The organism is Enterococcus sp. BWR-S5 (assembly GCF_016745255.1).
Lineage (GTDB): Bacteria > Bacillota > Bacilli > Lactobacillales > Enterococcaceae > Enterococcus_L.
This window is the reverse complement of sequence record NZ_JADOEQ010000017.1, coordinates 57,672-104,731: the sequence shown is the minus strand read 5'-3', so window position 1 is coordinate 104,731 and position 47,060 is coordinate 57,672. Positions and strand designations below refer to the sequence as shown.

At 40.1% G+C, this 47,060-nt stretch carries 43 protein-coding genes and 2 tRNA genes (1 of these 45 only partly in view); 7 read left to right on the top strand and 38 right to left on the bottom strand.

Features of this window, described 5'->3' with window-relative positions:
• Window positions 1-157: 157 nt before the first annotated feature.
• The 8 genes from ftsX to IW510_RS17625 all read right to left on the bottom strand — a co-directional run bounded on the left by ftsX (window position 158) and on the right by IW510_RS17625 (window position 9,205).
• On the bottom strand, window positions 158-1,042 hold the full coding sequence (gene ftsX / locus IW510_RS17660; RefSeq protein ID WP_202061870.1) for a permease-like cell division protein FtsX: 885 nt from the start codon (window positions 1,040-1,042) through the stop codon (window positions 158-160).
• The gene (gene ftsE, locus IW510_RS17655) at window positions 1,035-1,721 is read right to left on the bottom strand and encodes a cell division ATP-binding protein FtsE (RefSeq protein WP_202061869.1); all 687 of its coding nucleotides are present in this window, start codon (window positions 1,719-1,721) and stop codon (window positions 1,035-1,037) included. Before ftsE ends, ftsX begins: the two co-directional genes overlap by 8 nt.
• A 106-nt stretch (window positions 1,722-1,827) precedes the next feature.
• Window positions 1,828-2,926 (bottom strand): peptide chain release factor 2 gene (gene prfB / locus IW510_RS17650; RefSeq protein ID WP_202061868.1). Its coding sequence is split into 2 segments (ribosomal slippage): window positions 1,828-2,853 and window positions 2,855-2,926, totalling 1,098 coding nucleotides; the frame shifts between segments, so codons are not numbered across the junction.
• 298 nt (window positions 2,927-3,224) lie between these two features.
• The gene (secA, locus tag IW510_RS17645) at window positions 3,225-5,753 is read right to left on the bottom strand and encodes a preprotein translocase subunit SecA (protein WP_202061867.1); all 2,529 of its coding nucleotides are present in this window, start codon (window positions 5,751-5,753) and stop codon (window positions 3,225-3,227) included.
• 364 nt (window positions 5,754-6,117) lie between these two features.
• Window positions 6,118-6,669 carry a ribosome hibernation-promoting factor, HPF/YfiA family gene (hpf, locus tag IW510_RS17640; RefSeq protein WP_202061865.1) on the bottom strand — a complete coding sequence of 184 codons (552 nt, stop codon included), beginning with the start codon at window positions 6,667-6,669 and terminating at the stop codon, window positions 6,118-6,120.
• A gap of 139 nt (window positions 6,670-6,808) precedes the next feature.
• Complete coding sequence (locus IW510_RS17635) at window positions 6,809-7,495, bottom strand: ComF family protein (protein WP_202061863.1); 687 nt, start codon at window positions 7,493-7,495, stop codon at window positions 6,809-6,811.
• On the bottom strand, window positions 7,446-8,807 hold the full coding sequence (locus IW510_RS17630) for a DEAD/DEAH box helicase (RefSeq protein ID WP_202061861.1): 1,362 nt from the start codon (window positions 8,805-8,807) through the stop codon (window positions 7,446-7,448). The genes IW510_RS17635 and IW510_RS17630 overlap by 50 nt, the downstream gene beginning before the upstream one ends.
• Before the next feature lie 95 nt (window positions 8,808-8,902).
• Entirely contained in the window at window positions 8,903-9,205 is a 303-nt protein-coding gene (locus tag IW510_RS17625) for a DUF7662 domain-containing protein (protein WP_202061859.1), read from the bottom strand.
• Window positions 9,206-9,332: 127 nt separating this feature from the next.
• On the opposite strand from IW510_RS17625, the gene IW510_RS17620 reads away from it, so the two are divergent.
• Window positions 9,333-10,004, top strand: a complete 672-nt coding sequence (locus tag IW510_RS17620; RefSeq protein ID WP_236674807.1) for a YigZ family protein — start codon at window positions 9,333-9,335, stop codon at window positions 10,002-10,004.
• A gap of 197 nt (window positions 10,005-10,201) precedes the next feature.
• On the opposite strand, the gene IW510_RS17615 is transcribed toward IW510_RS17620, so the two are convergent.
• From IW510_RS17615 to IW510_RS17605, 3 genes are all read right to left on the bottom strand, one after another.
• Window positions 10,202-10,672 (bottom strand): GNAT family N-acetyltransferase, encoded by a 471-nt coding sequence (locus IW510_RS17615; RefSeq protein ID WP_202061858.1) that lies wholly within the window; start codon window positions 10,670-10,672, stop codon window positions 10,202-10,204.
• Between the two features lie 127 nt (window positions 10,673-10,799).
• A complete protein-coding gene (locus tag IW510_RS17610) occupies window positions 10,800-11,507 on the bottom strand; it encodes a GntR family transcriptional regulator (protein ID WP_202061857.1) in 708 nt (235 codons plus the stop codon).
• Between the two features lie 355 nt (window positions 11,508-11,862).
• Window positions 11,863-16,107: a 2-hydroxyacyl-CoA dehydratase gene (locus IW510_RS17605; protein ID WP_202061856.1), complete on the bottom strand. Its 4,245-nt coding sequence runs from the start codon at window positions 16,105-16,107 to the stop codon at window positions 11,863-11,865.
• Window positions 16,108-16,301: 194 nt separating this feature from the next.
• Between IW510_RS17605 and IW510_RS17600 the strand changes: the two genes are divergently transcribed.
• A complete protein-coding gene (locus IW510_RS17600) occupies window positions 16,302-16,907 on the top strand; it encodes a TetR/AcrR family transcriptional regulator (protein WP_202061855.1) in 606 nt (201 codons plus the stop codon).
• Window positions 16,908-16,963: 56 nt separating this feature from the next.
• Here IW510_RS17600 and IW510_RS17595 read toward each other — a convergent pair whose 3' ends face one another.
• From IW510_RS17595 to yidD, 15 genes are all read right to left on the bottom strand, one after another.
• A complete protein-coding gene (locus IW510_RS17595; RefSeq protein ID WP_202061854.1) occupies window positions 16,964-17,116 on the bottom strand; it encodes a hypothetical protein in 153 nt (50 codons plus the stop codon).
• A gap of 90 nt (window positions 17,117-17,206) precedes the next feature.
• Window positions 17,207-17,278, bottom strand: a tRNA-Gln gene (locus tag IW510_RS17590).
• An 11-nt stretch (window positions 17,279-17,289) separates the two neighbouring features.
• Window positions 17,290-17,370: transfer RNA gene (locus IW510_RS17585), tRNA-Tyr, on the bottom strand.
• An 84-nt stretch (window positions 17,371-17,454) separates the two neighbouring features.
• Window positions 17,455-17,688, bottom strand: a complete 234-nt coding sequence (locus tag IW510_RS17580) for a DUF2969 domain-containing protein (protein WP_202061853.1) — start codon at window positions 17,686-17,688, stop codon at window positions 17,455-17,457.
• A 253-nt stretch (window positions 17,689-17,941) separates the two neighbouring features.
• Window positions 17,942-18,796, bottom strand: a complete 855-nt coding sequence (locus IW510_RS17575) for a hypothetical protein (RefSeq protein ID WP_202061851.1) — start codon at window positions 18,794-18,796, stop codon at window positions 17,942-17,944.
• 18 nt (window positions 18,797-18,814) lie between these two features.
• Entirely contained in the window at window positions 18,815-19,498 is a 684-nt protein-coding gene (locus IW510_RS17570) for a class D sortase (protein WP_202061849.1), read from the bottom strand.
• A 1-nt stretch (window position 19,499) separates the two neighbouring features.
• Window positions 19,500-20,078 carry a hypothetical protein gene (locus IW510_RS17565; protein ID WP_202061847.1) on the bottom strand — a complete coding sequence of 193 codons (579 nt, stop codon included), beginning with the start codon at window positions 20,076-20,078 and terminating at the stop codon, window positions 19,500-19,502.
• A 173-nt stretch (window positions 20,079-20,251) separates the two neighbouring features.
• Window positions 20,252-20,908, bottom strand: coding sequence for a CBS domain-containing protein (locus IW510_RS17560; protein ID WP_202061846.1), 657 nt, complete (start codon window positions 20,906-20,908; stop codon window positions 20,252-20,254).
• A 3-nt stretch (window positions 20,909-20,911) separates the two neighbouring features.
• A complete protein-coding gene (locus IW510_RS17555; protein WP_202061845.1) occupies window positions 20,912-21,613 on the bottom strand; it encodes an ABC transporter ATP-binding protein in 702 nt (233 codons plus the stop codon).
• Window positions 21,613-22,389: an ABC transporter ATP-binding protein gene (locus IW510_RS17550; protein WP_202061844.1), complete on the bottom strand. Its 777-nt coding sequence runs from the start codon at window positions 22,387-22,389 to the stop codon at window positions 21,613-21,615. Before IW510_RS17550 ends, IW510_RS17555 begins: the two co-directional genes overlap by 1 nt.
• On the bottom strand, window positions 22,370-23,338 hold the full coding sequence (locus IW510_RS17545) for a branched-chain amino acid ABC transporter permease (RefSeq protein WP_202061843.1): 969 nt from the start codon (window positions 23,336-23,338) through the stop codon (window positions 22,370-22,372). The genes IW510_RS17550 and IW510_RS17545 overlap by 20 nt, the downstream gene beginning before the upstream one ends.
• A gap of 10 nt (window positions 23,339-23,348) precedes the next feature.
• The gene (locus IW510_RS17540) at window positions 23,349-24,227 is read right to left on the bottom strand and encodes a branched-chain amino acid ABC transporter permease (protein WP_202061842.1); all 879 of its coding nucleotides are present in this window, start codon (window positions 24,225-24,227) and stop codon (window positions 23,349-23,351) included.
• A 271-nt stretch (window positions 24,228-24,498) separates the two neighbouring features.
• Complete coding sequence (locus tag IW510_RS17535) at window positions 24,499-25,668, bottom strand: ABC transporter substrate-binding protein (RefSeq protein WP_202061840.1); 1,170 nt, start codon at window positions 25,666-25,668, stop codon at window positions 24,499-24,501.
• A gap of 312 nt (window positions 25,669-25,980) precedes the next feature.
• Window positions 25,981-26,850, bottom strand: a complete 870-nt coding sequence (locus IW510_RS17530) for an ROK family protein (RefSeq protein ID WP_202061838.1) — start codon at window positions 26,848-26,850, stop codon at window positions 25,981-25,983.
• 19 nt (window positions 26,851-26,869) lie between these two features.
• A complete protein-coding gene (gene yidD / locus IW510_RS17525) occupies window positions 26,870-27,154 on the bottom strand; it encodes a membrane protein insertion efficiency factor YidD (RefSeq protein WP_202061836.1) in 285 nt (94 codons plus the stop codon).
• Between the two features lie 129 nt (window positions 27,155-27,283).
• Between yidD and IW510_RS21505 the strand changes: the two genes are divergently transcribed.
• Both IW510_RS21505 and IW510_RS17520 read left to right on the top strand, forming a co-directional pair.
• Window positions 27,284-27,418, top strand: a complete 135-nt coding sequence (locus IW510_RS21505) for an SPJ_0845 family protein (protein WP_269092869.1) — start codon at window positions 27,284-27,286, stop codon at window positions 27,416-27,418.
• Window positions 27,419-27,678: 260 nt separating this feature from the next.
• Window positions 27,679-28,887, top strand: a complete 1,209-nt coding sequence (locus IW510_RS17520) for an esterase/lipase family protein (protein ID WP_202061834.1) — start codon at window positions 27,679-27,681, stop codon at window positions 28,885-28,887.
• A 207-nt stretch (window positions 28,888-29,094) separates the two neighbouring features.
• On the opposite strand, the gene yihA is transcribed toward IW510_RS17520, so the two are convergent.
• Together yihA and clpX are read right to left on the bottom strand one after the other, a co-directional pair.
• Window positions 29,095-29,676 (bottom strand): ribosome biogenesis GTP-binding protein YihA/YsxC, encoded by a 582-nt coding sequence (yihA, locus tag IW510_RS17515; RefSeq protein ID WP_202061832.1) that lies wholly within the window; start codon window positions 29,674-29,676, stop codon window positions 29,095-29,097.
• A 173-nt stretch (window positions 29,677-29,849) separates the two neighbouring features.
• Window positions 29,850-31,100, bottom strand: coding sequence for an ATP-dependent Clp protease ATP-binding subunit ClpX (gene clpX, locus IW510_RS17510; RefSeq protein WP_202061831.1), 1,251 nt, complete (start codon window positions 31,098-31,100; stop codon window positions 29,850-29,852).
• Between the two features lie 476 nt (window positions 31,101-31,576).
• On the opposite strand from clpX, the gene IW510_RS17505 reads away from it, so the two are divergent.
• Complete coding sequence (locus tag IW510_RS17505; protein ID WP_202061830.1) at window positions 31,577-32,608, top strand: lactonase family protein; 1,032 nt, start codon at window positions 31,577-31,579, stop codon at window positions 32,606-32,608.
• Window positions 32,609-32,670: 62 nt separating this feature from the next.
• Here IW510_RS17505 and IW510_RS17500 read toward each other — a convergent pair whose 3' ends face one another.
• Complete coding sequence (locus IW510_RS17500; RefSeq protein ID WP_202061829.1) at window positions 32,671-33,906, bottom strand: DUF3114 domain-containing protein; 1,236 nt, start codon at window positions 33,904-33,906, stop codon at window positions 32,671-32,673.
• Window positions 33,907-34,118: 212 nt separating this feature from the next.
• Between IW510_RS17500 and IW510_RS17495 the strand changes: the two genes are divergently transcribed.
• Together IW510_RS17495 and IW510_RS17490 are read left to right on the top strand one after the other, a co-directional pair.
• On the top strand, window positions 34,119-34,943 hold the full coding sequence (locus tag IW510_RS17495) for an ATP-binding cassette domain-containing protein (RefSeq protein WP_202061828.1): 825 nt from the start codon (window positions 34,119-34,121) through the stop codon (window positions 34,941-34,943).
• Window positions 34,930-35,661 carry a hypothetical protein gene (locus IW510_RS17490; RefSeq protein ID WP_202061827.1) on the top strand — a complete coding sequence of 244 codons (732 nt, stop codon included), beginning with the start codon at window positions 34,930-34,932 and terminating at the stop codon, window positions 35,659-35,661. The genes IW510_RS17495 and IW510_RS17490 overlap by 14 nt, the downstream gene beginning before the upstream one ends.
• A 77-nt stretch (window positions 35,662-35,738) precedes the next feature.
• Here the strand turns inward: IW510_RS17490 and IW510_RS17485 are convergent, their stop codons facing one another.
• From IW510_RS17485 to IW510_RS17445, 9 genes are all read right to left on the bottom strand, one after another.
• Complete coding sequence (locus IW510_RS17485; RefSeq protein WP_202061826.1) at window positions 35,739-36,569, bottom strand: prenyltransferase; 831 nt, start codon at window positions 36,567-36,569, stop codon at window positions 35,739-35,741.
• A gap of 14 nt (window positions 36,570-36,583) precedes the next feature.
• The gene (locus IW510_RS17480) at window positions 36,584-37,669 is read right to left on the bottom strand and encodes a threonine aldolase family protein (protein ID WP_202061824.1); all 1,086 of its coding nucleotides are present in this window, start codon (window positions 37,667-37,669) and stop codon (window positions 36,584-36,586) included.
• Between the two features lie 202 nt (window positions 37,670-37,871).
• Window positions 37,872-38,702 carry a Cof-type HAD-IIB family hydrolase gene (locus IW510_RS17475; RefSeq protein ID WP_202061823.1) on the bottom strand — a complete coding sequence of 277 codons (831 nt, stop codon included), beginning with the start codon at window positions 38,700-38,702 and terminating at the stop codon, window positions 37,872-37,874.
• Between the two features lie 314 nt (window positions 38,703-39,016).
• Window positions 39,017-41,944: a right-handed parallel beta-helix repeat-containing protein gene (locus IW510_RS17470; RefSeq protein WP_202061822.1), complete on the bottom strand. Its 2,928-nt coding sequence runs from the start codon at window positions 41,942-41,944 to the stop codon at window positions 39,017-39,019.
• Window positions 41,945-42,144: 200 nt separating this feature from the next.
• Window positions 42,145-43,434, bottom strand: a complete 1,290-nt coding sequence (locus IW510_RS17465; protein WP_202061821.1) for an MFS transporter — start codon at window positions 43,432-43,434, stop codon at window positions 42,145-42,147.
• 234 nt (window positions 43,435-43,668) lie between these two features.
• Window positions 43,669-44,349: an endonuclease V gene (locus tag IW510_RS17460; protein ID WP_202061820.1), complete on the bottom strand. Its 681-nt coding sequence runs from the start codon at window positions 44,347-44,349 to the stop codon at window positions 43,669-43,671.
• Between the two features lie 387 nt (window positions 44,350-44,736).
• Window positions 44,737-45,318 carry a hypothetical protein gene (locus IW510_RS17455; RefSeq protein ID WP_202061819.1) on the bottom strand — a complete coding sequence of 194 codons (582 nt, stop codon included), beginning with the start codon at window positions 45,316-45,318 and terminating at the stop codon, window positions 44,737-44,739.
• Window positions 45,319-45,339: 21 nt separating this feature from the next.
• The gene (locus tag IW510_RS17450) at window positions 45,340-46,329 is read right to left on the bottom strand and encodes a hypothetical protein (RefSeq protein WP_202061817.1); all 990 of its coding nucleotides are present in this window, start codon (window positions 46,327-46,329) and stop codon (window positions 45,340-45,342) included.
• A gap of 13 nt (window positions 46,330-46,342) precedes the next feature.
• On the bottom strand, window positions 46,343-47,060 hold the 3' end of the coding sequence (locus tag IW510_RS17445) for a hypothetical protein (RefSeq protein ID WP_202061815.1). 1,346 nt of this gene lie beyond the right edge of the window; only the last 718 of its 2,064 coding nucleotides appear in the window; its start codon lies off the right edge, out of view; its stop codon occupies window positions 46,343-46,345.

Below are 47,060 nucleotides of genomic sequence, written 5' to 3'. Positions count from 1 at the left end.
TTGGTAGCCTTTATCTAGTATATCGAAAGGAGTTTTATCGCTAAAGCTACTTCTTCCACGCGCAGTACGCGTGGTTTTTTTGTTTCAATCACTTTAGTGATTGAAACCGACTAAAGTCATTAAAAAAAGAGTGTAGGCATGCCTACACTCTTTGTACTTATATTTTCAGGAAACGGCGCATTGAAATCACTGAACCAACAGATCCGATGACTACTCCGATACCGACCATCAATAAATTCAATTGCCATAAAAAGTCTTCCGGTCTCAGCATAGAATAATTTGAACGCAGTAACTGCAGATTCAAAATATTATAAGCATAATGATAACCGACTGACATTAGGATCATTGGAACAATCGCTCCAAGCAATCCAATCCAAGCACCTTCAAGGAAGAAAGGCCAACGAATGTAGCCGTTCTTTGCCCCAACCAGACGCATAATCTGAATCTCTCTTTGTCTTGAAAGAATCGTGATACGAATCGTATTTGAAATTAGGAATACCGCAACGAACAGTAATAATCCTGCTGCTGCAAGTCCCCAAGTTTGGACTGTTTTCGCCAATTGGAAAATCTTATCTGAAGACAAGCCGCCGTAATCTGCCTTAAATACATTTGACAGCTTACCTGCTTCTTCTGATATTTTCTTTGTCTCTTCAGGCTCTTTGGCACTTAAGTAATACACATCATATAGAGGATTACTATCTCCTTCAAACAGGTTCCAAGCGTCACCCATCTGATCCTGAATTTTTTTCAATTGTTGATCCTTATTTGAATATGAGATTGAATCAACATTCTTGATTTCTCTCAATTCGCTTTCTAAAGCCTGCATCTCCTCAGCTGTTGTACCAATATCTACAAACACCGATACTGTTACGTTATCAGATATATCCTTTGCCAATTTTGTGGCATTGAAAATAACTGCCATGAAGATACCTACAAGTATAAGTGTGATCGTTACAGCACTCGTTGAAGCTATCGTCATCCAGCCGTTTCGTTTCAAACTTTTTATACTCTCTAATAAATGAGTAAAAAATGTTCTAATCATCGTAGCCGTAATCCCCTTCCGCTTGATCTCGAATGATTCGTCCGTTCTCTATCGCAATTACCCGATGACGAATCGTATTTACGATTGTACTGTTATGTGTTGCCATTACAACCGTAGTCCCCTGAGCATTAATCCGATCCAATAGCTTCATGATTTCCCAGGAATTTTCCGGATCAAGGTTACCTGTTGGTTCATCGGCAATTAATACTTTCGGCATATTTACAATCGCTCTGGCAATGGAAACACGTTGCTGTTCCCCACCTGACAGTTCGCTTGGAAATACACGTACTTTGTGTTTTAATCCGACTAAATCCAACACTTCCATTACGCGTTTTTTTACTTCACGTGGTTTTCTTCCAATTACCTGCATTGCATAAGCAACATTCTCATAAACAGTCTTCTTGCTCAGCAACTTGTAATCCTGAAAGACAATACCAATTTCTCTTCGCAGATAAGGCACTTCTTTGTTCTTAATTTTTATCAAATCATGCCCTGCGACTCTCAATCGCCCTTTGGTAGCTGTCTCTTCACGATACATCAATTTGATAAATGTGGATTTTCCGGCACCGGAGGGACCTACCACATAGACAAATTCGCCAGGCTTTATTTCTATTGAAAGATTTCTAATAGCAGTTGTACCATTAGAGTATTTCTTCATTACATCTTTCATTTCAATCATGATGTTTTCTCTCCATCTCCATAATAAAATCATTGTTTATTATAGCATTAATTTGTTGCAGTCTTCTTTCAAGACTTTACAGTTATATTTCATTTCCGTGAATGGCTCAGATTTTCATTTTCAAGTAAGCATCTATAAAACCGTCGATATCTCCATCCATGACTGCTTGTACATTTCCAGTCTCAAAGTTGGTTCGATGGTCCTTGACCATTGAATAGGGATGGAACACATAAGAACGAATCTGAGAGCCCCAGCCAATTTCCAGCTGTTCTCCTCGAATGCTTGCCGCTTCCTGTTCCTTCTTCTCTATTTCCAATTGATAGAGCTTCGCCTTCAGCATGGACATTGCCTGTTCTCTATTCTTCAGCTGTGAACGCTGTGCCTGACTGGCAACCACTGTTCCCGTAGGTAGATGGGTAATCCGTACTGCTGACTCCGTTTTATTGATATGCTGTCCTCCAGCCCCGCTGGCACGGTATGTATCAACCTTCAAATCATCAGAGTTAATTTCCACTTCAACCGTATCATCCAATTCAGGCATGACATCAATTGAACAGAAGGAGGTATGTCTTCGTTTAGCGGAATCAAATGGTGAAATTCTGACAAGACGGTGGACACCCTTTTCCGATTTTAAATAGCCAAAGGCATTATATCCTTTGATTTCAAGCGTCACACTTTTTATCCCAGCTTCATCTCCGGCCTGATAGTCCAGAGTCTCCACTTGAAACCCATGACCTTCAGCCCAACGCGTGTACATACGTAAAAGCATGCTGCCCCAATCCTGAGATTCAGTTCCGCCTGCTCCTGGATGAATTTCAAGAATCGCATTGTTTTTATCATAAGGTTCATTTAATAGTAAAGAAAGCTCATAAATAGAAAGTTTTTCAGAAAGCTGCTTCAGTCGTTCAACCAATTCCTCTTGAGTTTCCGCATCAAATTCTTCCTGCTGCAGTTCATTCATAATCTCCAGTTCTTCCAACTCATCTGCTAACTGATTGAATTGTTGAAATTTTTCCTTATAAACATTTGTCTCATTGATTAGCTTTTGCGCCTCTTCTGTATTATCCCAAAAACCAGGTTCAGCCATTCGATGCTCCGCTTCTGCAATGTCTTCTTCCAGTTGGTCTAAGTCAAAGAGACCCCCTAAAACTATTTATTTTTTCATTCATTTCATCCAACGCATGACGAATTTCTGCATTTTCCATCTATTGAACATTCCTTTCCTAATAGCCTTGCTAAACTTTTTTTGTAAAGAAGAGGTTTGATTTTCTTCAATTTATATACGAACGGAAAGTGATAAACCGTTTGGGTAAGACTTAGTTATCTGTTAAGCAGCTAATTAAGTTTCTATCCGCTTCAACTGATAAAGTACAAGATACAGGATACAGTCCATAAAATCAACGATAATCCATGTGCTTTATACATTCTCAACTTTTTGTCACTAAAGAACTAACGAAAGAGCGTGGGATACTAGTGAGACCCCACGCTCGTTCTTGTAAAAAATCAGGCATTCTTGCCGTGACAGTTCTTGAATTTCTTACCGCTTCCGCATGGACAAGGATCATTACGACCCACTTTATCTACTTTAACTGGTGTTCTTTTTGCAGAAGTATTGCTTTGTGCTTCCGGTGATTCACCTGGATGACTTGCTTCTCCTTGAGCAACCTGTTCTCTCTGTACATTCTGACGAATTTCAGATTTCAAGAACAGACGCGTTGCTTCAAACTCAATAGCACCAATCATGTCTTCAAACATTTTGTATCCCTCTGTTTGATATTCAACCAGTGGATTGTTTTGACCATAGGCACGTAGACCTACAGATTGACGAAGCTGATCCATCGCATCAATGTGATCGGTCCATTTCGTATCAACCACTCTCAGGATAACTACTTTTTGGAATTCAAGCATTTGCTCTGGTCCATTCAGCTGACCTGCTTTTTTATCATAGACATCTTTGGCAGCTTCATATAAGAAATCTTTCATTTGCTCCGGTGTCTTGTCTTTAATATCGTCAAGGGAAATCGCATCTTCATGAAGAATTGCTGACCCGGCGAAATCTACGATACCATCCAAATTCCAGTTTTCTTTTTCAAGTTGTGTATGACTGTCAACCACTCGACCAATTGTGCGTTTAATCATGTTCATCAGCACTTCAGTCAAATCGTTCTCTTCCATAATAACTTCTTGACGTTGCGCATAAACCACTTCACGCTGTTCACGCATCACATCATCGTATTGTAAAACGTTCTTACGTGTATCATAGTTGTTTCCTTCTACACGTTTCTGTGCAGATTCAACTTGTCTTGACAACATCTTACTTTGGATGACAGCATCCTCTTCTTCAATCTTCATGCGATCAAGGAATACTTTGATACGGTCAGTACCAAAACGTCTCATCAGTTCATCTTCCAGAGACAGGTAGAATTGTGAAACACCTGGATCTCCCTGACGACCGGAACGTCCACGCAGCTGATTATCAATACGGCGGGATTCATGACGTTCTGTACCAATAACGGCCAAACCGCCAAGTTCTACAACGCCAAGACCTAACTTGATATCTGTACCACGACCTGCCATGTTGGTTGCAATTGTTACTGCACCTTTTTGACCGGCATTCATGATGATTTCTGCTTCTTTAAAGTGATTTTTCGCATTCAATACTTCATGAGGTACTTTTTCTTTATTCAGTAAATCAGAAAGTAATTCAGATGTCTCAACCGCAACCGTACCAACTAGGACAGGTTGTCCGTTATGGTAACGTTCTTTGATGTCCTGAACCACTGCCTTAAATTTACTTTCCAATGTTGGGTAAAGTAAATCCGGGCGATCGTCACGGACGATTGGGCGGTTTGTAGGAATCTGGATAACTTGGATATTATAGATTTCACGGAACTCTTCTTCTTCTGTTTTCGCTGTACCGGTCATTCCGGAAAGCTTCTTATACATACGGAAATAGTTCTGGAATGTAATTGTCGCCATTGTTTTTGATTCGTCTTCGATTTCAACACCTTCTTTGGCTTCAATCGCCTGATGCAAACCATCAGAATAACGACGACCGTCCATAATACGTCCGGTAAACTGGTCAACAATTAGAACTTTTCCTTCTTGTACTACATAGTCGATATCACGAATCATGATATAGTTCGCACGCAATGCCTGCTCCATATGATGAGTCAATGCTGTATTTTCGATTTCATACAGGTTTTCCAGACCAAATGCTTCCTCAGCCTTTTCCATCCCTGCTTCAGTCAAATTAATTGTTTTAGACTGAACATCGATTTTGTAATCTTCTTCTTCTTTCAGTTTCTTCACTAAGTTATCAGTACGCGTGTAAAGCGCAGTAGATTTTTCAGCTTGCCCTGAAATAATCAATGGTGTACGAGCCTCATCAATTAAGATAGAATCCACCTCATCGACGATAGCATAGTTAAGAGGACGTTGAACCATCTGATTACGGTAAACAACCATGTTATCTCTCAGATAGTCAAACCCTAGTTCATTGTTTGTACTATACGTGATATCAGCATTATATGCTGCACGTTTTTCTTCCGGTGTTTTTGAATTGATATTCAAACCAACACTTAAACCAAGGAAGTTATACAAGTCACCCATTTCGCTTGAGTCACGTGTTGCCAAGTATTCGTTGACTGTTACTACGTGTACGCCTTCGCCTGAAAGAGCGTTTAGGTATACCGGCATTGTTGCCGTCAACGTTTTACCTTCACCTGTTCTCATTTCCGGGATATTCCCATCATGAAGAACAATACCACCCATCAGCTGTACACGATAAGGGTACAGGCCAAGAACACGCTTTGCCCCTTCACGAACAACAGCGAATGCTTCCGGTAATAGTTGGTCAAGGGTTTCACCTTTTTCATAACGTGCTTTGAACTCATCAGTTTTTGCTTTAAGCTCATCATCGCTCAACTGTTCCATAGCTGATGCATATGTATCAATCTTATCAACTATGACCTCCAGCCGTTTCAATTCTTTTTTATCGTTTTCGATCATCTTTCTAAGAAAATTTGCCATTGTTTAAGTGTTCCTTTCAATTAACTCTATTTATTTTTCTCCGAATTACACAATCATTTTAATACAGAATGTACAATCATCCTTCTTATTTTATCATTACTTCATAAGAAAGGAAATAACTTCTGCTAACAATTGCGCAAATTCTTTCTATGTACTCATGATAAAAAGGCAAAGACAATTTCTTGGTTCTGCGCCTTTTATCAATAATAATCAAACAAAAGGCAGAACAGAAGCTACTCACTCTGAGATAGTCTGAAAATCATTGAAAAGCAAGAAAGCCATTTTCGCAGATTTCTATCTGTCTCTCAAAGCTGAGCACTTCTGTTCCGACCTTAACTATTATTCATTCTGAATTATCGGTTGATTAATCAGTTTCAATCAAGCCGTATTTGCCATCTTTACGACGATAAACAATACTTGTTCCATTTGTTTCAGAATCTTCGAAAATGAAAAAGTTGTGACCAAGCATGTTCATCTGTAAAACTGCTTCTTCACTGTCCATTGGTTTAAGTGAAAGGCGTTTTGTACGTACGATATCCAGTTCAGAAGTTTCTTCTGTTGTATCATCTTCAGTAAAGAAAGATACTTCCTTCACAGAACCAGTACCTGTTTCACGTGATTTGCGGTTAATTTTTGTTTTGAACTTGCGAATCTGACGTTCCAGCTTATCAACAACTAAATCAACGCTGGCATAAAGATCAGGAGAAGTTTCTTCTGCTCTCAACACTAGGTATGGAAGAGGGATAGTTACTTCGACCTTCGCAGTTTTTTCAGTATATACTTTCAAATTAACATAAACTGTCGCTTCCGGTGAATCGCTGAAATATCGTTCCAGTTTTTTAACCTTTTTCTCTACGTAATCACGAATTGCCTCTGTTACTTCAATGTTTTCTCCGCGTACATTATATCTAAACATAACAATTGCCCCTTTCATCTACCACTAAAGAAAGAATAAAAGGACCACTCTCTTACTCTCTCTTCTTAACTCTATTATAGCTAACTATTATCTATTTGCCAACAATATTGACAATCAAATTTCACTATATTCTTTCAAATTAGCGAGCCAAAGAAAATGTTTCCAATTTTTTCAGCGGATATTGTAACAGAATTTCTGACGCAAAAAAAAGAGTTCTTCCTGTCGTATATATATCATCCACTAATAACACCTTTTCATCTTCTAAAAGCTGATTGTTGGATAAAGCCAATCCAAAAGGCTGCATTCCGGAAAGTCTTTCTTGCCGCTTTTTCTTCGATTGTGGGGCATCGTTGCTGATACGCTTAAGACAATCTACATAAGAAATGCCTGCGCCGCTTAACAGTCCTTCTACCTGATTGAAGCCCCTTTCCTTATATCTTTGTTCTGATAAGGGGATTGGAACAATTAAATAGTCTTTTCTTTTTTTGAAAAAACAAACTAATTCCTTTGAAAAGCTAAAACGTAATTGATAATTGCCTCTAAATTTATATTCCTCAAACCATTGTCTCATCTCATTATCGTAATGAAACAACGCAGTATGTTGAAACGAGTAATTCGGATACTTCTTGCGCCAGAGCAGGCAATCATTACACAACAAGTCGCTGCATTCACGGCTGCAGCCCTTGCATAAGGAATGACGATTAAGAAACTGAAACTTCTTTTTACAGTTTGAACATAATTCATAAGGAGTGATTGGCCTAAAGGATAGAATTTCACTAATTGATAGAACTCTGGTTATTCGCTGTCGACAATAGACACAATTCATCTACCAGCCTCCTTTCTTCAGCTAGTGCATTCATTTTTTTGATTTGCTTTACTGCTTGTCTCATGGGCTTTGTTTTTCCGTCATGAAGAAACCAAACTTCACCACTGGTAAAGTCCTTCTTTCTATCCACTCTTCCCGCAATCTGTACGAGAGCCGACTCTGAAAACGCAGCATGTTCACTTCCAATAACAATGACCGATACTTGTTCAAAGGTCACTCCTCGCTCCAAAATAGTCGTCGTCAGAAACAGACGAAACTTCTTCTCACGCATTTGCAGCACTTTTTCAGAACGCTTCTCATCCTTAGAATGAACCGACGCCGCAGAAACATTCGGCAGCAGAGCCACAATCAACTGATAAAGCTTATTCAGTACTACAATACTTGGACAAAACAACAGGACATTGTTTTTTTCCATCAGTGACCTGATGCAGTCAACCAGTTCCTTCGGCAGCCTCTTTTCCTCTAGCTGCTTTCGCCAATGAAAACAGCTTTTTAATTGTGGGATGGGCAGCTTCCTGCGATGGTATCTCGCCGGAAGAACAATCATCTCCAATACTTTTTTGTCGACTTGCTCAAGAAGCTGCTTCGTAGGTGTAGCTGTTAGATAGACTAATGCCGAAGTCCTTTTTACAGCTTGTTCTGCAGCGTACTGAAGGACTGGCTCATTCACATATGGAAAAGCATCCACTTCATCAATAATCAATAGATCAAACGCCTGATAAAAACGCAGCAGCTGATGTGTTGTGCATAATACAAATGGCGTGTAGCGATAGGGAGCCTCTGCCTCTCCGTGTAAAAGCATGATGTCCTCTTTTGGAAAAACTGCTTTTAGTCGAGGATACAGCTCCAAACAAACGTCTACTCGAGGGGAAGCAAGTCCTATGCGTGCGCCTCTGCTCAACAGTGCATGAACAGTCTCGAAAAGCATCTCCGTCTTCCCTGCGCCGGTCACTGCCCAAATCATTCCTTTTCGTTTTTCAACAGCGATTCTTTGCAGCCAATCTGAAACAGTTTGCTGACCGGCAGTAAGTTCGCCGGACCACTCAAATACGACCTCTCGGGCAGTCCCATGATTCTCAGGCCTGTGATAAAAAACTTCTTTGCTATCGACACGTCCTAACTGAAGACATGCCGGACAATAATAATGGTCCGGTGCCATTTCTACAGAAGCAGCTGCATGCACACTGCCGCACCTTTGACAGCAAGCCTGTTCTTTTTCGACAATCATCGCCGGAAAATGGAGTGCCTCAGAAAGATTGGTATTTTCCGGAAGCTCCTTTTTCATTACTTTTCTTCCTGTCAGCTCATTCATTTTTCTCCCCCCACAGTTATTATTCGCAAAAAACAATAAAAACCACAAAAAAAGAATCAACACTACCAATCAGCAGCATTAATCCTCATTTTTTTCTATGAAAGTGACTCTTTAAAAAGTCCATTTGATTTTAGAAGCTTATTAAATACGATAAATTCTTTTTCTAAATTCACCTGTACGACCTGATAGCCGGCATTCAACCAACCGTAGGCACCCTTCTCCGGATGTTTGTAGTCATTGGCCCACCAATCGGTATCCGTTCGGGCAGTTACAGGCAGTCCTGAGTATGGAAACAGCAATTCATCAAACTGGGTAAAGGTTAATGTTACCTGAGAACCGCCATTTTCTTTCAAGTAGTGGGTCACATGATTATATTTTTTCGCACGCTCTTTTCCCATCGAATCGCCTCCCTGATACCTCTATTATCTCATAAAACAACGAACTTTCAACTATTCCAAGCCATGAACTTTTTGCGGTTTCAAGTTGCTTAAGAGTCTCTTTTTTTCTATACTGGTATTAATGATGATGGAAGAAAAGGACGAGACGATGATTGACCACTATTTTACGATTGCCCAAAACGGAGAACATGAAATCGAAATAAAAAAATCAAGATTTATTTGTTTCATGAGACGCGTCTATACGGAAGAAGAAGCAAAAGCATTTATTGCTGAGATAAAAAAAGAACATTGGAAAGCGAACCATAATTGCAGCGCCTTTATACTTGGCGAGAACAGCGAGATTCAGCGCAGTAGTGATGATGGAGAGCCTAGCGGTACTGCCGGAGTGCCTATGCTTGAGGTTTTGAAAAAGCAAGAGCTGATTAACGTAGCCGCTGTCGTTACGCGTTATTTTGGCGGAACAAAGCTTGGTGCCGGTGGTCTAATCCGTGCCTATAGTCATGCGGTATCAGAAGCAATTGATGCAATCGGATTAGTCGAAGGGAAGCTGCAGCAGGAAGTGAGGTTGTTTATTGACTATTCACAGCATGGAAAGCTCCAAAATTTTCTTGAGGCCAGTGCCTATACAACAAAAGAGACGTTGTTTACCGAAAAAATCACAGTAATCTGCCTAGTTGATGAGGAAACGGTCACTCAATTTATTGAGGAAATAACCGAGCTTCTAAGTGGACAATTTACCTACGAAGAAGGCGACACCAGTTATCATGAACTAGCTATCCCCTCAAAAAGAGAGCGTTGATTTCGTCATTATCAGGAAACAGAAGAGCCAAGGGGTTCGCTAAAAAAGCGAATCCCTTGGCTCTTCTATTAGTTGATTCTGATCTACGGTTGTTGTGTAATGTCTTAGGAAACGATGAAGTTCTAAAGCAAAACCCTTTTGCTCCGGATACTACTGAAAAACGCCTTTCATCAAGTGTTTCTCAGCACGCTCCTTTTCTATTTCTCTAAGATATAAAGCTTATTCTCTTCATCAAATGCATAGCCGTTCGATAATAGAGCGCCGCAGGAAGCCAAGTTTTCCATCTCCGGCTGCACAATAATCCGTTCACAGCCTTCAAGCTTCATGATTTTTTCGGTTAAACGAGCAACGATTTGCTTGCCTAACCCTTGTCCGATAGACTGTTTTTCACCAATCATGTAGTCAATACTGTATGTTCCCTCTAGCGAGTATTTTCCATGCCAGTCTTCACCACTATATGCAAATAAATAATACTGACAAAAGCCAATTGGACGGCCCTGATGCATGACAATATAATGGTGTAAAAAGTGGAACGTGCTCTTCCTCTCCTTCACCTCTAAAAGCCAATCTTCCGGATCATGATACCATTTTGCAACATGCGCTTCATTTAACCAGGCTTCAAACAATTGTAAATCAGTATCTTCAAATTTTCTTAATTCTATCGTCATTTCTTTTCCTCCGATTTATATGATTTTATTCCACATAAAACAATAAAATCGGCGGTCCTCGAATGCTCTTTCGTCGGCTGGCTTAACAGGGATAGCGAATTTTCATGATTGCCTCTCCTTCCATTACTTATTTTTCAAGATAAAATTCAAAACGGTTGCCCGCATATTGTGTCCGCACATACTCAAAAGGTCGCCCATCTTCAAGATAGGATATTTGACGAAGACGAAGAATCGCTTCGCCTCTTTTGATTTCCAGATATTCAGCAATTTGCTCAGAAGCCAGCATCGCAGAAATAGTCTGATTCGCCTGTCCAATTTTATAGCCGCCCTTTTCCTCAAGTGTTTTATACAAAGATTGGCTAACCTCAGATTTACTATATTTATCAATTAAAGAATACGGAATACTAGCTACTTCAAAACAAATGGGCACACTATCGGCATAACGAATCCGTTCCATACGAAGAATTGATTCATCCTCTGACAGCTGAAGCTTCTCCAACTCGCTGGAACTTGGATGTGTGATAAAGTAAGAAACTGTTTTACTGGATGGTGTCCGATTTTGAGAGACCATAATTTCAGTAAAGCTAGTTGTTCCAATCATTTTCTCTTGGACTTTCTGTCTGGCAACATAGGTACCTGAACCGATTTTCCGTTCCAATATTCCCTCATCTGCAAGCGTTTGTATTGCTTGACGAAGTGTCATACGGCTGACATTAAACTGCACGGCCAACTCCCGCTCAGAAGGCAGGCGATCGCCAATCGCCCATAGACCTTTTTCAATGTCTTCCTTAATCTTGTCATGTATTTGTAAATAAATTGGTAAAGATGATGTCATCTGCTCCCCTCCTCATTTCCCTATTTCTTTAATTATAACTGGTATATACCTCATTAACAAGTCTCATTTTATGTCTTAAAAGGAAAATGCCCTTTTACAGGCGCTTTGGTCTAATCATTCTTTTACATAAAAAAGTCCCCAAAAAAGAGCTGAATCTGCAATTGGCTAACCAGCCAGCTGCAGTAATTAAGGAATGCTCACCTAGTTTTATCAAGCATTTGAGTGAAACTATTCTTAGTCTAAAAATTCCCCCTACACAGAATATTCAGCTTTCAACTGTTCTGTATAGGAGGATTCTCTTTTCTCAGTGTTCAACATTTCGTACAGCACTTCAGTCTGTACCGCTCATCCCTTTTTAAGAATGAACCTCTTCCTTCATCATCTTGTTGGCAGTTGCCATCATCAATCGAATTCGATTCAATTGATTCACCAATGATACCCCTGGATCATAATCGACGGCGGCTATATTAGCTTTAGGGTATTGATGTCTAAGCTCCTTGATTACTCCTTTACCAACAACGTGGTTTGGCAGACAACCGAACGGCTGCATACAAACGATATTATTAACACCTGTCTTCAACAGCTCAATCATTTCGCCTGTCAGGAACCACCCCTCACCCGTATGATTTCCGATAGACAGAATTTTACCGGCATCCTCAGCCAGCTCATAAATTGATGTGATGCCATCAAAGCGCGCTGAGCTTCTTAACGCCTTATCCATTGGTTTTTCAACCATCTCAATCATTCGAATGGCAAATTCAGCAATCATTTTGCTCTTCTTAGACATCCCCAGATTTTCATATTTGAATATCTGATTATATAAAGAATAGTTCATGAATCCAACGATATCTGGTACAACAGCTTCAGCACCTTCGGCCTCCAGCAGTCGAACAATATCATTATTTGCAGTTGGTGAGTACTTAACAAGGATTTCTCCTACGACACCGACTTTTGGTTTTTCAATATCTAATAATGGAACCTCATCAAAGTCTTTGATAATTTTCTTCATGTTTCGATTAAATTGTGTCAACGAACCGTTACGAATATTTTTTTCGATTTTCTTCAACCATTCCTCATGCATCCGGTCAATCATTCCCGGTTCAGTTTCATACGGACGTGTGCGGTAAACAACACGCTCAAACAAATCACCATATAAGAATGAAATCGCCACTCGTTTCAACATAGGCAGTGTAAATTTGAAGCCTGGGCTGGATTCTACTCCCTTGTTTCCAAGAGAAATTGAGATGACAGGAACCTGTGGAAATCCAGCATCGTTCAATGCTTTTCTAAGCAATGGGATGTAGTTCGTTGCTCGACAGCCGCCACCTGTCTGTGTCATCATTACACTAACATTATTTAAATCATAGTCACCGCTTTGAAGAGCTTCAACCAGCTGACCAATGGAAATAATTGCCGGATAACAGGAATCATTATTGACATATTTCAAACCAACATTAATCGCCTCACGGTCCTCTGCCGGTAAACAAACCACATTATAGCCGGACGCCTTCAGTGCTAAGTCTACCAATCCTGTCTGATGGATGGGACTAAGCATTGGTAAAAGCAAGGTATGGTTCTTCTTCATTTGTTTTGTGAAGATGATTTTTTCCTGTGTTTCTTCCTGAATCTTTGGTTCAAAGCCGCGACGGTCTCGCTCACCAACAGCAGCTTTTAAGGATCGAAGACGAATGCGAATAGCCCCAAGATTTGAGCCTTCATCAATTTTCAACACCGTATAGATTTTCCCATGCTGTTCCATGATTTCTTCTACCTGATCGGTCGTTACAGCATCAAGTCCACATCCGAAGGAATTCAGCTGAACCAGCTCAAGATTCTTAGTTTTCGCAACAACTTTTGCTGCTGCATATAATCTTGAATGATACACCCATTGATTCACTACTCGCAGATTATTGATATCACCTAAATGGGAAATGCTATCTTCTGTCAATACGTGGAAGCCTTCCTGCGTGATTACATCAGCAATTCCGTGATTAATTTCTGGGTCCAAATGATACGGACGGCCTGATAGGACAACACCCTTCTGCCCTTTCTGATTTAGCATCAATAGGGTTTCTTCCCCTTTGTTGCGAATATCTTCTTTGAAGTTTTCCAGCTCTTCATATCCGTGATGCAGTGCCTTTTGAACCTCTTCTTTCGTGATTCCTAAATCTTGGAAGGTAACAGCCAAAACATCAGCGACTGATTCTTCATTCGCAAGATTGATAAAAGGATTACGGTAATCGACTTTTCCTTCGCGGATATCATCCACATTATTTCTGATAACGTCTGGATAGCTTTGAACGATTGGACAGTTAAAGTGATTGTCCGCATTCGCATCCTCCTGTCTTTCGAATACAACACCTGGATAGAAAATCATTGGAATCCCTTTATCAATCATCGCCTGAATATGGCCATGTGTGATTTTAGCTGGATAACAGGCGGTATCACTTGGAATTGTCTCCATTCCCTGTTCGTACAGCTCTTTGTTTGAACGAGGTGACAGCTCCACCCTGTAGCCTAAATCAGTAAAGAAGGTAAACCACAGTGGATAGTTTTCATACATGTTCAGCACACGCGGAATCCCAACTGTTCCTCGCACAGCGTCCTTCTCTTTTAATGGACGATACTTGAACAGACGGCGATATTTATAATCCACCAAATTGACTTTACGGTCTTCCCGCTTCACTTTGATTCTCGCGCCTCGTTCACAACGGTTTCCTGTGATGAACTGACGACCATCCGAAAAGATAGTGACAGTCATCATACAATTATTTTCGCAAAGGCCACAATGAGTGAACTCCTTCTCCGCAGTAAAAGCATCTAGCTCTTCTGCCGACAGGAGTGCTGTTTCTTCTCCAAGCTCATAGTTTTCTAAAGCGATCAAAGCTGAACCATAGGCTCCCATCAAACCAGCGATTGATGGACGGACAACTTCTCTTCCGCTAATCATTTCAAACGCTCTCAGAACCGCTTCATTGTAAAATGTTCCGCCCTGACAAACAATCTTTGTTCCAAGCTCTTCCGGACGGCGAACCTTGATTACCTTATAAATCGCGTTTTTTATAACAGAATAGGATAGTCCTGCCGAAATATCACCGACAGAAGCCCCTTCCTTTTGTACCTGTTTCACTTTTGAATTCATAAATACCGTACAACGTGAGCCTAAGTCTACCGGACCTTTTGACCCTAACGCTTCCAACGCAAAATCCTTCACGTCATAGTTTAGAGATTTCGCAAAGGTTTCGATAAACGAACCACAACCTGATGAACAAGCTTCGTTCAATTGGATAGAAGAAAGTACCCCTTCTTTAATGGTCATAGCCTTCATATCCTGACCGCCAATATCCAGAATAAAGTCTACGCCAGGTTGAAAATGATCGGCAGCTTTATAATGCGCCATCGTTTCTACTTCACCGATATCGACCTTCAAGGCATTCTTGATTAAGTGTTCACCATAACCTGTCACTGCAGATTTTCCGATAAAAACTCCTTCAGGTAATTGGCTGTATAAGTCTTTTAATACCTCCATCGTCGTTTCAAGAGGCTGACCTTGATTGTTTCCATAAAATGAAAACAGCAGATTCCCTTCCTCGTCAATCAACGTCACCTTGGTTGTTGTTGATCCTGCATCAATCCCCAAAAAGGCTACACCTTTATGAGAAGCTAAGTCCTTCTCTTTTGCTTTTGCCTGTCCATGACGCTCTCTGAAAGCATTCAACTCTTGCTCATCGTTGAATAATGGTTCCAGAGTATCCGTAGGCTTCAACTGCTCGCTGTCACCACCAGTTAAACGACCAAGAATCGCTTGCAATGTTGTTTCTTCTGCGTCCTCTGAATAGATAGCCGCTCCCATCGCAACAAAAAGCTGCGGATTTTCAGGAAAAATGACATCCTCAGGCTGAATATCTAAGGTTTCGATAAAGCGACGGCGCAATTCTGACATGAAGAATAATGGACCGCCTAGAAAAGCAATCTTCCCTTTAATTTTTCTTCCAGCCGCCAGTCCGGCGATTGTTTGATTGACAACTGCTTGGAAGATACTGGCAGCGATGTCTTCCTTCGCTGCGCCTTCATTGATTAATGGCTGAACATCCGTCTTAGCAAAAACACCGCATCTAGATGCAATTGGATAAATCGTTTGATAGTTTTTAGCTAGCTCATTGACACCATTGGCATCCGTTTTCAACAATACAGCCATCTGATCGATAAATGCACCGGTTCCTCCGGCGCAGCTTCCGTTCATCCGCTGTTCTAATGCCCCTTCAAAGAAAGTAATCTTTGCATCTTCACCACCCAATTCAATAGCAACATCTGTTTCGGGGATAATTTCTTCTACTGTTTTCGTACAGGCAATAACCTCCTGAACGAATGGAATTTCCAACACATCAGATAGTCCCATACCACCTGAGCCTGTAATCATCATTGTTAGAGGTGTTTCTTCACCTAATAGTTCTTTCGCTTCATTCAGTACGCGCTCCGTTGCCGCCTTTACATCTGAGTAATGACGCTCGTATTTTGCGTATTTCGTTTCATTATTTTCATCGACAATCACTAATTTGACGGTTGTTGAACCGACATCAATCCCTGCTCTTAGTTTCATTGTTGACCTCCATTTCTAAGAGAAACAATTCACAATCAACAACACACTGTTGATTAACTTACATTGTGTTTGTTATAATACTTATGTCTATTTTAGGAAGAAATAAATTTTTTTGCAACAAGCAAAAGCTCCTATTTTGTGAGATAAGCAACAAACTTATAAAAATTGTTGTCTTTTAGAAAGGAAATTCGCGAATGAAAAAGAAAGATCTGAGAGTTATGCGTACGCATAAAATGATTATTGAAGCTTTTTTCCACCTTGTCGAAGAAAAAGGCTTTGAGGCAATTACTATTCAGGAAATCGCCGATCGGGCAATGATTAATCGAGCGACTTTCTACGCTCACTTTAAGGATAAGCAAGACCTCTATGACCAAATCTTCGATTTTGCAGTCAAGGCTTTTACTTCAGTTCTTGATGCAGACAAAACCATTCAAGGGAATAGGATTGAAGTAAAAAAAATCGAATTGCTGCTTACTACAATTTATAACAATATTCATAAAAATAAGAATTTCTTCCTCACAATTATGGATGGCAGTTCAAATGAGATACTACGAAGAAAGCTGGCAGATATTCTTTATGAAAAATATGCAGATACGCTGGCTCAATTAAAAATTACAGAAAATGATATCGAAGTTCCCATCGACTTTATTATTGAGTATATGACATCCATCTTTATCGGCACTCTCCATTGGTGGGTAACCAGCGAAACAGATATGACTCCTAATCACTTGGCCAGACTTGTTATCAAGCTGGTTGGTAATGGGCATTTAACTGTTCTGGGTATTGAAATAGAAAAATAGAAAAAAGAATCTCCTTCATCAATCACTGATGAAGGAGATTTATGCTTTTAACGTAATTATCTGTTTTTTGCCTGCCATTTTTTATTATGGGCTGTTTTTCTGTCAGAAGTTATTTTATTCGTCAAACCAAAGCTTACATTGTACTTTTTTTGTTTTGATAAATCATACAGTCTTTCTGCCGTGTCAGTAATTTTCTCTTTTAATTTCATACGATCGCTCTCCTCTGATTTTTAATAGAAATATGATCATAAATAATATAAAAACAGAGCTGCTCATTCATAATGAACAACTCCTACAGACTGGGGTAGCTGGATTCGAACCAACGAGTGACGGAGTCAAAGTCCGTTGCCTTACCACTTGGCTATACCCCAAAAATAAAAAATGGAGGAGAGTGGATTCGAACCACTGAACCCTAAGGAACGGATTTACAGTCCGTCGCGTTTAGCCACTTCGCTACTCCTCCAAGAGGTTTCTTAAAAACCTGACTTACTTATAATACATAATTTTTTCTGGAAATGCAAGTGTTATTTTAAAAAAATTTTTTCTTTTATTCTGCCAGATTCCACTGACGAATAATTGTCTCAATTCCCTCTTCAACAGACTTCACTGTTCCAGTATTTTCGCTGTTCATTTCAAGGGTAAACTTCTTACTATCCTTAGGAACAATTCGACCAATTTCCTTTTTGCCTATCAATAGCTTAGTAATGATTACTTGCTGTCCGTCAACTTTTTGCTGTTCCTCTTCTATTCTAACTTCAATATCTTTATTCTTTTTTGACATGTGTATCCCTCCAACGCTATATCTTACCATAAAATCTAAAAATTTTGGCATGCTGTTCTGCCAGTAAAACTGCATAACTATGGATTACTTCGAAAATAAGACGTCATTCAAAAAATGAAACACTATCATTGTAGCAAAAACTTAATTTTAAGTCATCGCCACTCTCCCAAAAGCAAGAGAACTCACTTATGATCAAGCCAAGATAGCCGTCCTATTTTTGAAGTAGATTGCCAGTACATCCAATTTCTCTCTTTTACTGTCGAAAGAGGCGTTTTCTTTGATATTCACTTAGAAAAGCGAAAAGAATTCCTGCTGCTACAGCCACCAGTCCCATAAAGATGAACATCCATAGGAAGCTGGATAGATACGCCTGAACAAAATCATACATAGCTTTAGACTGGATTCCCAACCGCTTCAATGTTCCTGAAGCAAAAACGATTGTAGGGAATGTTAACATCAACAAGCCGCTGCCTGCAAATATATACTCCAAATATCTAAGCAATCGATGAAGATATCCTCTTAGTGACCTGAACAGCGCAATACTCAACAAGACACAAAGAGCGCCGCACACAGCCATAAACAATAGAAGTTTTGATTTAAACGCCATGACACGCTGTGTAAAGGAAATCAGAAATGGCAATTCGATATACCCATCGTAAATTTCAACAGAACGATCGGCAAGCGTTTGAATTGAGGCTTCTGTTTCCGCCGTTACTTCAATATTATTTTCACTCGCATATTGTTTAATCTTCGTAAGAATAGATTCGTTAATTTTTGGACCACTTACAATGGCAAACGTCTTTTTCGGTTCATACATTGCTGTAAAATAAGCATTTACATCTTCTTTTACATAGTCTTCGGAAACAGCATCGGCTAAGATACCCGCCGGTATATTGCTTCCTAACGCACTATTCTCTATTTGGCGATTAATTTCTTCTGTCAGCTGAGAGTAATACTCAGATTTTTCCGCTTGCTTCTCCATATACGACCCACTGAATAATGTCAGATACAGACTCAATAAAAGGAGAAAAGAAGCTAAGAATACAGAGGAAAGAAAGGCCAAAAACATACGGGAAATATTTTTCCCTATAGGTGTTCTTTTTTTCATTCAGTCATACTCCCCTAACTAGATACTTTCATCAATAATTGGACCGGAAACATAATCAGCAAATACAAAAACACGATCATCTGCCCAACCAATAGCATCTAAAGGATAACAGGTATATAAAATTAATGAGCGCTTCGATTTATCTCCAAGCCTTTCATTAATTACCGGATCATTTTTTGTGGATACTTTCTTTTCCGTTACTTGATAAGAGTAGTCGCCATAATGGGTGTTAATAACTATCTGATCGCCGGGCTCTAAATAATAGATTTGGCCAAACGACGGTCTGTTATGTCCGCCAATCAGCGTTGTCCCGAGATCACCGGGAATCATACTGCCGATATATTGTCCGGCACCCAGACTTAAGATTTCTTCGCTATCACCATAAAACAATGGTTCATTAATCCCAACTTTTTCAATCACAACTTGACCAAACTGATCACCGGAAACAGGATAAACCATCGTCGAGGAAGCAATTTTTCCCGCTTCATTGATCGCTTCTTCCTTTGTTTCCTGCTTTGCTTCAGCAAATAAATTATTGGCTTTTGTATCGAAAGACGGCGTGTCATTCAGCAAGATAAGCTGAACCGCCGATGAGGCAAAATTAATGACAGGTGCACCAATGATATAAATGATAAGATAGCCGAAAAGCATAAAGAGAAGAGGCATATAGATAAATGCCCCTACCCTCTTGAATTTCTTCATATTAAGCTAATTTACGCTTTCTACTTACAAATGCCGCACCTGCAGCAGCTGCCAGTAAAGAACCAAAAGTGATTCCGCTCAACGCATAATTAACACCTGTGTTTTTCACAGCGTTTCCAGACTGATATACTTGGTTACCATTAGCATCAGTAATCAACACTGCTGTGTATGATCCACCGCTACCAAAAGTGATTTTCACACCTACTGCATTTCCAGCAGCAACCACGTAGTTTTTCAGCTGATCGACAACGCTTGTTGGAAGTAAGCGTAACGCGTCTCCCAGAGTTGTTGCGTTTGTTGTATCAACATCCTGTGAACCAACCAGCGCAACAGCAGCACGGATATTTTTCAGTGCTTCTTCCACTTGTGCATCAGTTAATGCAACACGTTTCAGATGGTTTTCAGATGCGTTGATTTCAGCAGCGTCGAAATAAAATTTCTTACCACCAATCGTTGCACCTGCATTCAATTCATCAAGAATCTTTTGCTCATTAGCTGCAATCGCGCCATCTGCTGAAGCCGGCATAGCCAACCCAATAACAGCTACAACTGCAATAATGATCCCTAAGATTTTTTTCATTAGTATCCTCCTATCTTCTAAAATTTATAATTAATTTTGAACTGCCAAAATAGCAGCGTAAAATAAATTATACGTTTTCAAATTAACAACAGGTAAACAATATCCCATCTTCAAAATTATCATACCCACATTTAATAGTCAAATCATTTCGCCTATATTTCCCTAAAAATCGCCTAACTTTCCCTCTTTGTTACTAATGTGGCTTCCAAAATATCATAGCCGGCAGCTGTCAGTGTTTGACGAATCTTCTCTGCCTCTCGGCTTTCAATCTGCAACTCAATGATTGTTTCCAACTCTTTGCGATTAACAACTACCGTCAGAATACTGTAGTCATTTTCAGCCAACAGCTGAGTGATTGCTGCCAAAATCCCTTTATGATCCTCAGGAATACGCAACTGAACTCGTGTTCCACCGTCGTTATAGCCGGTAATCTTAAGGAAGGCATCAAAAATGTCATTGTTTGTGATAATCCCGATCAGCTCATCACGATTGTCAACAACCGGCAAAACACCGACATTATTTTGTCTCATTTTGTAGATACCATCTTCTAATAATGAATCCGGGTCGATTGTTTGTACATCTCTTATCATTATATCTGCTGCTGTCGTTTTATTCAAAAGATAGTTCACTTCATAAACACTTAAGCTTGTTGCTTGAGATGGCATTGCTGCTTGAATCGTACCTTCTGTCAAAAGTCCCACCAAGCGATCATCCTTTACAACCGGCAGTCGATGAATATCGTTTTTCTTCATCAAATCTACCGCATCGAAAATTTTTATCTCAGGCTGTACAACAATCAGATTCTTCGTCATAAAATCTCTTATACTCATTTCCTAGCCTCCCAAATATGCTTTTTTCACTTCTTCATCATCTATCAGGTCTTTTCCTGTCCCACTAAGAACGATGCTACCTGTCTCTAAAACATAACCGCGATCAGCGATAGATAACGCCATTTTGGCATTTTGTTCAATAAGTAAAATTGTTGTCCCCTGCTTATTGATTTCTTGAATGATATTGAATATCTCCTGAATAAAAATTGGTGCCAGTCCCATAGATGGCTCATCAAGGAGCAGCAGCTTAGGCTTCGACATCAAGGCTCTGCCCATCGCCAGCATTTGCTGCTCGCCTCCGGATAATGTTGCTGCGTCTTGATTCTTACGTTCCTTTAGGATAGGAAAGCGTTCAAAAATCATGTCATACTCCTTTTTGAATTCCTTATCCTTTCGCAGAAAAGCACCCATTTCCAAGTTTTCCTGTACAGTCAATCCTGAAAACACGTGGCGTCCTTCCGGAACCTGACATAGGCCGGACGCTACAATTTTCTGCGGCAATGTCTTTTGAATTTCATTTCCCTCAAAGGTTATTGTACCACCTGAGGAGCGATTCAAGCCGGAAATTGTTCTCAAAATAGTTGTCTTGCCGGCACCATTCGCACCAATCAACGACACAATTTCTCCTTGCTCAACATGAAAGCTGACATCTCTTACTGCCTGAATCATGCCATAATGTACCGATAGATTTTCGATTTTCAACATCACAGCTCACCTCCCAGATAGGCTTCAATAACTTTTGGATTATTTCTGATTTCTTCCGGTTCGCCTTCCGCAATGACACGTCCATACTCTAAGACGTAGATTCGCTGACAGACCTCCATCACCAGACTCATATCGTGTTCAATTAAGAGAATTGTGATTTGAAACTCTTTTTGGATTTTTCTAATCAGCTCAGTTAAATCAGCGGTTTCCTGCGGATTCATTCCAGCAGCCGGCTCATCAAGGAATAGAACTTTAGGTTCTGTCGCTAACGCTCGTACAATTTCCAATCGGCGTTGTTCTCCATATGGCAGATTCTTTGCAAGATGTTCAGACTTCGCTTCCAATCCAAAGATTGCCAATAGCTCCATCACCTTCTTGCGTAGTGCTTCTTCCTTTTTATAAAATCCCGGCAAACGTAAAATGCTGGAAAAGATTCCTTCCTTGTTTTTGCTGTTCATTGCAATCAGTACATTGTCCATCACTGAAAGATCCTTGAACAAGCGAATGTTCTGAAAGGTTCTGCTAAGTCCCATATCCGCGATTTTATAAGGCTTCATTCCATTCAAGGTCTGGCGTTTGCCTAGAACCTCTAAATCGACCGTTCCTTCACTTGGTTCATAAACCCCTGTCAACAGATTAAACAGAGTTGTTTTTCCGGCTCCGTTTGGTCCGATTAACCCAATCAGCTCATTTGCTTCTAAGCTCAGGTTGACATTTGATACGGCAGCGAGACCACCAAAGTTTTTTGTTAAGCTTTTAACTTCCAATAGAGGCATTTGAGTCATCCCCCTTTTTATTCAATAGTCGTTTCACTGAAAATTCCCATGTGCCAAGCAATCCGCCTGGTTTAAAAATCATGATAATAATTAGAGCCAACGCATAAATAATCATTCGCAGCTCACCAAAATTTTGCAGGTACATGTTCATGAATCCTAAAGCAATCGCAGCAATCACGGTTCCTGTCACACTGCCGATTCCTCCAAATACAACGATAATCAGAATATCAATGGACTTCATGAAACCAAAATCCTTTGGTGCAATTGTTTGAATATAACTTCCATATAAACCACCTGCTACACTAGCAGTCATCGCACCAATCACAAAGGCCAATACTTTATATTTTGTCGTATTAACCCCCATTGATTCAGCTGCAATTTCATCTTCACGAATCGCCATGGTTGCTCTTCCTGAACCACTGTGAATATAGTTGACAACAATCAATATAGTAATAACAACAAAGCCAAAGACCATTGACCAGTTAACAAATGGCGGAATACCAAATATCCCAGCTGGTCCATTGGTGACATCTCTCATATTGATGATAACAATTCGAATAATTTCCGAAACACCTAGAGTAGCAATTGCCAGATAATCTCCTTTAAGACGTAACGTCGGAATACCGACAATCAAAGCAATGAAGCCAGACAGCGCTATTCCTAAAAGCAGCCCACTGAAAAAACCACCCATTGTTGGATTCTTTACAGAGACGATAGCTGTAGAGTATGCGCCAATTGCCATAAATCCTGCATGCCCCAATGAAAACTGACCGGAAAAACCGATGATTAAATTTAGGCCAAGAGCAAGAATAATATTGATACCAATTGTGATAAGTGTATTTTCAGTATACAGGTTTACTGCACCCATGATATAAGCTGCATAAATCACACCATAAACAGCAAGAGCAATCAGCAACCAAATCAGATTATATTTCATATTTTTCTTCATGACTCATCACCTACACTTTCTCTTTGATGTTCTTCCCGAGGATACCCGCCGGACGAATTAACAGGATAACAATCAACAAAGCATAAACGACTGCATCCTTATAATCAGAAAAGCCCAGTGCTACAGCTGCCGTTTCAAGCAGCCCAATCACGAAACCGCCAATCGCCGCTCCCGGAATAATTCCGATTCCTCCGACAACTGCCGCTACAAACGACTTCAACCCTGGAACAACACCCATCATCGGATCAATGGAGTTATAATACAAACCAATCAGCATCCCGGCCGCTGCCGCTAAAGCTGAGCCTAAAGCAAAAGTAAAAGAGATGGTCCGATTCACATTGATTCCCATCAATTGAGCGGCATCTGCATCCACACTTACTGCACGCATGGCTTTCCCCATCTTGCTCTTTTTAACAATCACCTGTAGTAAAATCATCAAGAATAAAGAAACAAACAGAATAATCAACTGAATATTCGACACTTCAATAAAACCAAACTTGTAAGTTTGCAGCTTGATTGCTTGCGGGAATGCTCTGGGATCAGACTTAACCATCTGAATCATGACATTCTGCAAAAGGAAGGATACGCCGATTGCGGTAATCAACGCAGCAATTCTTGTTGATTTTCTCAAAGGACGATACGCTAGAAACTCAATAACCACACCGATGACTGCTGCACAGGCCATCGAAAGAATAAGTGCCGGAAAAAAGCCGAGCTTGAAATTATTAATAAAAAAGTATCCCATGAATGCACCAAGCATGTACACTTCTCCATGGGCAAAGTTGATTAGTTTTATAATGCCGTATACCATTGTATAGCCCAAGGCCAAAAGAGCGTAGATGCTCCCTAGAAACAGCCCATTTATTAACTGCTGGATAAACATTTCCATTTTCATCACATCCAATTTGTATTTGTTGAGAATAAAAGAGGTTCAGACAGACTGCACCAACTACCGATTCTTTTCTTTAGTGACCTCTGTCAACTTAAGAAGTTTTGTTTTATGTATGAAAAACTGTGTAGTATAAGAGGTACATTCTATCTTAAAGGCAGAATCCCAAAGACATTCTCGCTTCTATCCTGCAGTTTATTCATTAAGTAAAAAAGTAAAATGGCTGAAATCATTGTTGGTCCCAGCCATTTTCATTCTCAAAATTCTTTTATTAAGGGTTAACAGGTTCTGCTGAAGTTTCTTTTCCTTCAGTCAGTCCCAATACTACTGCTGATTTTTCTGGGTTATGGTCTTTATCCATTGTCATTACACCAGTAACACCTTCAAAATCCTTCAACTCAGCTAAGCCTTTTGTAATACTTGCTGAATCAGCAGAGTCTTGATCTTCAATTGCTTGTTTCAGCATGTAGACAGAATCATAAGCCAATGCATTGAAAGCGGACGGCTGTTTGCCATATTTTTCTTTAAATGCTGCAACGAATGGTTCTACTTTATCTGTTGCCGGTGCTTTCTCTGAGAAGTGCCCCGTGTAATAGACATCACTTACGTTTTGAGCGCCTGCGATTTCAACCAACTTCTCATCACCAAAGCCATCTGCACCAATAATTGGTTTGTCGATACCCATTTCTCTTGCTTGCTTAATAATTAAGCCTGCTTCAGTATAGTATCCCGGAACATAGATGACATCGTAGTCCAATCCTTTGATTTTCGTCAATAATGCTTGGAAATCCTTGTCTCCTGCAGTAAAGTTTTCTTCCTTAACGATTTCACCTTTGTACGTATCCTTGAAGGAATCCGCAAGCCCGATTGCGTAATCACTTGATTTATCACCAAGAATGACCACTTTTTCTGCTTTCAGATTGTCTTGAGCAAAGTTCGCTAGGATAACCCCTTGGAAGGTATCTTGGAAACATGCTCTAAACACGTACTCCTGTACCTTATCGTTTGCAACGGTGATACTGTCATCCGTACCGGATGGTGTAATCAACGGTACACCGGCTTTTGTCATATTAGGAATCGTTGCTTTTGTTGCACCAGATGTTGCCGGTCCAATCACAGCTACTACTTTATCCTCATTTGTCAGGTTCGAAGCAACGGAAGCTGCCTCACTATTTTCAGATTTGTTATCCTTAGATATCAATTCTAATTTCTTCCCTAAGACACCACCAGCTTCATTGATTTCCTCAACAGCCAGTTCAATTCCTTCTTTTTCAGCATTCCCGTATGCTGATACACTTCCGGAAAGCTCCATATTCATACCAATTTTGATTGTATCGCCTTCAGTCTTATTCCCAGCATCTGATCCTCCACCACTTGTTGCAGTTGGTCCACATGCTGCTAGTAAGAACAAACTGGCAAATAAATAACTAAATCTTTTCATCAAATTACCCCCTCATTCTCTTTACAAAATACTAAAATAGTATGTATACAAATATAATAAAAAAGGGGATTCTTGTCAATGAATTTTCAGAAAATTTCTATAATTCAAAACAATCAGTTTATTATGATCAATTTATCGTTACAAATAGAGCGAAAAAATTGACTGAGCTGGCTAAATTTTTTTGACTTTAATAATAATTAAAGTTTTTTTCCTTTTTATATTCCTGACACACTTTTTTATTTCATTCAGAGAAACAAAAAAAGAGGACTAAAATTTTCTGATTTTAGTCCTCTTTTTTGTAAGGTTTTCCATTTATTGTTTATGGGCGATGAAGTTGGCTGCCGCGCCAACTAAATTTGCATCATTTCGATACTCACAAATAACAATCTCAGGGACAAAATCCTTCAAGTCAAATTGCTTCAATTTTTTCTCCATCCGCTGATTGATTTCTTCCAACAGCCCTTCTTTCGCAGATACACCACCACCAAGAACAATTACCTGCGGATCTAATGAAAATTGGATACTGAATAGACCTTGCGTCAGATATTCATAGAAGTTTTCTACTTCTTCTGTCGCCAGTACATCACCTTGATTTGCCAGCATAAAGACATCTTCCCCTGAAAAAGTTTCTCTTTCAACACCTTTTCGATCACAATAGCGCCAAGCCATATGTACAGCTGTTCCAAGAGAACTGAAGGTTTTTCCATCATTCAAAAACATCAAGCCAAACTCGCCACCGTAAAGATGTGCGCCCTTAACAATTTCGCCTTTATGGAATACAGCGCCACCAATACCTGTTCCAATCACGACAAAAGCAACCTCTTGTTTTCCTTTCGCTGCCCCTTCGTAAATTTCAGCCATTCCTGCACAATTCGCGTCATTTTCAATCGTTACAGGCAGTTGAAAAAGGTTTTCCAGCTCATCATAAATATCAAAATGATGAATATAAGGAATTGCTGATATCCCTAAAATTTGGCGTTTCCTTTCATCGACTACACCAGGTGCACTGAATGCAATACCTTCTATAGAAAATGGCACATTCATTTTTGTCTCTAATAATGCTTTTTTCATTTCTTCCCACGTTTTCGGTGTAGGAAATTTTCCTGTTCCATGTAGCTCATTTTTCTCCCAAACACCGTACTTTACTGCTGAACCGCCTAAATCAAATGCTAAAATCGCCATAATACTCCGCCTTTTATGTCTATTTTTTATGTCTCCGATAATTATAAGGTCCGTGATATTCTTCATCTGGATTTCTTCGCAAGCTGAACTTTAGCGGAACATAGTCAATTCCACCCTTTACAAAGGGATGGCACCGTAAAATTCTCCCGATTCCCATCAAGCCGCCCTTTACTCCACCATGGGTCTGGACCGCGTCCATCATATACTGGGAGCAGGTAGGATGGTACCGACATCTTTGTCCAAGTGCCGGTGAAATAAATCTCTGATAAAATTTCACCAAAGAAATAATCAGTTTTCCAAGCATTCTGTCCTTCTCCTCTTTCCTATTCGACAAAACTATATCGTTTTTTTTAACGGAATGCAAGGTTTCAAATTGAAAGCTGTAAAAATTATAAGAAAAGTGCTACACTAAGTGAGAACGGAGGGATGACTCATGGGATTAAAATTCGAAAGTAGTGACGATTTGGATAAGCTATTTGAATCCTTCGCCATTGACCCTAAAGACAAAGAAAAACCAAAAAAAGAAGAAGATACAGATGAGCCAAAAAATAAAGAAACAAAAAAATAACCAGTTTCTGTAAAAGGCCTGAAGCTGCTGAAAAATGTAACTACATTTTCCAGCAGCTTCAGGCCTTTTTATGTGTCACTATCACTACTACTTTATCAATCACCTATATTTTTTATACTAAAAATAACCTATATTAAGTATTTAAAAGAATAAAAATACCAATAAGTAATATTTACATATAAAAAACCCGTTTTATAGGTTATAATAAATAACGAAATGAACGAGAAACATTTCAAAAATAGTTGTTTTGGAGGAAAAAAATGAGAAAGAAAAAATTGTATGCAATTGTTTTAGGGATTAGTCTGATTTTGGGAATCAGCTTTTTCCAGCCTGAGGAAGTACATGGAGAGAATAAGGACCCGCATGTTTTTGTTCATGGATTGGTGGGTTTCGGACCAGATGAGCTAAAACCATTTCCTATCACTTATTGGGGTGGCTTTTCTACTATTTTGGGTGATCTGAATTCAAAAGGGTATCATAGCATGGAAGCTGTTGTAAGTCCTTTCGGAAGTAACTGGGATCGTGCAGTCGAGCTCTACTACTATATTAAGGGTGGAACTGTAGATTATGGTGCAGCCCATGCTCAAAAACACGGGCATGCCAGATATGGCAGAACCTATGCCGGACTTTACCCACAATGGGATGGTCAAAGTAAAATTCACTTGATTGGACATAGCCAGGGTGGACAAACTAGCCGTCTGTTGGAAACAATGCTTCGTGAAGGATCACAGGAAGAGCAAGCTTACGCTGCCGCTAACGGCACTGAGCTATCAGAATTGTTCAAAGGGAATAAGAATTGGGTTCATAGCATCACTACACTAGGTACCCCGCATAACGGTACTCGTCTTGCAGATATCGCCAAGCCATTAATCAGCGATATTATTTACGGACTGGCAGCAACTACCGGAAGCAACGCTATCAAGATTCCTTATGATTTCAAAATGGATCATTGGGGGCTTCGCCAACAAGCCGGAGAAAGTAATAAGGCCTATATGAAACGAGTATTGGAAAGTAATGTTTGGAACAATAGTCAGGATGTCGCCTTACATGACTTGACTGTTGCCGGTGCTGATACGATTAACCAGATGACAAATCTGGCAGGTGATGTTTACTACTTCTCTTTTGCAGCAGATGCGACTTATAAGTCCGGCGTGAGCAATAATTATCTGCCATCAATCACAATGTCTCCACTATTTACAATTCCTTCTATGATATTAGGGAAGACTGGGACAACTGAATGGCGTGCGAATGATGGACTTGTACCAGTTATTTCAGCCAAAGCACCTTTCACACAAAAGAGTAAAACAGCAGATAACCAAGTAGAACCGGGAATTTGGTATGTTGAACCGGTTATCAAAGGATGGGATCACATTGATTTCATTGGACAAGACTATTTGCAGGCACCTATCCTGAGAACAAAAGTCCGCAGTTTCTATGAAGGTATTGTATTAAGAAACTATACATTATAAGCACTTACTAAAAGCTCTATAATAAACGGGACTGAGAAAGTACTTCTACTTTCTCAGTCCCATGTTCATTTTCATCTAAATGATATGCTATAGTTTAGCCGACTATTCAAATCAATAATTTTTTAGAGAAGCAAAAGGACAACACTAAAAAAACGGAAGAGTATCTGCCGAGTGCAGGATACTCTTCCGTTTTTTCTTATCTATTTATTAAAGGTACTTTTCAATTGCTTTCCATGCTTCATCCTTGCCCATTTTTGTTTGAGATGAGAATAGGATAAATTCATCGGACGGATCAAAGTTCAGCGCCTTTTTGACGACACTTTCATGCTTGTTCCACTTCCCTCTCGGAATCTTGTCTGCTTTCGTTGCAACAACAATTACCGGCAGGTCATAATATTTGAGAAATTCATACATCTGAATGTCTTCCTGGGTCGGCGGATGGCGCAAATCAACAAGGGAAACAACGGCCCGAAGCTGTTCTCTCTTTGTCATATAGGTCTCAATCATTTTTCCCCATTTTGCTCGTTCTGTTTTGGAAACCTTGGCATAGCCATATCCCGGTACGTCCACAAAATGAAGCGACTCTTCAATCAGGTAAAAATTCAATGTTTGGGTTTTCCCCGGTTTTCCTGATGTTCGTGCCAGATTTTTTCGATTAATCAGCGTGTTGATAAACGATGATTTTCCTACGTTTGATCGTCCGGCAAGGGCGATTTCAGGAAGCTGTGTCTCAGGATACTGCGCCGGAGATACTGCACTGATTACGATTTCTGCTTGATGTACGTTCATACTTTTCCTCCTTTTTTACTCGTTAGCTGTACACAAAACGAAGCTGGCCTGCTTAGTTTCAGCTTCTTCCCATAAAAAAGTCGGGGCTCATACCTTTGCAGATATTTCGTCCCGACCTATCATTTCCATTCGTGTCGCTGAGTAATCTAACTACTCAACGTTTACTTCCGTGATTAGCCGGCTTTTTGATCCTTTTTATCATAAATGATCGCCGGTTTTCCTTTGCCTTCAACAGCCAGTTCGGTAATGATAACTTTCTTAATTGTTTCATCTGAAGGGATATCAAACATAACATCCAACATGATTCCTTCAATAATCGAACGTAGGCCACGTGCTCCGGTATTTCTCTCAATGGCTTTTTGTGAGATGCCGCGTAAAGCATCTTCCTCAAATTCCAATTCTGTATTATCCAAAGATAATAGCTTTTGGTATTGCTTAACTAGCGCATTCTTTGGTTCTTTCAAAATACGAACCAAATCATCAACGGTTAATTTTTCCAAGGCGGCAGTAACCGGTAAACGACCGATAAATTCAGGAATCAAACCGAATTTCAATAAGTCCTCCGGAATAATCTGCTGCATGATGCTTTGATCTTCAGATAGCTTACTGTTGTTTGTTCCAAAGCCGATAGTCTTGTCTCCCAGACGGTTCTTAACAATGGTTTCAATTCCGTCAAATGCACCACCAACGATGAATAGGATATTGGTTGTATCAATCTGGATGAATTCCTGATGCGGGTGCTTGCGTCCACCTTGTGGAGGCACACTTGCTACAGTTCCTTCCAAAATCTTCAACAGGGCTTGCTGAACGCCCTCACCGGATACATCTCTGGTAATTGAAACATTTTCACTTTTACGGGCAATTTTATCAATTTCATCAATATAGATAATGCCTTTTTCTGCTCGCTCTACATTATAGTCAGCAGATTGAAGCAGCTTCAGCAAGATGTTTTCCACATCTTCACCAACGTAACCTGCTTCTGTTAAGCTGGTTGCATCAGCAATGGCAAACGGCACATTCAATGTTCTAGCCAAGGTTTGCGCTAAAAATGTCTTTCCTGAGCCAGTAGGCCCAATCAGGCAGATGTTGCTCTTTTGCAGCTCTACATCATCTGAACTATTATTATCAGTGTGATTTACTCGTTTATAGTGATTATAGACAGCAACAGAGAGTGCTCGTTTCGCTTGCTCTTGGCCAATCACATATTGATCTAAAACATCCAAAATTTCTTGGGGTTTAGGAACATCCGTTAATTCACGTACAGCTTCATCATAAAATTCTTCGTCAATAATCTCTTTGCATAGGTCGATACATTCGTTACAAATGTATACGCCCGGTCCCGCTACAATCTTCTTTACTTCTTCTTGCGTTTTTCCGCAGAAAGAACAACGAACAGGTCCATTATTATTTGTATTGTCGTACACGTACGTTCCTCCTTAAACTCGAAAGTAACTGCAGGTACAGTCTTAAGAAATCATATCACAAAGATGGAAAAAATGCGAACTTTGGAAATGAATTTTTAACATTCTTTCTGTTTTTTTTCAATGAGCTTCTTTTAAGCTATTGAGAGATTGTTTTTTAGATAACATTTTCATGAGAAAATAACAGTCGTTCATCTAATCAATTGCATCATACCTACTTCTAAACACTCCTTTGAGAAACAAAATCATTTCCTCAGATTTTTATTTTCCAGTGGCTTTCTTGTTCTTATCCTCTGATTGTTATTCTTCAATGTTTCCGCTTTATGTTATACTGTAAACGTGGTATGAAGACACGTAAATAAACACGTTGCAATTGCTTACCGTTGCTTGAATAATTGAGAATAGGTACTCTATCGCAGCCTGAACTATTTTGTGTCATTCATATAGTTTTCAATCATTGAATAATGGAGGGTACATGAATGTTAGAAAAGATTTTACTAGGGACGTATACACGAAGAGTTAGCAAAGGCATCCATGAAATCGTGTTGGATACTGAAAAGGGAGAGCTTTCGACAGCTGAGCTGGTAGCTGAAGCAAAAGGCCCGACCTATGTCACACTGAGCAATGCCGGAAACTTGTATTCTGTTATAGAGGTTGGAGAAGAAGGCGGAGCAGGAGCCTTTAAGCCTAAAGATGAGCAGGCATTTGAACTGTTAAATGCAGTCACTGAGCAAGGTGCACCCCATTGTTATGTTGCGGTTGATGAAGACCGCCAATTGATGTATGGCGCAAACTACCATCGAGGCATGGTTTACAGCCATCGCATTTTAAAAGATGGTTCTCTTGAGCTTGCTGATAAAATTACACATGATGAAGCAACTGGTCCTCATGAAAATCAAAATAATGCGCATGTTCACTATACCGATTTGACACCAGACAATCGTCTTGTTGTCTGTGACCTTGGTACTGACCGTGTATACACATATGATGTTGCTGCTGATGGTAAATTAACTGAAGCCGCTCAATATGTTGCTGAACCAGGAACAGGTCCTCGTCACCTGGTCTTCCATCCAAACGAAAAGCTTGCTTATATGTTTGGTGAGTTAGACAATACAGTGACTGTACTTGCTTATGATGCAGCAACCGGAACATTTTCACAAAAACAAAAAGTGTCAACCTTACCGGAAGACTTTACAGAATTTAGTGGCGGCGCGGCTATTCGTATCTCTAAAGACGGTCGTTTCCTTTATGCATCAAACCGTGGGCATAATTCTCTCGCAGTATATGCGGTTACTGAAGATGGCAATCATATCGAATTGATTCAATTAATTTCGACTGAAGGCGATTTTCCAAGAGACTTTGACTTGAATGCGACAGATGAGTATATTGTAGCTGCCAACCAAAATACAGACAACCTAACGCTTTATCGCCGTGATAAAGAAACAGGCTTGCTGACTATGATTCAAAAAGATGTTTACGCACCGGAATGTGTCTGCGTTTATTTCAAATAAAATAAGCCATAAAATAACTTGCCAAAACAGGGATTACTCTCTTGGCAAGTTATTTTTTTCTTCTATTTTTTAACTATCCGTGCCAATCGCCGGACGGTATCAAGCAATCGATTATATACATTACCGGAATAGGTATCTCCTTTATCCGAAAAATAATCATAGTTCAGCTCAGGATTCTGCCTGTTTCTTTGTTGCGGACTAAGCCATTTTCTCTGCTGTCCCTCCGCTCCGTCCATTAATTGGTTCATATCAGTTTTTGACTTTTGTCCATTCAACCCATGCCTGCCAATCGTTTTTCTCAAATTGTGATCCAACTTTCCAGGTGGTCGAACATCCAGCCGCTTATGCACTTTATCATTTTTTTCCGCATAGTTAAACGATTCCCCATTCATCAGCTGTTCCTCAAAATACAACGATTGCTCGCCAAAACGTGTTTGGTAATAACTTAAGTCACTATGGTATTTTCCACTCGCCTTATCCTTTTCAAGAACATTCCATTGACTGACGAAATCACCACGACGATTTAGGATGAACTCCGAATGAAAGTGCACCGTTCGTTTTTTGTTTTCATTTCCCAGTACACGGCTACCATAGGTTTCACCAATAATCATTTTATTATGGTAACGGGCAGGCTCACGCTCCATCCGCTTACCGGATCTGCCCAATGGACTTGGCGCACTCACATACGCTGCGAGTGCTTGCTCGTCTGTTCTTTCTGCTGTTTTGAACTTTGAACGGATATATTGGATATTTTGTCGATCAATGTACATCCTCAGCTGATGATGGATGGGGTCAGACAAGTTCTTATTCGGATAGGCCGCCTGCATCGTTTTTGCAAGGGTCTGCCAGAAACGAGCATGGGGCGAAAGCGTCTCATCAAACGCATATGGGCCATTTAGTTGAAGCATCTCGTTCTCATCCAATTCAGCGCCCAAGTGCAACACTAATAGATGAAGTCGCTTTTTTGCCTGTTCTTCCGTAAACGCTCCATCCTCTGAAGCGTCAAAAAGTCGTTCATAGGCACGGCTTCCAACACACTGCAGCTCATTGTTCAATTGGCAGAAACACTCCTTTAGCTTTTGAGGCTCCTTCAGCTTCGATACTAATTTAAGAAGATACGCAGCTTGTACACCGCATGCCTGCTGACCCCACGCCATTTCTCGAAGCAGCTCAAACTGCTTGATTACCATTTTTCGGCAGTCAAGCCAAGCTCCATCCTTTCCCAACAGCTGCAAAACAGGGCGATAGGCTCGCTCCAGCCATTCTTCTCCAGCAGTATCTTTCGTCCGCTCTTCCATTCCTGACAGTTCCCTCCCTTCTCAACGAATCATTCCATTCTTTTTTTCAATTGTACCACTGATTCCACACCTCTACCTATATCACGTTTGTTGATGATTACAGGAAATGGAATATGATAGACAGCAACCCTTCATTTCTTCAAGAAATGATTCTAAAAGATATGCTAAAATAAAAGCAGGCTTTCTACACTAAAAAAGAATGGAGGAGTACAGTGGAAGAAATCATTCGGATAGATAACCTGACAAAACAGTTTAAACAGCAGGTCCTTTTAGACGCTGTAAGCCTATCTATTTACAAAGGACAATCTGTCGTCTTTACAGGAAAAAACGGCAGCGGTAAGAGTACATTGTTAAGAATGATTGCAGGCTTAACTACGTTAACTTCAGGTGCTATACATAGAAATAAGGACGCATTGATTCACTATATTCCCGAGCATTTTCCACGTAAGAAGCTTTCAGCTTATCGATACCTTTTTTCTGTTGGAAAAATCGATGGGTGTACCGATTCAGAACTGGAAGAAAAAATACAACAACTCGCAGAGGATTTTTATATAACTGATATGCTGCACACACCTCTGCAGCTTCTGTCAAAAGGCTCGCTCCAAAAAATTGGTGTGATTCAAGCACTGATTAAACAACCGGATATTTTGCTTTTAGATGAACCGTTATCCGGACAAGATCAACGCTCGCAGCAGGTATTTGTTCAGAAAATGAAGCTGTTGCAAAAGCAGCAGACAACACTTATTATGTCCTGTCACGAAAAGCATCTGATTCGCTCACTTTCAGATACTGCCTACCGCATTGAAAACAAGCAAATACAGGCAATAGATATTGGCTTCTTCACCACTGAATCACACTTTCAACTGACCTTTGTCGATGAAGAACGACGAGCAGTTCTTCCTGAGCTCTCTTTTTCCCTAAGACAGTCTGACAATCAGTTGCAGATTTCTGTGCCTGCAAGCCAAACCAATCAAGTGATTCAAACAATGCTGAATCACCACTGGACATTAAGGGGGATGCAGCATGAAGACGATTAACGAACTACTTAGCTATCATCGCCTCTCCTATTTCCATTCGTCCCGCTTTGTCATGCCTTTGGTCTGGCTATTACTGCTTCAGCTGGGCATCTATACGACACCGCGCCCTATCGGCTTGATGGACAGTATTTTTATGTCCTGTATGTATACATTTCTGATTGCTATGTGGGTCGGTCTATCCTACAACAATCTGGAAGATAACATCAGTGAACAGCTGATGATTTTACGGGTCAAAAGTGACACTCTTTATTATCTGAGCATAGCGTTATTTTTACTTTTTCTAAGTACCATTATCAGTCTGATTTCAGCGATTGCACCGTTGCTTGCCGCCATCATCAGTCAACAAGCATTGTTTGACCGCCCTTATGAAGCAAATGATTTTCTTTGTTCCCTCCTGCTTCTTTTGGCCTGTGCCTGTGCCGGCGCAAGTCTTGGTTCTTTGCTTCATCCTAGGATATTGAAGGACAAAAAGCTGGTATTGCTGACGGCATTGTTTCTTGTCGTCTTCGTAAGCGCTCGACTGACCATGATTAGACAGTATCCTCTTTCAGCCTTTGTTTTATGGGTCATTCCACCTGTTGCAGATATCACTAAGGCCTATCCGAGCAGCGCTGCCTTTTCCAGATTGATTACTATACAGCTATTTGGTTCATTTTTACTTTATACAGCTGCTTTTTCAGCTATAAAAATTGGTTTGCTTAAAAAAATAAAATTTTGATACTTTTATAGAAAATGTGACCTCATTAGGATTTACGTTCACCTAACGAGACCACATTTTTTTATCTTGTTCAGTTGTCATTGAAGATTTTCTAAAATTTCCTGATAGCGCTTTGTTGCAAGCTCGCTCGGCTCTCCTTTTTTGCAGAAAGAAAGCTTTGCCAGCTTATTATTGGTCCGCATAACAACAATTTTTCCGTCCTCCATCGTCTCCTGCAATGCCTTCAAGGCTTCGAGAAAGCGCTCATCCTTCTTGGCTTTCTCATAAAACGAGAGCACATACACATAATAGAAAAGATTGTATGTGCGAAACGGATATTCCGGTTGCATAAACAATGTCCCTATTCCATAGTGACAAGGTCCGATTGGTCTTTTAATCCGCCAATGCTCCAATAAAAGCTCAACCGCCGGCTCCAGCGTCGACTCTTGATTAAGATATGGTGTAAAACGAAAAGCATTCAGCCCAGTCAATGTTGGTCCGGGATTCGCATATAAAGTCTCTTCCCCTCGACCATAGCTGAATTTATTACAACGCCAGCCTCCCAGCTCATATTGCGTTGCCAAAAGATGTTGAAAAGTTGTCTGAACACGCTCGTCTTCACTATAGCCCATGTGACAAAGCGTGTTGGCTGCATTTACAGTATGGCAAGGTAAAATCGCTCCCTTGCCAGTTAATTGAAAACACCCATCTTCCCGCCATGTACTGAAAATCAATTTAGCGGTTTCTTCGATTATTGAGTCGGAATCATCCATACCTAATTCTGTCAGAAGCATCATGCTTTCCATTGTTGAAAAGGGGGCTCCCTTTATCAACCGTTTATCTTCAGTTGTCCAGTAATCTGCACCCAAATCATAACGGTGAGACAGGATTTTTTCAACATCTTCTTTGTACTCCTTGATAACGGTCATGCGCATCACTCCTTTCAATCAGAGGGGGTTGTCCGTTTCCCTAAATCCTGAACAGCCTCTCTCCATTGGTTCTTCGGTATCTTCCCAAACGCATCACCAATTGAGAGCTCAAAGGAACAGGCAGAAGCCCCTTGACTCTTCAACATCCCCGTAAAACCAATCTCTGTTTCCTTTTGCAAGGCTGTCAAAATCTCTGCCATTTCTGCTGCAGGTTTTGAAAAGTGAACATGAAACATATTAGTTACCGGTATCTGTGGTATTGTCTTAACTCCTGAACAAGCATTAAATTGTTCCGCCACTTGTTTCGCAGACTCATAATAGTCTGTCATCTTTTCAATCCTCTGTTCATAATAATAATCTGAGGACAGCACATAGGGATACAGACTAATCAAATCACCGCCATGTCGTCTTTTCCATGGTTTTGCTTCCGCAATAAAAGAGTAATCCCCAGCAAGAATTGCACCAGCGATTCCCCCAAGCCCCTTATAAAACGACACATAGACACTATCGAATAGAGAACAGATTTCAGCCGCTGTTTTGTTATAATACGGCAGGCATTCCCACAGTCGTGCACCATCTAAATGAAGCAAGATTCCATGTTCACGGCAATAACGGCTAATTGTTTCCAGCTCTTCAAAGGTTGGCAGCTGTCCGCCAATTTCTCGTTGTGGCAGCTCCAAAAGCAAGCAGGAAATCTGAGGCGCTGCCGCTTTTACATCCTCTAGCGTAAGCAATCGATCCTCTTCACCAAGCAAGATGGGGTGAATCTGATGAAGCATTTTCAATCCATCCTCTTCGTGAATCTCAAGGTGTGACAACGGATGATAAGCAATTGTCTTATTTCCTTTTCGATCCGTCCAAACCCTTAATGCAATTTGCTGCGCCATTGTACCACTAGGGAAAAAGATAGCTGCTTCCTTTCCAAGAACCTCAGCCATTTTCTTCTCGAAATCTTCGATTACAGCCCCTGTTCCATACATGTCACTTTCTATTTGATCGTCAACCGATAGCAAGACTTGCTTTAGCACATCAATCGTCCGTTCGCCATGATTTCCCAGCTTGTATGCAGCTGCTTTCCAACTTTCTTTTAGTGCATCCATCTACCAAATCTCCCATCATTTTTGACTCATTTAGCCGCGAGTGAAAAAACGGCACAAAATTGCTGTCTGACGAACCCCTACCCTCTTACTATGAGGATTGCTCATAAAATTAGCTATCTCCCACGATAGTACTCAGTGGCAAAATGTTTCTCTTGTTATAAATAATACTCAGCCTTAAGATGTTTTATAGCTTAAATATGGACTATAAGTATTTTTCCAGCATCACAGCAATGCCGTCTTCATTATTCGATAATGTAATCTCATCTGCTGCTTTCAAGTCATCTACTGCATTCGCCATCGCTACACCTACGCCTGCATATTCAATAATAGAACGATCGTTATGGCCATCACCAAAGGAAATCACTTCCTCCGCATGAATACCAAAATTGGGCAGTACACTATCCAGCGCTTTCGCTTTATCAATTCCTTTATCTGTAAATTCAAAATAAACCGGTGCGGTAAACATAGCGTTCAGGCTTCCTTCAAATGGCGCTTTCATCGCCACATGATGCTCCTGCAAATAGTCCGGATCGCCGGCAATCAAGATTTTATTCAACGGAAAATCCACAAAGGCCGCCAAATCATCGATCTCACACAGCTTAAAATTACCGCCTCTGGACTCATACTCAATAATATTGAACTCCCCTGTCGGAAGTGTCACAATGTTATCAAAAACATCATTCACATAGAGATAGTCTTCTTTATCAATCATCGGTTTCACATCAAACTGCTTTAAATGCTCCAAAATTGCTTTGCTGTCCTCTACAGACATCGCCTGATTAAACAGCATTTCGTCTGTTTTACAATCAATAACACAGGCACCGTTAAAAGAAACAATGAAGCCTTCATATTTATCCAGCTGCAGCTCTTTCACATGCTTTTGCATCCCTGTTGTTGGTCGCCCAGATGCTAAAATCACTTTAATTCCCTGTTCCTGTGCATTAATCAATGCCTGCTTTGTTTTTGCAGATATTTCCTTTTCATCATTTAGTAATGTTCCATCAATATCAAGTACAATTGCTTTAATCGCCATACTATTTACCCCTCTAACCTGCTGAACGACTTTTCTCGGCTTTCGTTTACTGAGTGAAAAAAGACATCCATCCGTATTTTTTCGTTATTACTACCAGTATAGTTTATATTCTCCCAAATATCTATAATGAAAAAGCTTACATACATACGCTACAAGTCGTATATACCATATGCTTCTCATTAGCTGAGGCTTTCACTTAAAATGACGATAAAAAAGTGCAGAGCCAACTCACTCTACACTCTTCTTATTGATAAGGATAGAATAGATGAAATTCCTATCCTATCTAACGTGCGTTTTCAAATCCTGTTGAGCAACTAAGCCTGACGCTTCTTTTTCGCTCCATACATTACAGCTGAGCCAAATAATACCAGCATCCCAGCTGCGCCCAACATCATATTTTTTAACTCACCAGTTTGCGGCAAGCCGCTGCCATCAGGCTTACTTCCTCCTGTCGGCTTATCCGTTGAAGAATCGGAATGACTCACTGAGTCTGTTTCAGTCGTGCTGCTCTCCGTTGTTGTAGAAGTATCCGAAGAATCATCCGTTTCTCCCGTTCCAGAAAGATCATAGACAGGATAAGCAGAATTCGGTGAAGTCATTTCATTAAACACTGCACCAATGCCTTCCGCCAATGTTTCATTTGAATAATTTTTTACCTGCATCAGGCCATGAACATTGATACTGCCGTTACTATAACGGGTGATGGGTTGTTCCGCGGGAAGATTACTTTCTTCAGCAGTCGTCACACGTTCAAACCAAGCTTCCTGCACCTGATGATTCCCTGTATTTACTGACTGACGTGCTGTTACCGGCGTCCAGTAATAATTTGTTGCACCATACACCTGTGACTCTTCCTGGTTCCTAAGCTCCAGTTTCTCTTTCACCTCAGCACCAGTTGTTCGAAACGACAGAATACCATCTGCAAAATAGTTTGTTGTGTCAGAAGAGGTTGTATACAGTGCCACATTATGTGATTGATTGTTAAACGAGGTGCTACTGTTAACAATAATATCTGTCCCACTGTTAGAATCAATGCCTTTACCTAAATTTTCGAAGGTCAGACTGTTAATGAGCTCATGGTCCCCCGGAAGAGACGAGCCACCCATTTTAAATCCATTCCCATTACCTGTTTTAGATGGATCATTTGCCAACCAGCCATTTCGATAAGCGACAGAGTTTTTGATTGTGACCTTACCGATACTTCCAGTTTCATTCTTAGCAAATAAATCCCAGCCATCATCTGCATTGTGGTAAGCAATACAACCATCAAACACATTCCCGGGACCTGTAGTAATTTTAGCTGCGAAACCGTCCGCATCCTCAAAACCAGTATCTGCATTTTCATAGGAAGTACAGTTCTTGATTGTATTGTAAGAAGGCCACTCATTAATCGTATCTATGGCTGATCCGCTGATTTGAATACCAGTGTTGCCATTCCGATAGGTTTGAATATCCTCCAACCAGTTATAATGACCGGAAACTTCTATTCCCTTAGACATGTCAGAAGCACCTGTCACATCAAACCCACGATAAATCCAATGGTTCCCCCAATGAGACAATCCGCCGCCTTTTCCTGTAAAATCAAGCACCGGACGAAGCCCTGCTTCATTTTTCTCCGCAACCAATGTGATTGGCTGTTCCGCTGTACCGTTCACACCTTTTTGAATTGTCAGTTTCTTATCAAAGGTATAATTACCTACAGCTAAAACAATCGTCATCCCCGGCTTGGCATAGCTCAATGCCGTACGCAACGCAATCGGATCTTCAACTGTTCCAGAAGCATTCTCAGTGCCTCCCGGTGTAACATAGAGCGTTGACTTCAACTCGCGATACTTAACCTGATGCTCAATAGTCGCCTCATCGTAATTGCTCATCTCCATGTATTCTCCTGGAATATATGTTTTGTCCGGTGTAAAAATTGCTTCAAAGGTCGTTGCCGCCTTCTCCAGCTCTACCGGAATCGTAATTTCCTTGTTTGCTTGGACAGCGATATTGTTTCCGGCTTCAAAAACAGTGCCAGTTTCCTTGTCCCGCAAGACCAACGAACCATCCGCATTTGCTTTGAAACGCAAGTCATATTCCTTTGTTCCGCTTTCTTTACTGGATGAAATACTATAGACAGGTTCAATTTTTTCTGTTGGTCGTTCTTCCGGATCTGGATCTTCTTTCGGGTCAGAGTAGGTCATTTCTAATCCGCTGACAGTAATATCCATATTCCGTGCCGTTGCAAAACCAACACAAACATTTTCCTGATCCAATACAAACATTGACTCCCAATCCCAAAGTACATCACGAACCGTCTTGCCGGATGCATCTGTATAGTATGCTTCAAATCCGCTATTCGTCTTTTTCATGGTAAAATCAAAGGTCGTCAAATTACCTATCGTTGTCGCTCCCACCTCAGACTCAGCATTTCCCATCACATTATAGGTTCCGGCTTCAAGCTTATTATCTGCTGCAGCTGTTTCCATTGGAAAATAATTATACGTCACAGAACCAACCTCCGGTGGATTCAGCGGATCACTTGTTACACCCACCACGGTTCTAGTACCCAGCCCCAGCTTCATCGCATACTTAGCTCCGTTACCAGTCGTTACCTGGTTTTTATCGAAATCCCAAATATACTCCAGTCTACTACCAAGAATTGAATAAGAATTTGAATAATGACTTCGGTCATACATTGTTTCACTTGGCACGGCATCTCGAACCATCAAAGCGAATCCTTCTTGACCATTCGTATACTTCCATGTGTTAACTGTTACCTTTCCTGAAAGCGAGAAGTTTTTATCCTTAGGCACCTGTGTGTAATAATACGATAAGCCATCTGTACCACTGATTAAGAATTTGCCTCCATTGTCTTGGCTTTTAATGTTCACGGTCTTTTCATCAATGACATTGATGCTAGTTTTCGCTTCACCGGTACTTTCCCCAAAAAAGATACTCTGCCATTCTCCCAATGCTCTAGGTGCAACAGCTGTTTCAATTTCTTCTGCTTCAGTCTTCGATACACTGACTTCAGTCGAATGTTCAATTGCTTCTGAAGCCGTAGATTCTGTTGATTCTGATTCTGCCATTTCAGAATCAAATGTTGTTGCTTCAACATTGTTCACGTGAACATTTTCTTCCGAAAAAGAATTTCCTGTCATTTCTGTTGCTTCAACAGCAACTGCAGTCAAAGGTAACATTAATGACGCCGCACAATAAGATACAGTTACAAACTTCCGAATAAACTTACCTGCCAAATCGTTCATCTCCCTTTAAAAATAGTGAAAAAGCGCTTTCCTTATTTAATATCTCAAAACAATCACAAAAAGTCAAGTATTCTTATAACTGACTGTTAGCAGAAAAAGACTCTTTAGACAAAAGGAACAGAGCCGCTTAACGTGGCTCTGCTCCCTTTGATGATACAAACATACATCTATCTGATTTTTCAGCTATTTTCTTATTTTTCTGACAAGCGAGTGGGCTCTTCCTCTGTTTCTGCTAGCTTCCTCTGTAATTCTTTATCATAATTTCTTGCTACAGGAATTAGAAAATTCACGAGCCCACAAAGAAGGGTGCCGATACCGGCAATAAGAAATAGTTTCTCAACACCAATCTTATCCGCCAAAGGTCCGGCAAAAATTAACCCCACAGGGCCAGTAATACTCATCAATGAATTCAGCACGCCCATGATACGACCAAGATATTTTGGCTCGTAGCTTTGCTGAATCATCGCCATTAGCAGAGTGTTGAAATACGGTGTGGCAAACCCCGCTGCCGCATTTAGCAGAGCGAACCAAATAAATCCTGTACGTGTTGGCGGTATGAGACCGCTGGCACCAATCGTGAGACCTATCACCAAGTAAGCCAACAATACTGGCTTCATTCGATTCTTCCAGTTCCCAAAAATACCGATGATTGTTCCCCCGGCCAACATCCCTACCGCATAAATCACCTCAATCAATCCGGCCTGTCCGACTGTACCATGGAAATAGCTCATTGTCATCAACGGATATAGACTTGCTGCCGGCATAAAAATCAATGTGAAAGCAGCTCCGATAAGCGTAATATACCACAGCCCTTTATTCTCGATTAATTTCTTAAAACCAAAAACCGTATCCGCCATTAAATGAATTCGTTCTCCCTCTGATGGAAGATGTGGAATCTTTATAAAAATCAGTAAACCAACACCGATTATCGCTCCAAGTACATCAAGTAAAATCAGAAGGTTCATGGGAATCACAGAAAAAAGAAATGCCCCTAACGCCGGAGCAACAATAAAATTCGCCGACTGGACCATCCCCAGCTGACCATTCACCTTCGTTATTTCATCCTCCGGTACCATGGTCGGCAGGATAGACTGAATCGTAGGCATTTGAAAAGTCTGAGCAATTGCCCGTATCAAGAGCGAAACAAAAACCAGCCATAGCGGGAAATCAGAGGATAGAGTACCTACAACTGATAGTACCAATGCAAAAATTGCTACAATGATATCAGTAACCATCAATACGCCTTTTTTATTTAACCGATCAATAAATGGACCGGCAAATGGGCTCAGTATCACCATCGGAATCATCCCCAACAATGTGGCAATACTTAAAATCGTTGCTGAGCCTGTAGTTTCTGTCAAATACCAAATAATCGAGTATTGGACAATCATGCTTGTTATACCTGATAAAAACTGTCCTGTAAGAAATAAATAGAAGTTTCTTCGCCAGTTCTTCATGTCAATCGTTGGTTGTTTATTCATAAAAACACTCCTGTTTTGTTCGTTTATTTAGGACTAAGTTTTCTCTTCCTAATTTGGAGTGCTCCAAAAAAAGAAGAGCCTACCCTCTTCTCAAACGAATAGAGTCAATCATTGCCTTCCTAATAAATAGCATGTCGCATACTCCTTTCACTATTTCTTCATTTCATATCAATCATATCATTTGGTATATAGATAAATCAAAAACCGAAACTGAACTTTCTCCAGCACGCACCGTTAATCCCGACATTCCTTTCTTTTTCTATGGGTTGCCAAATCAGCATATCTAACCGGTATAGGTAATCTGCTGTCTTTTTTTACAAAATGCAGAACAATCTCTTTGGCCGTTTCCAAATCAATCCAATTACCACAAGACACATAAATAGGCTTTACATCCTCTCTACTTCGCAAAACCAAGCCATACACATCGTCTTTGACTGCAATTAACTCAAAAGAACCCGCTTTTTTATCCGGTTCATCGAACGTTGCCCCCTCGATAGTGAAATAATTCTTCGCTACCCCGATTGTTGGCTTTTTCAAATAGAAAGAGGCATGCGTTGCGATTCCCATATGTCTGACATGTAAATAACCGTTCCCATCAAACATATACAAATCAGGCACAACAGACAGTTTTTTTACCGCCTCAAGAACTAACGGAAGCTCTCGAAAAGCCAAATAACCGGAAATATACGGCACACTGATTTTCCCATGATAAGCTACCTCCTCAACAACCTCCATTGTTTGGTAGTCAACAACCACAATGCTGCACACACCAAATTCCTGTTCCTCTTCCTGCCAGTACGCCAAATCAACACCCGCAACCAGATGGATATCATTCAATGCAAAATTCGTCTGCAAAGAGATTTGCGCTTGCCATTTTTCTTGTTCTTGTTGGAATTGTGTAAGTAGTTCCGACATAGTTAATCGCTCCTTTTTTATACACATTTTTATTGCTATACTTCTCCATTGCGCTATTCTTTTTGTCTACCATTCATATATATTCATTACCCGTTACGCATAGAAGAATAACAACGAATATTTTATGTGGTGAGCTCTGCACCTAGCATTTAGCAGCATTGAAATATCTTAATTTATACCCTATTCTGCCAAATAGAGTAAATATCTCCTTTTCTAGTTCATCATATACGTATCTTTCCTTTCTTCCTATTTTCCGTTCGTTTATTCCCATCTTTCCCTTAAGAATGCACCGAAAGTCTTCACCTCCGGTGCACGATAAAGGAACTATTTATATATTGTTAATACCAAAGTAATTACGATACCTTCACTAATTCTCATTTTTCAGTCTTAAAATGCTCCTGAAAATTTGTTTGGTCCACTACTTTGACTGCCACTAGTTCTTGAGCTAATCTCTAAGTTACTAATTTCGGTACCTATTTTTTTATCCATTTCTTGAAAAGCCTGCGCGATACTGTTTATATAGGCGTCTATTTGTTCTACCGCTTTTGCTAAGTCCTCTCCTGTTGAGGCAACTTCTCTACAGCAACCCTCTAGTACAGATTTACTATCATCCTTTATTGAATCCAACAAACCATGACTATTATTATATGGATTACTATACATAATCTCGCCCATTTTCAAAGAAATGTTCACACTTGTAATTTGGCTGGCATCAATTTTCTTGCCACCTGTTCCGCCACCACCAGATGAGACAGCACCAGCAGCTACACTGCCAAAACCAGGCCTCGCAAGTGAAGAAATATCACCACCTTGATTGTTATTTGATGTTGTTGGCTGAGGTTTACTCAATGAAGGATTGAAATTCCCACCTCGAGCAAAGCCCATTGCTGTCTTATCAATACCTGATGTATCTTGTTGCATCTGTTGTTGAGGTTGCTTTTGAGCTGTAAATGTTCCTGTTTGACTCATAATTTTCTCCTTTCAACCTTTTTATAAATCTTCTGTGTCTTTAAACCACTCTCGAAACTCTTCCAATGAGTGAATTTCATGGTCCTGACCATCTTTACTATACTCTCCATATAGAACTAAACCTTCATACATATCAGTCCCTACTGGCATGAACCATTTCGCAATTGTTTCTACAGAAATTGATAGGTCTGGAAAAAAAATACTCGCACGTTCATTATCCTTAAGAGTAAGAAATTTTTTCATTTCTGGAAATTCTATCAAAAATCCACTAGTAGACATATCTGTATTACTTAAATACCAAAAATGAGAAGACCACATCGTATTATCTACAATATATTTTCCAGAAAGATTTGAATACTTGCTCAAAAGTATTTTAGAATCTATATCGTATAATCTATTATGGCTAGTATCTTTTCCAGCCAAATTTTCTATAATATCTTCATCTTCTACCCCTAAATAAATCCAACGACTACCATAATCAGCTAACGATTTCTCATAAAGGTTAATCTTTACATAGGATTTACCATCAATCATTAACATTCCATCCGTCATAAAAGGAGCATAATCTACATTGTAATTTGCCAACGCTTGTTTCATATCGATTTCCTTGAACTTAACAATTTCATTACTTTCCCTTTTATAAACATGAAGCAATGACTTTTCAACTTCCACTGTAGGGTCAATTTCGCTAGAATTATAGGTCAATAGCTTCTGCGAGTCCTCATAAGCCATATATTCCATCGTTGCCATTGGATTACTACCCACATATGAATATTTTTTCCCTTCCTCTACTTTATCTGGTCCTGGTAACAACCACTTACTCGCTATAGCAGTTGTACCTTCAATCGTTCGAAAAGTAACTTCTCTTGGTTCGATGATAACTACAGTAGGTATTTCTAATGATTCTTCCTTATCCTGGTTCTTTTGAATCCAGAAATAACCTATACTAACTACTGCTAAAACTAAAACTATTGACACACTAATGCCTATTTGTTTCCTATGCCTTTTCATTTCTACTTACCTCTTACTTTCCAATGTCTTCAATGTAATCAAAAAAGTCAGAAGATTTAAGTCCTGTTTTACTTGCTATATCATTTAGTGCTGCTCGTACTTCACTTGGGCTACAACCTTCATCTCCCAGTGAATATCCACCTATATTTAATAAATACTTCTGAGCAGGAGGTAGCTCGTTTAAATTATTAACACCATTTAAAGCATAGCCATCCTTTGCTCGTTCAACAAGAGATTGCTCTCCTGGATAAGGATAATTTGTCAAACCACAATTATTCAGCTCGTTTAATCGCGCAATCGACTCTACTGTTGGCATGCCATCTTCAAAAGCAATTGTCTTCTGTCCATTATCTCCCAGAATCAAATTGCCCTCTCGTCCACCTTTTCCAATAATTGCTGACATGATATCCTCTTCAGCAGCTGCTGTTTTCTTATCTGCACCTGACATATTTTTTTGATAGTCGATAATTAACTTCAAGTATTTCACGCTATTATCCGTTACTTTTGTCAATCCTTTATAATAGTCAGCGTTCTTATCCATCATATTTTTAGCTACATCATTTCCTCTTAAAAGACTTGTTGTATTCTGAGTAGCAAGAGCGTCTAAAAATAGCAAACCGGTGCCAACAGCAGGATTAAAAACTCCAATAGTCGTAATCAAACCATTCTTTAATAACTCCTCCAAGTATGCTTGCCGCTGTTCCTGTATCTCTGCCAATTTTCGACTTTCA

Excerpts from the sequence above, each read along its gene's own strand:
- ftsX (WP_202061870.1), bottom strand. The coding sequence starts at position 1,042 with ATGATTAGAACATTTTTTACTCATTTATTAGAGAGTATAAAAAGTTTG.
- ftsE (WP_202061869.1), bottom strand. The coding sequence starts at position 1,721 with ATGATTGAAATGAAAGATGTAATGAAGAAATACTCTAATGGTACAACT.
- secA (WP_202061867.1), bottom strand. The coding sequence starts at position 5,753 with ATGGCAAATTTTCTTAGAAAGATGATCGAAAACGATAAAAAAGAATTG.
- hpf (WP_202061865.1), bottom strand. The coding sequence starts at position 6,669 with ATGTTTAGATATAATGTACGCGGAGAAAACATTGAAGTAACAGAGGCA.
- IW510_RS17635 (WP_202061863.1), bottom strand. The coding sequence starts at position 7,495 with ATGAATTGTGTCTATTGTCGACAGCGAATAACCAGAGTTCTATCAATT.
- IW510_RS17630 (WP_202061861.1), bottom strand. The coding sequence starts at position 8,807 with ATGAATGAGCTGACAGGAAGAAAAGTAATGAAAAAGGAGCTTCCGGAA.
- IW510_RS17625 (WP_202061859.1), bottom strand. The coding sequence starts at position 9,205 with ATGGGAAAAGAGCGTGCGAAAAAATATAATCATGTGACCCACTACTTG.
- IW510_RS17620 (WP_236674807.1), top strand. The coding sequence starts at position 9,333 with ATGGAAGAAAAGGACGAGACGATGATTGACCACTATTTTACGATTGCC.
- IW510_RS17615 (WP_202061858.1), bottom strand. The coding sequence starts at position 10,672 with ATGACGATAGAATTAAGAAAATTTGAAGATACTGATTTACAATTGTTT.
- IW510_RS17610 (WP_202061857.1), bottom strand. The coding sequence starts at position 11,507 with ATGACATCATCTTTACCAATTTATTTACAAATACATGACAAGATTAAG.
- IW510_RS17605 (WP_202061856.1), bottom strand. The coding sequence starts at position 16,107 with ATGAAACTAAGAGCAGGGATTGATGTCGGTTCAACAACCGTCAAATTA.
- IW510_RS17600 (WP_202061855.1), top strand. The coding sequence starts at position 16,302 with ATGAAAAAGAAAGATCTGAGAGTTATGCGTACGCATAAAATGATTATT.
- IW510_RS17595 (WP_202061854.1), bottom strand. The coding sequence starts at position 17,116 with ATGAAATTAAAAGAGAAAATTACTGACACGGCAGAAAGACTGTATGAT.
- IW510_RS17580 (WP_202061853.1), bottom strand. The coding sequence starts at position 17,688 with ATGTCAAAAAAGAATAAAGATATTGAAGTTAGAATAGAAGAGGAACAG.
- IW510_RS17575 (WP_202061851.1), bottom strand. The coding sequence starts at position 18,796 with ATGAAAAAAAGAACACCTATAGGGAAAAATATTTCCCGTATGTTTTTG.
- IW510_RS17570 (WP_202061849.1), bottom strand. The coding sequence starts at position 19,498 with ATGAAGAAATTCAAGAGGGTAGGGGCATTTATCTATATGCCTCTTCTC.
- IW510_RS17565 (WP_202061847.1), bottom strand. The coding sequence starts at position 20,078 with ATGAAAAAAATCTTAGGGATCATTATTGCAGTTGTAGCTGTTATTGGG.
- IW510_RS17560 (WP_202061846.1), bottom strand. The coding sequence starts at position 20,908 with ATGAGTATAAGAGATTTTATGACGAAGAATCTGATTGTTGTACAGCCT.
- IW510_RS17555 (WP_202061845.1), bottom strand. The coding sequence starts at position 21,613 with ATGTTGAAAATCGAAAATCTATCGGTACATTATGGCATGATTCAGGCA.
- IW510_RS17550 (WP_202061844.1), bottom strand. The coding sequence starts at position 22,389 with ATGCCTCTATTGGAAGTTAAAAGCTTAACAAAAAACTTTGGTGGTCTC.
- IW510_RS17545 (WP_202061843.1), bottom strand. The coding sequence starts at position 23,338 with ATGAAGAAAAATATGAAATATAATCTGATTTGGTTGCTGATTGCTCTT.
- IW510_RS17540 (WP_202061842.1), bottom strand. The coding sequence starts at position 24,227 with ATGGAAATGTTTATCCAGCAGTTAATAAATGGGCTGTTTCTAGGGAGC.
- IW510_RS17535 (WP_202061840.1), bottom strand. The coding sequence starts at position 25,668 with ATGAAAAGATTTAGTTATTTATTTGCCAGTTTGTTCTTACTAGCAGCA.
- IW510_RS17530 (WP_202061838.1), bottom strand. The coding sequence starts at position 26,850 with ATGGCGATTTTAGCATTTGATTTAGGCGGTTCAGCAGTAAAGTACGGT.
- yidD (WP_202061836.1), bottom strand. The coding sequence starts at position 27,154 with ATGCTTGGAAAACTGATTATTTCTTTGGTGAAATTTTATCAGAGATTT.
- IW510_RS21505 (WP_269092869.1), top strand. The coding sequence starts at position 27,284 with ATGGGATTAAAATTCGAAAGTAGTGACGATTTGGATAAGCTATTTGAA.
- IW510_RS17520 (WP_202061834.1), top strand. The coding sequence starts at position 27,679 with ATGAGAAAGAAAAAATTGTATGCAATTGTTTTAGGGATTAGTCTGATT.
- yihA (WP_202061832.1), bottom strand. The coding sequence starts at position 29,676 with ATGAACGTACATCAAGCAGAAATCGTAATCAGTGCAGTATCTCCGGCG.
- IW510_RS17505 (WP_202061830.1), top strand. The coding sequence starts at position 31,577 with ATGTTAGAAAAGATTTTACTAGGGACGTATACACGAAGAGTTAGCAAA.
- IW510_RS17500 (WP_202061829.1), bottom strand. The coding sequence starts at position 33,906 with ATGGAAGAGCGGACGAAAGATACTGCTGGAGAAGAATGGCTGGAGCGA.
- IW510_RS17490 (WP_202061827.1), top strand. The coding sequence starts at position 34,930 with ATGAAGACGATTAACGAACTACTTAGCTATCATCGCCTCTCCTATTTC.
- IW510_RS17485 (WP_202061826.1), bottom strand. The coding sequence starts at position 36,569 with ATGACCGTTATCAAGGAGTACAAAGAAGATGTTGAAAAAATCCTGTCT.
- IW510_RS17480 (WP_202061824.1), bottom strand. The coding sequence starts at position 37,669 with ATGGATGCACTAAAAGAAAGTTGGAAAGCAGCTGCATACAAGCTGGGA.
- IW510_RS17475 (WP_202061823.1), bottom strand. The coding sequence starts at position 38,702 with ATGGCGATTAAAGCAATTGTACTTGATATTGATGGAACATTACTAAAT.
- IW510_RS17465 (WP_202061821.1), bottom strand. The coding sequence starts at position 43,434 with ATGAATAAACAACCAACGATTGACATGAAGAACTGGCGAAGAAACTTC.
- IW510_RS17460 (WP_202061820.1), bottom strand. The coding sequence starts at position 44,349 with ATGTCGGAACTACTTACACAATTCCAACAAGAACAAGAAAAATGGCAA.
- IW510_RS17455 (WP_202061819.1), bottom strand. The coding sequence starts at position 45,318 with ATGAGTCAAACAGGAACATTTACAGCTCAAAAGCAACCTCAACAACAG.
- IW510_RS17450 (WP_202061817.1), bottom strand. The coding sequence starts at position 46,329 with ATGAAAAGGCATAGGAAACAAATAGGCATTAGTGTGTCAATAGTTTTA.